Raw genomic sequence first — 57,169 nt, 5'->3', positions numbered from 1 at the left:
CGGGCGCCATCCGGCTCACGCCCCGGAGACCAGTGAGGCGTACACGATCACGTTGTCCGGGTAGCCGCCGCCCCCGCTGATCCGGGTGCCGCCGCAGGTGATGAGACGCAGTTCGGGGTGGTCGACGTTCCCGTACACCGACGACGTCGGGAAACGGGACTTCGCGACGGTCTGCACCCGGTCGACGGAGAAGGTCGCCACCGAGCCGTCCGCCCGGGTCACCGCGATGGTCTCGCCCGCGCGCATCCGGTCCAGGTGCAGGAAGACCCCGTCGCCGTAGGCGCCCACCGTGACATGGCCGAGCAGCACCGACGGGCCGAGCTGCCCGGGCGTCGGCGAGCCGTCGTACCAGCCCGCGGGCGCGTCCTTGGCGATCGGCGGGACCTGCACCTGGCCGTCGGACGCCAGGCCCAGCGCCATGACGGGGGTGTCCACGCCGATCGACGGGATGCGCAGCCGCGAGGGCACCGAACGCGCCATCGGGCCCGGGGCGTTCGCCGCCGACGGAGTGCCGCCCGCGCCCGGGGCGGTGGCGGCGGGCGTCACCGAGCCGCCGTCGGACGGAGTCTGCGCGGGCGCGGTCGACTGGCACCCGCACAGCAGCGCCAGACCCGCCGCGAGCGCGCACAGGGCGCCCCCGCGGCGGTTCCGGCGGCCGGCGGCCCCCTGGCGTACGGCGGTCACGCCGGCCGGACCTTTCAACGGCCGGCCCGCACCTTGCGGCGCAGCGCCACCGCGACGCCCGCGGCACCGAGCGCGGCCACACCCGCGCCGGTCGCCGCGAGCACGGTGGAGTCGCTGCTGTGCGAGCCGGTCGCCGCCAGGCCCGTGTCGGGGGCGCCCGAGGGCACCGTCGGCACCTGCGCCCCGCCGCTGGTGCCCGTGGTCGGCGCGGCGGTGGGCGCCCCGGTCGGCGCGGACGTCGGGGTGCCGCCGTCGTTGCCGCCCGTGCCCGCGGCCAGCGGGGTGATGGCGAACGTGTCGTAGCAGTCGGTGATGACGCCGGGGATGGTCAGCGACGCGGTGTTCCCCGGCGGGTAGACCTTCAGCTTCGTGGACGCCGGCAGGCAGGTGCCCTGGTGGTTGACGGTGTGGATGGTGTCGCTCGCCGAGCCGCCGGGCCGCAGCACGACCGCGGAGTAGGTGCGCGCGTCCCGCGTGGCGGGCCGGCCGATCTGCGTGCCGTTCGCGTCGAGCATCGACAGGCCCGGGTAGCCGGTCAGGTGGCAGGTGGCGGTGCCGGTGTTGGTCAGCACCAGGTAGCGGTAGAGGTTGCCGGCGCCCGCGTCGCCGCCGCCGAGGGCGGCGCTGAGCTGCGCGGTGGCGCACATCGGGGTGCCCGAGGCGTCGGCTGGGGGCGCGGTGGCCGTCGCGGGTGCGGCGCCCAGCGCGGTCAGCGCGAACACCGCGGCCCCGGCGGCCCCGGCGGCGAGTGAACTCCTGCGCATGTCCTGCTCCTTGTCTCCCCGGTTGTCGTGCCCAGGCCCCTCCCGGGGCGGTCTCCCCGGGCGACTCGCGGAACCCGTCGTCCGGAATCGGCAGCAGAGACGACAGAGCCCGCGGCCGGGTTGTAAAGAACTGTCAAAGTCGCTCCGGCGGCCCCAACGACCTTGCTGACCAGGCGACTTCGGGATTCGGCCGACCCTCACTACGATCAGTGCGATGATCATCCGAAAGCTACTGGCCGCCGGTACGGCCTGCGGGCTGACGGCCGCACTGGCCTGCGGCCTCGTGCCGGCCACCGCCCATGCGGGGGAGCCCGTGCCCGGGGCCACCGCCAAGGTCGAACTCGTCCTGGACGTCAGCGGTTCGATGAGCGCCAAGGACATCGACGGGCAGTCCCGGATGTCCGCCGCGAAGCAGGCCTTCGACGACGTGCTGGACTCCACCCCCCAGGACGTCGACCTCGGCATCCGCACCCTCGGCGCGAACTACCCCGGCGACGACCGCAAGACCGGCTGCAAGGACACCCGGCAGCTCTACCCCGTCGGCGCCCTCAACCGCGACCAGGCCAAGAGCGCCGTCGCCACCCTCCAGCCCACCGGCTGGACCCCGATCGGCCCCGCGCTGCTGGCCGCCGCCCAGGACATCAAGGGCGGAGGCGGCACCCACCGCCTGGTGCTCATCACCGACGGCGAGGACACCTGCGCCGCCAACCCCTGCGACGTCGCCCGGCAGATCGCCGCCCAGGGCGTCGACCTGACCATCGACACCCTCGGCCTCGTGCCCGACACCCACACCCGCAGCCAGCTCAGCTGCATCGCCGAGGCCACCGGCGGCACCTACACCACCGTCCAGCACCGCCAGCAGCTCACCACCAAGGTCACCCAGCTGGTCAAGCGCGCCACCGACACCGCGGTCACCCCCACCGCCGTCCAGGGCGCCGACACCTGCCAGGCCGCACCGGTCCTCAAGCGCGGCCTGTACACCGACCGCGAGACGTTCTCCCAGAACCGCTGGTACCGCGTCCAGGTCGAGCCCGGCCAGGAACTGCGCGCCTCCGCCACCGTCTCCGACGACCGCACCGTCAACGCCGACTACGGCGTGCTGCTGCGCGGCGTCACCCTGCACGGCCGCGAGATCGTCCGCGACGACGAGGGCGGCACCGGCCGCACCGACGCCGTCTCCGCCGGCATCCGCTACCCGAAGCCGGACGCCGACGACGACACCCCGGCCGAGACCGTGTGCCTCCAGGTCGGCAACTCCTTCTCCGCGCCCGCCTCGGTGAAGACCACCCCCGGGCTGCCGGTCGAGCTGTCCATCGACCTCGTGCACAGCCCCGACCAGCCCTCCGACGTCGCCTTCTACGGCCTGGGCCGCGGCTGGTGGCTGCTGGGCCTGCTCGCCGCCGTCGGCGCCGTCGCCGGACTGCTCACCGGCTGGGCCGCCCGCTGGCGCATGAACACCGGAGGGACCCGCTGATGCGCACCGCACGGCTGCTGGGCGCCGCCACCTTGCTGGCCGCCGCCGCACTGACCGCACTGACCGGCCCGGCCGCGGCCGACGACGGCACGACCACCCCGGACCCCACGGCCACCGCGACCGGTTCCGACGCGCCGCCCACCCAGGCCGGCACCGACTTCCGCACCGCGACCGTCATCGACCAGGGCGTGCGCGCGACCGCCGACGCCTCGGCGGGCGACTACCTGTACTGGCAGTTCCCCGCCGACACCGGCCAGCACGTCACCGTGCACGCCACCGTCACCTTCCCCACCACCGCCACCCGGCACGGCGCGTCCACCTGGCAGGTGGACGTCTACGACGGCCTGCGCCGCCACCAGTCCTGCCGCTACGGCAACCAGACCGTCACCGCGGCCGCCGACGCGGCCTCCGTCGACCTCGTCTGCCACCTGCGCACCATCCGCTCCTGGTCCGAGCCGTGGGCGAACGACCCGCTGCGCGGCGCCTACTACGTTCGGGTGACCGTGCTCGACCTGCCCTCGACCGACCTCGGCCAGCCGGTGCAGGCCGCGGTCGAGGCCACCTCCGACGGCACCGCGGGCAGCCAGGCCGTCGACGGCTCGGTGGCACCGGTGGTCACCGCCAACGGCCCGCGCGTCGCCCCCTCGGGCGGCTGGGCCGGCACCTGGTGGTCGCCGCGCTGGCTGTGGACCGGCGGCGGCGGCCTGCTCGCGGTCCTGCTCGCCTTCGGCGCGCACCGGCTCGCCCGCGGCCCGCTGCGCCCGCCCGCCCCCGCCCGGCCGCAGGCGTACGACCGCCCGGACCGGCCGCGGGAGCCGGCCGGGTACGGCGACTGAGGCAGCCGCAGTACCCGTCCGGAGCACCGCCCCGGTCCCCGGTGAGGGCCCTCCGCACCCGGCGGGCCCTCACCGCTGTCCGCCCGCCCGCCCGGGCCGGACCGACCCCGCCCGGTCACGCACCGCCCGGAACCGGTAACGTCCTGCACACGCCACCGGTGCCGGCCGGACCCGTCCGCGCACCCGGCACCGACCCGGCCGCCCCGCGACCCGCGCGCGATCCGCGAACCGGGGCGCACCACCAGGCATGATCACGCCGTACCGGGGAAGGCGAGGCGACGCACCAGGCCGTCCCCGGGCAGTGCCCAGTCCCACGAACGGAACGACACCACAGTGACGAGCGAGCAGCCAGCCGCGCCCTCCACCGCCCCGACCCCCCGCGACGCGCCCCGCGGCGCGCCGTGCTGGGCCCACCTGACCGCGCGCGACCTCCAGGCCGCCGAGAAGTTCTACGGCAGCGTGCTCGGGTGGGAGTTCCGCAACACCACCCTCGGCGACCACTTCGCGTTCGCGCTCGGCGACGGCCGCCCCGTCGCGGGCATCGGCGCCCTCGCCGCGGACCTCCAGGTCGCCGTCGGCTGGACGCCGTTCTTCTCCGTCCCCCAGGTGGACGAAGCCGCCGCCCGCATCCGCGAGCGCAGCGCCACGGTCGCGCTCGGCCCGGTCGCCTTCGCCACCGGCCGCGCCCTGGTCGCCGCCGACCGCGACGGCGCCGTCTTCGGCGTGTGGGACGGCAAGCTGCCCGCCGACTGGGAGACCTGGCACGACCAGGGCCCGGTGGTGCTGCGGCTGCGCACCCGCGACGCCTTCGAGGCCGCGATCTTCTACGGCGGCGTCCTCCAGTGGGCCGACGGCAGCCCGGACGGCTGCACCGTGGACTACGAACACGAGGAGGTCGTGGTGCGCAGCGGCGAGGCCGTCGTGGCCCGGCTCGGCTCCGGCGCCGTCGAGGCCGACCCCGACCCCACGCTGCGGCCGCACTGGGACGTGCAGTTCCCGGTGCCCGACACCGAAGCCTGCGTGGCCGCCGCCCGGGGCCTGGGCGGCCAGCTGGTCGGCCAGGGCACCACTCACGCGGGCAGCTACGCGGAACTGCGCGACCCCGACGGGGGCCTGTTCACGGTGATCAGCCCGCGCCGCCGGGCCTGACGTCCCCACCACCGGCGCCCGGCGCGGGCCGCCCGGCGGCCTCGGCGTCGGTGTCGGTGTCGGCGGCAGTTTCGGTGTCGGCGGCAGTTTCGGTGTCGGGCGCGGCGGCGGCCAGGGAGGCCAGCAGCCGCATCTTCTCGTCGCTCTCGCTGTCCTTGTCGGGGTAGTAGACGACGAGGATCACGTCCTCGACCGGGAGCTTGTCGCGGTGCAGGCGCATCTCGCCCACGACCGGGTGCACCACGGTGGTGGTGCCGCCGTTCAGCTCGCGGACGTCGTGCCGGGCCCAGAGCGTACGGAAGCGCTGGCTGGACAGCGCCAGCTCGCCGACGACCTCCACGAACCGGGGGTTGTCGGTGTCGTCGCCGATGGTGGTGCGCAGCGCGGCGATGAACCCGGCCGCCGCCTGCGCCCAGTCGCGGTGGAACGCCTGCTCCTCGGGGTCCAGGAAGAGCGAGCGCAGCCGGTTCTCGCCCGGCCGCAGCCGCGGTGACAGCGCCAGTGCCATGGAGTTGGACGCCAGCACGTCGAAGGCGCGGCCCTCCACGAACGCCGGGACCGTCAGGTGCGCCAGCAGGTGGTGCAGCCGCGCGGGCACCTGCTCCGGCCGCCTGCGCCGCGCCGCCCGCGGCCGGGCGGCGGCCAGCCCCAGCAGATAGGCCCGCTCCACGTCGTCCAGGCGCAGCACGCGCGCCAGCGACTCCAGGACCTGCACCGAGGGGTTCTTGTCCCGGCCGCGCTCCAGCCGCAGGTAGTAGTCCGCGCTGATCCCCGCGAGCAGGGCCACCTCCTCGCGCCGCAGCCCCGGCACCCGCCGAGTCCCGCCCGGCGGCAGCCCGGCCTGCGCCGGGGTGACCAGTTCGCGCCGGGCCCGCAGATAGCTGCCCAGCCGGTTGTCGGACGCGACGTCCTTCATCCCGCCACCTCTTCTCCCGGTCCGGTTCTCCCGGTCATACCGCCACCGTAATGCGGACGGCGGCCCCCAGAGGGGGCCCTGCCAGGACCCCGGATGTGCGGGGCTCTGCCAGGCCCGGCCCGCCCGGCCGAGACTTGCGGTGTCGCCGTCGCCGAACGACGGCGACCATGGCAGAAGGGGCGCCGCGGGTTTGACCGCCGCCGGCGCCCCGGGATTCGAAGGGACATCTCATGGAACTCGCCCACCGCACCGTCCTCGTCGTCGGGGGCACGTCCGGCATCGGCCGGGAGCTGGCCCGGCGGTTCGCCGCCACGGGCAGCACCGTGGCCGTCGCCGGGCGCAACGCGGACGCCCTGGCCGAGCTGGCCGCCGAGGGCTTCAGCACCTTCGAGGCCGACGTCACCGACGACGCGTCCGTCACGGCCGTCCGGGACGCCGTCCTGGCCCTTCACCCGGACCTGGACACGGTGATCACCATGTCCGGCGTCATGCTGCTGGAGGACCTGCGCGACCCGGCGCACTTCGAGGCGGCCCGGACGACGGTCGACACCAACCTGCTGGGCACCATCCGGGTCGTCGACGCCTTCACCCCGCACCTGGTCGGGCGCGGCGCCGGCACCTTCATCACGGTCACCTCCGGGATCGCCTTCCTGCCCTTCCCGCCGATGCCGACCTACGCCGCCTCGAAGGCCGCGGTGCACGCCTACTCCGAGGCGCTGCGGGTCCAGCTCGCGGGCACCGGCGTCGGCGTCGTGGAACTCGTCCCGCCGGCCGTGGCCACCGCGGGCCAGGAGCAGGTGAACCCGCACGCGCTGCCGCTGGACGGCTTCGCCACCGAGGTCATGGGGCTGCTCGCCCAGGAGCCCACCCCGGACGAGATCCTGGTGGAGAAGGTCCTCATGCACCGCTGGGCCGAGCGGGACGGCACGTACGACGGGCTGGTCGCACAGCGCGCCCAGGCCCTGTCGATGCTCCCGGGCCGGCAGGGGACCGGTCAGTAGATCATCCGCAGGACGACCGTGGCCAGCTCGTCCAGGGCGCCCTCGCGCTGCCGCGCGGGCAGGTCGGTGATCTCGGAGATCCGGTGGTCGCGGACGACGGCCACCATGCGGGCGAGCGCGGCGGCGTCGACGCCCTCGGGCGCGAGGCCGGCCGCGCGGTCGCGGCGGATCTTGTCGGCGAGCCCGTCCACGAACCGCTGCTTGGTGCGGCCGACGAACTCCTCCAGCGGCTGGTAGCCCACCGCGAAGCCGCCCGGCATGGCGCAGGCCAGCACCTTGCTGTTCTCCTGCCACATCTCCGCCACCCGCCGCAGCTGGTCGCGCAGTTCGGCCGGGCTCGGCCCGCTGCTGGCGAACCACCCGTGGGTCTGGCCGAAGCGCTCCCAGACCTGCTCCATCAGCGCGGCGAGCACCGCCTGCTTGGTCGGGAAGTAGAAGTAGAAGCTCGTCCGGGAGATCCCGGCGGCCGCGGCGATGTCGTCGATGGTGATGTCGGCCATCGAGCGCTCGGTGACCAGGCGCCGGGTCGCGTCGAGAATCCGCTCCTCGCGCAGCGCGCCCTTCGTCGGCCCGCCGCGGCGCCGGACCGGGCTGCCGGTGGTGTCTGCTGCCATGCCGCCAGCCTACGGCCTCGCGCGGAATATCCACGGGCGTCGGCAATAATCGACATGTGTCGAGTCGGCTCGCTATGGTGGGTGCATGCCTCATGAACGAACCTCGACCGAGGTCGCAGGAGTGGTCTCGGCGCGCCTTGTCGTGGTGACCATGGCGGCGGCGGTCTTCCTCCTTTCCATGATCCAGACGCTCGTGGTCCCGGTGCTGCCGGAGATCGGCACCCAGCTGGGCGCCTCGGCCACCGCCGTCGGCTGGGTCACCACCTCGACGATGCTCACCGCCTCCGCCGTGACCCCCCTGCTCGGCCGGATCGGCGACGTCTTCGGCCACCGGCGGGTCATCCTCGCCGCGCTGGTCGTCACGCTGGCCGGCAGCGTGCTGGCCGCGGTCACCCACAGCATCGGGCTGCTGATCCTCGGGCGGGTCCTCCAGGGCGCCAGCTTCGGCCTCTTCCCGCTGGCGATCAGCGTGCTGCGCCAGTCGCTGCCCCGGGAGAAGCTCACCGGCGCGATGGCGATCACCGCCTCCGCGCTCGGCGTCGGCAGCGGTATCGCGCTGGTCGCGACCGGCCTGCTCACCCAGGGCGACGCCGACTACCGGCGGATCTTCTGGCTGTGCGTCGGCATGACCCTGGTCGTCCTGGCGCTGTCCGCCGTCGCGATCCCGCGCCACCCCGGCCAGGGCGGGCGCGTGGACTACCGCGGCGCGTCGGTCCTCGGCGTCGGCCTGGTCTGCCTGCTGCTGCCGCTCTCCCAGGGCCACACCTGGGGCTGGGGCTCGCCGAAGGTCATCGGGCTGTTCGCCGCCGCCGTGGTGGTCCTGGCCGGCTTCGTCGCGCTCCAGCGGCGCACCCGCGAACCCCTGGTCACCTTCGACCTGCTGGTCCGCCGCCCGGTGCTCGCCACCAACATCGCCGCGCTGTGCATAGGCTTCGCGATGTTCAGCGTCTTCCTCGGCGTCACGTACTTCGTCGAGACCCCCGACGCGGTCGCCGGATACGGCTTCCACGCGTCGGTGCTGCGCACCAGCGTGCTGTTCATGCTCCCCGGCGCCGTCGTCTCGATGTTCACCGGCCCGCTCGCCGGGCGGCTGGTCTCCCGGATCGGGCCGCGGCTGGTGCTGCTGCTCGCCTGCGTCATCGGCCTGGTCGGCATGGTGCTGCTCGCCGCGCTGCACGCCACCACCGCCGAAATGATCATCGGCGTCGTCATCTGCAACGCCGCCATCGCCATCGCCTACGCCGCGATGCCCGCGCTGCTGGTGATGAACATCGGCGCCCACGAGACCGGCGTCGCCAACTCCATCAACTCGATCATGCGGACCGTCGGCGGCGCCATCGGCAGCGCGCTCGTCGTCACGATCCTGGCCAGCCAGGTCGCCACGCACCGCCTGCCGTCCGGGCCGGTCACACTCCCGACCGAGAGCGCCTTCGTCCTGACCTTCGGCCTCGGCGGGCTGTTCTTCCTCGTGGCCGCGCTGATGGCGCTCTTCGGCGTCCCCCGGGCCGCCGCCGGCGGCGGCACCCTCACCGCCGCGGAGATCCGCGAGGACGAGGCGCTCGGCCTCGCGGGGGAGTTCGCGACCTCCTCGATCGACCTGAGCGAGCCGCCGCCGGCGCCCAGCCGGTCCTGACGCCCGCGCCCCCCGCCGCCCGTCCCGCCCCCACCCGGGCGGGACGGTCGGGCGCCGGCGCCCGGATGCGCGGGCCGCGGGCGGAGCCAGGGCCTGGCGGTACCTGGCTACGGGGGCCGCGGGGGCGGAGACTGGCGGCATGGACCGACACGAACTTGCCGCCTTCCTGCGGAGCAGGCGGGAGCGGATCAGCCCGGCCGAAGTGGGGCTGCCGTCGGGGACACGGCGGCGCACCCCCGGGCTGCGCCGCGAGGAGGTGGCGCAGCTGGCGTTCATCTCCACGGAGTACTACACGCGCCTGGAGCAGGCCCGCGGCCCGCGCCCCTCGCGCGAGGTGCTGGCCGGCCTGGTCCGCGCCCTGCGGCTGACCGACGCCGAACGCGACCACCTCCACCACCTGGCCGGCGCCCCGCCCATCCCCTCGGCCGGGCCGCCGCGCGCGGTCCGGCAGAGCATCCTGGACCTGCTGCGGCGGCTGCCGCAGGCCGCGGCGATCGTGACGTCCGCGACCACCGAGGTGCTGGCCTGGAACGACCTCGCGGCCGCGCTCATGGAGGACTTCTCCGCCGTGGCGCCGCGCGACCGCAACCTCGCGCGGCGCGCCTTCCTCGGGCCGGGGGGCCTGGGGCAGCGGCTGTACGGCGTCTCGGACGCCGAGGAGTTCGCGCGCAACACGGCGCAGCGGCTGCGCGCCACCGCCGCACGCTACCCCGACGCCCCCGAGATCTCCGGGCTGGTCGGCGAACTCCTCGCCGGGAGCGAGGAGTTCCGGCAGCTGTGGGACGCCCACGACGTCGCCGCCGAACCCACGCTGCGCAAGACCTTCCAGCACCCGCTGGTCGGGCCGGTCACCGTCAACTGCGACGTCCTCGACATCGCCGACCGCGACCAGCAGCTGGTGATCTACACCGCCGAGCCCGGCTCCTCCGCCGAGGAGGCGCTGCGCCTGCTGGCGGTCGTCGGCACCCAGCGCATGGACGCGCCCCGCTGACCCCTTCCGCCGCCTACGGTTTCGGCGGTCGCACCGGAAGCCGCAGCACCTACCCCGCGCGCAGGCAGAAGGGGTGCCCGGCCGGGCTGGCGTACACACGGGAGCCGGTGGCCGGCTCGTCCGGCGCCGGGTGCGGCGGCCGCAGCCGGCGCGCCCCGGCGTCGACCGCCCGCCGGTCGGCCGCCGGCAGGTCGTCGACCGCGAGGTCGACGTGGACCTGCTGCGAGCGGCCGTCGGGCCACTGCGGCGGCAGATGGCCCGGCGCCGACTGGACGACGAGCACCGGCAGCCCCTCGGCCCGCAGGAAGTGGTGGGTGGGGGTGCGCATGAGGGTGCCGCCGAGCAGTCGGTGCCAGAAGGCGCTCTCCGGCTCGGGGTCGGCGGCTTCCAGGAGCACCGCGGCCAGGGTGAACTTCATTCGGGTGGCCTGCTTTCGCTGGATGTGACGCGTTCGGGGACAGGCAGGGGATTCAGACCGCGGGCACGATGCCGCCGTCGACCCGGAACTGCGCGCCGGTCAGCCACTTGGCGCGGGGGGAGGCGAGGAAGGCGATCATCTCGGCGACGTCCTCGGGCTCGCCGGGGCGGCCCATGGGCACGCCGAGGTGGTCCACGATCTGCTGCCGCATCTCGGCCAGGCCGACGCCCTGGTCCTCGGCGAGCTGCCGCAGGTGCGCGTCCGCGCCCTCGGTGACCACGAACCCGGGCAGCACGCACACCACGCGGACGCCGTCCTTGCCCACGGCGGTGGCCAGTTCGCGGCTGTAGGCGTTGAGCGCCGCCTTGGCCGCGGCGTATGAGGCGTCGGCCGGCTGCGGCAGGCGGCTCGCGATCGAGGAGACGTGCACGACCACGCCCGAGCCGCGCTCCACCATGCCCGGCACCAGAGCCCGGTCCAGGCGCACCGCGGCGAGCAGATTGACGTCCAGGTCGCGGCGCCAGAGCTCGTCGGAGCGCTCCAGGGTGGGCACCGCGCCGGTGGTCGCGCCCGCGTTGTCCACCAGCACGTCCACACCGCCGACGAGGTCGACCACCCGGCGGGCGAGGTCGGCGACGCCCTGCTCGGTCGCGAGGTCCGCGGGCAGGAAGGTCGCCGGGAAGTCCTGCGGGGGAGCGGTGCGCGAGGCGGTCAGCACCTGCGCGCCGGCCGCCGCGAAACGGCGGGCGGTGGCCGCCCCGATGCCGCGGCTCGCTCCGGTGACCAGCACCCGCAGGCCCGCAAGCTCGTTTTCGGACATGGTCATGTCTGCCGCTCCTTCGATAAGGTGAACCGGACTCCGGTAACTATAGTGAACCAGATTCACCTTATGGAGGCAGTGTTGCCCGCATCACGACCCCTGCGCGCCGACGCCCGGCGCAACCGGGACGCCCTGCTCGCCGCGGCGCGCGAGGCGTTCCTCGCCGGCAGCGGGGACGAAGACGCACACATCGAGGACATCGCCCGCAGCGCCGGGGTCGCGGTCGGCACCCTCTACCGGCACTTCGAGACCCGCGAGGCGCTGGTCGAGGAGGTCTACCGGCAGGAGGTCGCCGACCTGTGCGCCGCGCCCGACGCGCTCCTGGAGCGGTACACGGCGGACGAGGCCCTGCACCGCTTCCTGCTGCTGCTCGTGGAGCACGCGGCGGTAGGCAAGGGCATGGCCGGGGCGCTCGCCGGGATCATGGCGACGGACTCGCCGGTCTTCGACGACGCGCGCTCGCGGATGGCCGGCTGCCTCGACCACCTGCTCGCCGCGGGCGCCGCGCAGGGCACCGTACGGGCCGACGTCGACGGCCGGACGGTGCTGCGCGCGATGGGCGGCGTCTGCAACCTGCGGGCCACCGGCGCCTGGCGGGAGGACGCCGCGCGGATCACCGAGCTGCTCTACGACGGCCTGCGGTACCCCGCCGCCGCGCGCTGAGCAGGCCGGGACTACGCTCCGGCGCAAGGGCGTCATCTCGGTGCGCCGCCGGGGCTGTTGGGGGCGTGCACGCCGGAGCCGGGCCGCAGGGCGCGGAGTTGGCGGGTTCCCGGGCCGGGGCGGCCCGCCGTGGGGGAGGATGGCGCCGAACCGCGGCCGGTCGACGGCCGCGGCCAGCGCCGTACGGCCCCGCGCGGGCCGCCTGAGACCTTACGGAGACGACGCATGCCCACCTCACGGCCGCCGCGCGACACCGGTTCCGACGGCCCCGGGACGGACGGCGAAGACGACGCGCCGGTGGTACCCGTACGACGGGCGGTCGTGCTGCCCACCGCGCCCACCGCGCCCGCGGGGTCCCCGCCGGCCGCGCCCGGGGCGACACCGCCGGGCGCGGGCTCGGGTGCCGGGTCGGGCGCCGGCTCGGGCACGGAGCCGCCCAGGGCGGCGCCGCCGCGGTCGGTGCCCGTGCGGACCGCGTCCAGCAGCGGCGCGCCCGCGGCGGCCGGGCCGGCGAAGGCGGGGGAGGCGGCCGGGGCGAGCGGGGCACGCGGCGCCGGCGGTGCGGCGGGTGCTGCGGGTGCTGCGGGCACCTCCGCGTCCAGCGGCACACCGGGCACGGGTACGCCGGGCACGGCCGGGGCCAAGGCGGGCGCCGCGGCCGGACCGGGCGGCGCGCCGCCCAGGCAACGGCGGTCGGCGGGGCGGTCGTTGCCGATCCTGGTCGCCGCGGGCGTCGTCGTGGCGCTCGCGGGCGCGTTGCAGTACGCCGTGACCTCCGCGCACCACGGCTCCGCGCCCACCGCCCAGGCCAGTGACGTCGCATCGGGCAACGACGCCGCCCCGCAGACGCTGCCGGTCGGCGCCCCCACCACCACCGCGCACAGCGCCAAGCCCCCCGCGCACGCCTCCGACAAGGCGTCCGCGCACCCCCACGCCACCGCGACCACGCCCGCCGGCGCCCCCGCGACGACCGCGCCGAAGGCCGAGGCCACCGCCAAGGCCAAGGCCACGGCGACGCCCACGGCGAAGAAGACGACGTCGGCCGCCGACCTGCGGGCACGGGCGAACGCCGCGTCCAGCGCGTCCCAGGTGCTGCTCTTCAACGTGACCACCGGCCTGTGCGCCGACGTCCCCGGCTACGGCAACGGCACCAGCGACGGCCCGGTCAACCAGTACGACTGCGACGGCACCTCCGGCGACAACCAGCTCTGGGACCTCCAGGTGGCGTACAAGACCGGCGGCCCGGGCGGCGCGAGCCTGTTCGTGATCGTGAACCACAAGGACGGGCTCTGCATGGACCTGCCCAACTACGGTGCCGAGCCGGCCGGCACGCAGATCGAGGAGTACCCCTGCAACCGGACGAAGAACGACAACCAGCTGTGGTGGCTGGACCCCCGCCCGGACGGCACCTACTGGATACGTGACTACGCCAGCGGCCTGTGCGTCGATGTGCCCGGCGTCGGCACCGGCCGCGAGGACGCCCGGCTGGAGCAGTACGGGTGCAGCACGAACACCAAGGACGACTTCCGCTGGCGCCTGAAGTGAGCGGCCCCCGCGGGCGGGCGGGGGCCCGGGCCCGCGGGCGCAGGAGCTGACGAACGGCCGCCCGCCCGGCGGCCGTTCCCGCCCACTCCCATCCCGCTCACTCCCAGCCGGCCGGTCCCGAGCAGCGCGCCGGCCAGCTGCGCACCCGGCCCTTGCTGCCGGACGGCACACCCTCGTCCAGCGCCTCGGCGAGCGCGCGCAGCGCGGCCCGGTCCAGCTCCGGCGCCGAACCGGAGGCGGGCCCCGACGCGTCCCGCAGCAGCACCACGTCCGAGCCGCGCACCTCGCGCACCCCGAGCACCCGGAAGGTGGTGCCCGGGGCGAAGAGCACCTCGTCCGCGCCTTCCCCCTCGCCGCCGCGGGAGCGCTCCAGGTGCACCCGCCGGCCGCTCTCCGACCAGATCGCGTACCGGGTCGTCTCCGACGGGCCCCGCAGGTTGACCGTCAGCGCGCTGACCGGGCCGGGCGCGCGCAACTGCCGGCCCGCGGCCGTCCGCTCCGGCGCCAGCGCGTCACCGCTGCGGAACACCGGCCCCTCGTACGGCCGCATGCGCCCCAGCCCCGACGCGAGGCAGGCGGCGTAGGGCAGCACGCCCCGGTCGCCCGCGCGCAGGGCGGCCGTCAGCGCCTGGTGGCCGAGCGGGCCGTCCGACGTGGTCAGGTAGAGGTGGACGGCCAGCACGTCCACGGGGTTCGGCGCCCACTCGGCCATCTCCCCGGTGAGCGCGGGGCCGAGCATCCGCTCGACCGCCTTCTCCTGCTTGCGCCAGACCTCCGGCGGCACCATCTCCCGGAAGGCGTCCCGCTCGGCCGCGGAACTGCGGTGCCCCAGCCCGATCGAGCGCACCGGCCGCGGCATCGACGGCGGTACGAAGGCGGGCGGCTTCGTACCGCGCGCCTTGGCCGCGGGGCCGTCGGCGCCGAGGACGTCCTGCCCCGGCAGCGGCGGCATCTCAGGGGCCGCGGCGGCCGCCGGGCGGGGCTCCGGCCGCTCCGGCACGGCGGTCGCCGGCTGGACCGGCGCCGCGGGTACGGGAGCGGGCGCCGGTACGGGAGCGGGCTGGGCCGGCGGCGCCGGCACTGCGGTGCGGGCCGCCGCGGCGGCCGGCGCGGGCGCGGCGGTTCGCGGGCCGGGTGCCGCCGCGGCGGCCGGCGGCGGGGCGCCGAGCACGGGCGGGGGCGCGTCGTGCGGCGGGGCCGGTGCCTTGGGCGCCGCACCGCGCGCGGCGGCCGGCGGCAGGGACGTGCGGGCGACCGGCAGGCGCGGGGCCTGCTGCGGGGGCTTGGTCCGCAGCCGCTTGACGCCGAACTCCGTGAGCAGCCGGCTGAGTTCGCGGGCCTGCTCGGTGCCGCAGTCGCCGTACAGGTGGAGCACGGCGCGTTCGCGCACCTCGGGGCTGAGCGCGGCCAGGAGGGTGCGCAGGGCGGGCAGCGCCTCCGGGCCGATCGGCCGGCCCGGGGTGCCCATCTCGATCGCGGGCGCGTCGGCGTCCACCGGGCGCTCGGCGAGCGCGGGCGCGCTGCCGCTGACCCGGGTGACCCGCAGCCCGGCCCGGGTCACCGCGACCTGCCAGGAGTCCGACAGCCGCAGCACCCCGGTGCGCGCGGTGCCGATGCCCCGCAGCGGGGGCTGCCAGCGCAGCAGCAGGGGCGGCCGGGGCGGGCCGTCGCCGCGCGGGCGGCACACGACCGCCTCGACGAAGGGCCGCCACGCGGGCGTGCCGTCCCGGCCGATCAGCACGGTGCGCACCTGGTGGGTGTCGCCGTCGGGGGTCAGGTTGTCGGTCATCAGGGGCGCGCCGGTCAGCACCTCCACGTCGACGGCGAAGGTGTCGGCGGCCAGTTGCGCGGCCTGGAGCAGGTCGCTGTTGCCGCCCGGCGCGAGCCGCACCGCCGGGCGCAGCGGCGGCGGCAGCAGTGCCAGGGCGCCGACCACGTCATGGGCGGTCAGCTCCACCTCGTCGCCCGGCGCCCCCACCAGCACCACCGGCCGGTCCGGACCGACCGGCACCGCGAACGCCAGGTCGCCCGGCAGCGGCGGCGGCGCGTCCAGCGGGCGTACGGCCAGCCCGGCCGGAATCCGGTGCACCACGGTCTCCCCGGTCACGCTCCCGGCCAGCCGGTCCAGCTCCGCCTGCCAGGACGGCGCCGGCAACTGCCGCCCCATCGACCGCGGTTCGCTCCCGGGGGCGAACCGCCACCAGCCGCGGCCGGGGTCCGCGGCGCCCTCGCCGGGCTCGGCCGGGCGGCCCGGCACGAACAGCGACCCGCCCGGGACCAGCAGCGCCGCGCCGTCCGGCGCGATCACCCGTACACCCCACCGCTCGACGATCCGGCGCGCCACGGCCGGCCGGCCCCCGCGCGCCACCGCGGCGTACGACAGCACCAGCAGCACTTCGTGGAAGGAGCCGGGCCGCTGGCCGTCGAGCACCTCCTCCAGGCCCGTCCAGGCCCGGTCGCTCTCGGTGCCGACCACGATGGTGATCGTGGTGCCGTCCTGCACGGCCATGGCGTAGCCGAGTTCGGCCACCGACATCGGGTCGAGGGCGGGCTCGCCCGCGGTACGCACCACGTGGACGCCGTCGATCTCCTCGACATGGATGGCATCCGGGTCCACCGCGTCCGCCCCGCCTGCCGCGCCGGGACCGCTACCGGGTGCCGCGCCCGCCCCGGCCCGCTCTCCCCGGCCCTCGTCCGCCCCCCGGCCCGAGCGTGCGCCGATCCACCGTCTCACCAACCGTCACCGCATCCTGCTCGCCGACATGTACCCATTACCCGACCATCACGTGATTTCCGCACAGTAACGCAGCCGGGTGACATCCTGCCGCCACCCAGGCCACACCCGCCGCAACAGCCGGGTACCCCTCACCGTCACCGGTCACCCCCCGTCGGGTCCCTCGGCGGCGCCGGGCGGTCGGTCTCCCGCGTGCTTCAGCACCACGAACCCGGCCTCCCCCTGGAGGTGTTGGCGGCGGGCGCTTTGCCGCGCCGGCCGGCGTCGTCCAGTGTGCCGTACGCGGTGCCGCCGGCGCGCATCCCGCCGAGCAGCGCGCCCGTGGGGGCGGGTCGCACCGGTCGGCCGGGCGGCAGCGCCGCCGTGACCGGCCGTGTTCCGTGCAAGCGTGCCATTCCTCCCCCTCACGCCTCGGCAGCGGGTGCACCGGGCCCGCAGCCGTCCCCCCGGTCCGGCGCTGTGCCCGTCGCGGGATGATCCTACCAACGCGGGCCCGGGCGGCTGCCGGACAACTGGCGCTGCGCGACCGGCCGTTGGCTGCGCCGGCACGCAGGCCCGCCGCTGGTCAGGCGGCGCTCGCCGGCATGCGGCGCCTCACGCGTCGGGAGCGGCGGCCGGCGGCGGCAGGTGGAGCCCGTGCGCGGCGGTGCCCAGCACCCGGCGCGCCACCTCGGCCTCGGACGCCGGCCCGAACACGGCGTCGTCCGCGGCCGTACGGGGCCGCGCCCGCCCGGCCGCCGCGCGCTCGGCTCCCGCAGTGACCAGGTCCATGGTGATCGCCGCCGCCGCGGCGACTCCCGCGGCCGCGGCCGCCGCGACGTTCGCGACCAGGTCGCTGACGTTGCCCGCCGCCCAGATCCCGGGCACACCGGTGAACCCGGCGGCGTCGACGGCGAGTTGGCGTCCCACGCCCATCGGGTGGTCCCGCAGCGCAAGGCCCAGGCCGTCCAGGAACGACGCCCGCGCCGCGAGGTAGGGCATGACCGCCAGATGGCGCACCGGCACCACCGGGCCCGAGGCGAGCCGCACCCCCGACAGGCGGTCCTCCCCGTCGATCCGCAGCCCCGCCACGGGGCCGTCGACCACCGCGACGCCGAGCCCGGCCAACTGCTCCCACTGCGCGTCGGACAGTTCGGTACCCGGGTCCCGGAACAGCGTGACGTCGTCCGACACCTGGCGGAACATCAGCGCCTGGTGGAAGGCGCCCAGCACGCCGATCGCGGTGTCGCGGACCTCCCAGCCGTGGCAGTACACGCAGTGGTGGACGTCACGGCCCCACCGCTCGGCCAGCCCCGGCACGTCCGGGAGTTCGTCGACCAGCCCGGTGGCCACCAGCAGCCGCCGCGCCCGCACCCGCGCGCCCTCGGCCCGGACGTCGAATCCGTCGCCGTCGCGCACGATCCGCGTCACCCGGCCCGCGACGACCCGGCCGCCGTACGAGGCGACCTCCGCGCGGCCGGTGCGCAGCAGCTCCAGCGGGGAGACCCCCTCGCGGCCGAGCAGGCCGTGCACGCCGGTCCGCTCGGCCGGGGCGTTGCGCGGCTCGCCGGAGTCGACCACCAGGACCGACCGGCGCACCCGGGCGAGGGTCAGTGCCGCCGACAGGCCGGCCGCGCCGCCGCCGACCACCACCACGTCCCAGCCGGTGCCGTCGACGCCGGCCACCTCTGCCATCCGTTCTTCGCTCATGCGCCCACCGTCCGCCCGCCGCGGCGCCAGGGGCAAAGGTGCGTGCCGAAACGGCAAAAATGCGCCGAGGGGTGCCGCCCGCCGCGCGCCCGTACGGACGCCGCCGGTGCCGGGCGCGCGGGTCAGGGCGCGGGCGGCGCCCCGAACCGGGCGAGGCAGTGCCAGACCTTCTTCAGGTCCTGCGGGTCGTGCTCGCCGCTCGCGGCCGCCGCCGCGATGACCGACGGGTCCAGCCGCCCGCCGACCGCGATCCGCGCGCCCAGCGCCACGAACCGCGGCCCCCGGAAGTCCGGGTGGCGCCGCAGCTCCGCCACCGTCAGCCGGAAGCCGGCGTGCCACTGAAGCGGGCACGGCAGCGCCCGGGCCAGCTCCTCCACCTCGGTGCCCCGGTAGCAGGAGTCCAGCACCAGCGCCTCGACGTCCCGCGCCAGTAGCACCGGGCCGTGCACGTGCGCCTCCACGTAGTCGTCGAGGGCGTCCCGGCGGTCCGCCGCGGCCAGCGCCACCAGCGCCATCCGCTCCGCGACCCCGAAGTCCGCGGGGTCGGTGGAGCTGTCGGGGTAGCAGAACGTGGCGCGCGCCAGGGCGCCTGCGGACAGCCGGAAGTGCGCCGAGCCGAAGCGCGGGGCGCCGCCGGTGGTGCGCCCGCGGAAGTCCAGCGCGCCGTACACCGGCCGCTGTTCGTTCGGCGCCTCGTCGTACGCCCCGCCGAAGATCCGGCTCTCCCAGTGCCAGCGGTCACCGCCCGGGTACGCGGTGAGGCCGCCGTTGCCGGTGCCCGTGGCGAACTGCGAGCGGTAGACCCCGTCGGCGGCCAGCCCGGACAGGATGTGCCGGCCCTGGTGCACCCGGTCCGGGTGGAAGTTGAGCGTCACCCGCAGCCGCGGGTCGACCGGGCCGCCCGCCGAGCGCGCCGCGACGTGTCGCAGGGCCCGCTGCGCGGGCAGGTACGGCGGGTGGCTGGTCGTCATGCCGGTAGTGTGCCGGGGCGGTGCGGGCCGGACGCAACCGAATTCACCGCCCGCGCCCACCGCCGGGAGCGCCCCCGCCAGGGGCGCGGCATCTCTCGGCGGCCTGCTCCAGCGGCAGTTCGAGGTCGAGGGCGCGGCCCGGGCCGCAGCCCGTCCGCCCCCGCCGCACCGCCGCACCGCCGCGACCGTTCGCGCCCGGCCGTACGCCGCGGGAAACCAGGTGCGCGCGGCGGGCGGCTTCGCCAGACTCGCGGCCATGCCTGCGAAGATCACCCGCCTCAACCCCGACCGGCTCCACCCGACCCCCGGCTACCACCACGTCACCGTGGCCGAAGCCGGCCGCACCGCCTACCTCGCCGGGCAGTGCCCGCTCGCCCCCGACGGCTCACTGGTTGGCGCCGGCTCCCTGGACGCCCAGGTCGACCAGGTCGCCGCCAACGCGCTGACCGCGCTCGCGGCCGTCGGCGCCCGGCCCCAGGACGTCGTCCGGTCCGTCGTCTACGTGTGCGCCGAACAGGCCGACGCCCTCGGCGCCGCCTGGCGGCGCCTGACCGCTTCCGCGCTCGGCCCGGCGTTCACCACCGCGAGCACCCTCCTCGGCGTCACCCGCCTCGGCTTCGCCGGACAACTGGTCGAGGTCGACCTGACCGCCGCGCTCCCCTGACCCCTGGGTGCCCCCGGCACGGCCCGGGCGCGCTCCTGGTGGGAGCGCGCCCGGGGGGTTGGAGGAGGGGAAGGGCTACTTCGCGAAGGTGAGGGCGAAGAGGTGGACCGTGCCGGACGCGGAGGTGACCGGCAGGGTGACGGAGGCGACGGTCTTGGCGGCGTCTATGGGGACCTTGACCGAGAAGACGTACGCCTTCACGGTGTCCTTGCCGCCGCTGCCGGTGTCGCGGTAGTCGGTGGTGACGGCGGTGGTGTCGCCGGCGACCGGCTTGGTGCCGCCGCCGTTGAGGGTCCAGTCGGAGAAGGCGACCGACGCCTTCGTGGTGCTGCCGTCGGTGTAGGTGACCGTCAGGTCGCCGGGCACGCCGCTGCCGTCGGTGGGGGCGTTGGCGGCCGCGCCGAGCAGCCCGAGGTAGGCGCCCTGCGTGCCGGCCGGCTCCGGCAGGGTCTGGCCGGCCACCTCCAGGTTGTCCGGCTGCCCTGAGGTGATGGTCGGCCAGGTGTAGTCGAGCCCGTCGGCGCTGACCGTCGAGCCGCTGGTCACCCCGTTCGCGGCGAGCGCGTCCTGCGAGTACGCCCAGCCGCCGTCGTCGAACCCGCCGGAGAAGTGCGTGCCGTCGGGGTAGACGCCCTCGTTCGTCTCGTAGGGCCACAGCTCCCCGGGCGCCGCGACCGACACCCGCAGGGACGCGCTCGTCAGGGCCGCGCCGCTGCCGTGGTCGGTCACCGCGAACGCCACGGCGTAGGTGCCTTCCTTGTCACCCGCGCTCACCGCGACCTTCGCCTGCGCGCTGCCGCCCGCCGGCACCGTGACGGTGCCCGAGGACGCGCCGAGAGTGACACCCGAGGGCGCGGAGGCACTCCAGTCGGCGGTGACCGCCTTGTCGCCGAGGTTGGTCAGCTGGAGGGTGGCGTCACCCGACCCGCCCGGCGCGACGATCAGCCCGTCGCTGCTCGGCCCGGTCGCCGCCAGCACCCGGCCGCCGCCGGTGGTGTCGGACGGCGGGACGTCGGCGGCCGACGCGCCCCAGGAGGTGTTCGCCTTGGTGCCCAGCGTGTAGTCCAGGGTGCCGGCCTGCGCGAACTGCCCGAAGGTCAGCCACGACTTCTGCCACGCCTTGCCCTTGACGTCCAGCGACTGCACGTACGGCGCGTCGGTCGCGGCCTTGGGCGCGTCGATCGTGACCTGCCGGCCGCCGACGGTGACCTTCGCGACGGGGAAGACCGGGCTGCCCAGCACCAGCGTGTCGGTGCCCGGCGTCTCCGGGTACATCCCCAGCGACGACCACACGTACCAGGAACTCATCGCGCCCAGGTCGTCGTTGCCGAACGACCCGACCGGCGCGTTGAAGTAGAGGTCCTGCTGCGCGGTGCGCACGGCCGCCTGCGTCTTCCACGGCTGGCCCAGGTAGTTGTACTCCCAGGGGATCTCCAGGCTCGGCTCGTTGCTCAGATCGGCGTTGGTGCCCGACGGGTTCGCGATGTCGCTGAGCAGGCTGTCCAGGTACGACCCGTACGCCGCGGTGCCGCCGCGCGCGGTGGCCAGCTGCTCGATGTTGAACGGCACCATCGGGGTGTACTGCGCCGAGGTGCCCTCCACGAACCCGTTCGAGGTGCCCGGGGTGAAGCCGCCGGCGAACTGCCCGTCGGAGTTCTTCGCCTGGAGGTAGCCGGTCTGCGGGTTGAAGACGTTCATCCAGTCCTGCGCCCGGGTGGCGAACTTCGTGTAGTCCGCGGTCTTGCCCAGCGACTTGGCGAACGACGCGAGCGCGTAGTCCGCGCTGTCGTACTCCAGCTGGGTCGAGACCGGGCCGTAGAAGTTGCAGCAGGAGTACGTGCCGTCCAGCGGCAGGTAGCCCTTCGCGTCCCGCACCGCCTCGCCGGGGCGGTCCTGGTTGGGCACGGTCGCCTCGTGCTCCATCGCCGACAGCGCGTGCGCGGTGTCGAAGTTGCGCACCCCGAAGGCGTAGGCGTCGGCGATGATCGAGGTGCCCGGGTCGCCGACCATGACGTAGCTCTCGCCGTTGTTCGACGCCCACTTGGGCAGCAGACCGGTCTGGTCGTAGCCGTTGAGCATCGAGGTGACGATGTCACCGGTCTGCTGGGGGGCGACCATCGCCATCAGCTGCGTCTGGGAGCGGTAGGTGTCCCAGCCGGAGTAGTTGGCGTACTGCGCCTGCTGGCCCTTGGCGAGGGCGTGGACCTGGTCGTCCATGCCCATGTACTGGCCGTTGTCGTCGGAGAAGACGTTCGGGTGCAGCAGCGCGTGGTAGAGCGCGGTGTAGAACTGCACCTGCTGGTCGTGGGTGCCGCCGCCGATCCGCACCTTGTCCAGGACCTTGTTCCACGCGGTGTGGTTGGCCTGCCGCATGGCGTCGAAGTTCCAGCCCTTGACCTCGGATTTGAGGTTGGAGGCGGCGTTGTCGTCGCTGGTGTAGGAGATGCCGACGGCCGCGGTCACGGTGGCGGCGCGCGCGGTGTCGAAAGTGAGGTACATGCCGTTGGCGCCGGTCACGGGGGCGTCCGCGGCGGAGGCGGCGGAGGTGGCGCCCTTGGTCGACGCCGTGCCCTTCGCGGCGGACGAGGAGGTGGCGCTGCCGCTGGGGTGGACCTTGGGCGCGGTGGTGCCCGGCACCGTGAAGTGCTGCTCGTGCAGCGGCGTGTTCGCGTGGGTGGCGAGCTTCTGCTCCGGCCGCCCCTCGCTCAGCTTCGTGGCGTCGGCGTTGATGGTGCTGCCCACCCAGGTGCCGCTGGCGGTGAACGGGTGGTCGAAGGTGATGTCGAAGTGCAGCGTGTAGCGGTTGGCGGCGCCGCAGAAGTGGCCGCTGTCGACCGATCCGCTCACCTCGTGGTCGCTGACCACCTTCACCCGGGTGCCGTCCACCTGCGAGGCGCCGCTGCTCAGCTTCAGCAGCAGGTTCGACTGGGTCGAGCCGGCCGGGAAGGTGAAGCGGCCCAGACCCGCGCGCGTGGTGTCCGTCAGCTCGGTCTTGATCCCGCTCGCGTCGGTGACGCCGTAGTAGCCGACGCCGGTCTGCTCGTCGTCGTGGCTGAACTGGGCCGAGGTGTTCGACAGGTTGCCCGACAGGGCGCCGGTGACCGGCAGGATCGGTACGTCGCCGGCGACGTCGCAGCCGGGGCCGGAGACGTGCGTCAGGCTGTAGCCCGAGATCTTGCTGTCCTTGTACTCGTAGCCGCCGCCCTGCGTCCGGTCGGGCGTGGTGTCCGGGCTCCACTGCATCATGCCGAACGGCGTGTCCGGGCCGGGGAAGGTGTTGACCGCGCCCGAGGTGCCGATCAGCGGGTTGATCAACGCCGCCGGGTCCGCGACGAGTTGCGGACCGGACGCCGCCTGGGCGCCGGCCAGGGACTGGAACGGGAGCGCCGCGATGCCCAGGAGGGACACCACGGCGAGGCGATGACGGAATCTGCTGGTGAAACGGGGCCCGTCGGGGCGCCGTCGTCTGACCATCGGTTGCCTCCGCGATACGTGCGTCACACAGGGGTGTGCCAGGGACTGGCGTCCTCGATCGACAGCGGCGTCGTGGGTCCGACAAACTGACAACGTTGCCAATCTGCACGAGGCACGAGTAGAGCGCGGACCCTGATGGCCTGTCAATGACCTCGCGCCGATCTTCACTTGCGTCGCTCACACCACCCGCGCCTCCCCGGGGGCGCTCGCCCGGGGAGCGGGCGGCGGCCGCCGGCAGCCGCGCCCGCGCGTCGACGGCCGGCCGGGCGGCCGCATGGTGCGGTGGGCCGATCATGAAGCCCAGCTTCGGGCGGGCTTAAGAAACCGTCGATGGACCCGGCGCCGGGTCGGGGGAACAGTGGGAGCGCCACCGCGGCCGCGCCGCGCCGATGGCGCCCCCGCAACCTTTTTTGAGGCTCAGGAGTCCGCCGTGAAAGCACTGGTCAAAGCAAAGGCGGAGCCCGGTCTGTGGCTCACGGACGTGCCCGAGCCCGTGCTCGGCGCGGGCGAGGTGCTGATCAGGGTGCTGCGCACCGGCATCTGCGGCACCGACCTGCACATCCGCGCGTACGACGGGTGGGCGCGGCAGGCGGTGCGCACCCCGCTGGTGCTCGGCCACGAGTTCGTCGGGGACGTCGTCGAGGTGGCGCCGGGGGTGAGCGGCATCGCCCCGGGCGACCGGGTCAGCGGCGAAGGGCACCTGGTGTGCGGCACCTGCCGCAACTGCCTGGCCGGGCGGCGGCACCTGTGCCGCTCCACCGTGGGCCTGGGCATCGGCCGGGACGGCGCCTTCGCCGAGTACGTCACGCTGCCGGCGGCCAACGTCTGGGTGCACCGCACCCCGGTGGACCCCGATGTCGCCGCGATCTTCGACCCGTTCGGCAACGCGGTGCACACCGCGCTGTCCTTCCCGCTGGTCGGCGAGGACGTGCTGATCACCGGCGCCGGCCCGATCGGCATCATGGCCGCGGCCGTCGCCCGGCACGCCGGGGCCCGCCACGTGGTCATCACCGACGTCAGCCCCTACCGGCTGGAACTGGCCCGGCAGGTCGGGGTGAGCCTGGCGGTGGACGTGCGCACCTCCAGCGTGGAGGAGGGGCAGCGCGCCCTCGGGCTGCGCGAGGGCTTCGACGTGGGCCTGGAGATGTCCGGCCGCCCCGAGGCGCTGCGGACGATGGTGGCGAACATGACGCACGGCGGCAAGATCGCCCTGCTCGGCCTGCCCACCGAGCAGTTCCCGGTCGACTTCGCCCGCATCGTCACCTCGATGATCACCCTCAAGGGGATCTACGGGCGGGAGATGTACGAGACCTGGTACGCGATGTCCGTGCTGCTGGAGGGTGGCCTCGACCTCGGCCCGGTGATCACCGGCCGCTACCCGTACCAGGACTTCGACGAGGCGTTCGACGAGGCGGCGAGCGGCCGCTGCGGCAAGGTCATCCTCGACTGGACCGCCTGACCCCTCGATACACCCGTTCCCTTACGCCTGTTGCCGTACGTCCGTTGCGGCGCGCCCGTTCTCTTACACCTGTTGCCTTACGTCCGCTGCCGTACGCCCCGAGGAGACCCCGTGTTCGACTCCGTCCGCGCCGACCTGCGCGCCACCCTCGACGAGATCCGCGCCGCGGGCCTGCACAAGCCCGAGCGCGTCATCGGCACCCCGCAGAGCGCCACGGTCGACGTCACCGCCGGCGGCCGCCCGGGCGAGGTGCTCAACTTCTGCGCCAACAACTACCTGGGCCTGGCCGACCACCCCGACGTGGTGGCCGCCGCCAAGGACGCCCTGGACCGCTGGGGCTACGGCATGGCCTCCGTCCGCTTCATCTGCGGCACCCAGGAGGTGCACAAGGAGCTGGAGGCACGGCTGTCGCAGTTCCTCGGCGCCGAGGACACGATCCTGTACAGCTCCTGCTTCGACGCCAACGGCGGCGTCTTCGAGACGCTGCTCGACGAGCACGACGCGGTGATCTCCGACGCCCTCAACCACGCCAGCATCATCGACGGCATCCGGCTGTCCAAGGCCCGCCGGCTGCGCTACGCCAACCGCGACATGGCCGAGCTGGAGCAGCGGCTGAAGGAGGCCGACGGCGCGCGCCGCAAACTCATCGTCACCGACGGCGTGTTCTCCATGGACGGCTACGTGGCGCCGCTGGACGAGATCTGCGACCTCGCCGACCGCTACGGCGCGATGGTCATGGTCGACGACTCGCACGCGGTCGGCTTCGTCGGCCCCGGCGGCCGCGGCACCCCCGAACTGCACGGCGTCACCGACCGGATCGACATCCTCACCGGCACCCTCGGCAAGGCGCTCGGCGGCGCCTCCGGCGGCTATGTCGCCGCCCGCGCCGAGATCGTGGCGCTGCTGCGCCAGCGCTCCCGCCCCTACCTGTTCTCCAACTCCCTCGCCCCGGTCATCGCGGCGGCCTCCCTGAAGGTGCTCGACCTGCTCCAGGACGACTCGCCGACCGGCCCCGGGCCCCGGCTGCGGGCCCGGCTCCAGGAGAACACCGCGCTGTTCCGGGCCCGGATGACCCAGGAGGGCTTCGACCTCGCGCCCGGCGACCACCCGATCGTGCCGGTCATGATCGGCGACGCCGAGCGCGCCGGACAGCTCGCCGACCTGCTCCTGGAGCACTCCGTCTACGCGATCGGGTTCTCCTACCCCGTGGTGCCGCACGGCAGGGCCCGGATCAGGGTGCAGCTGTCCGCGGCGCACTCCGCGCAGGACGTCGAGCGCGCGGTCACCGCGTTCGTGGCCGCCCGGGCGGCCCTGGCAGGATGACCAGGTGATCGACACGCGCCGACTGCGTACCCTGCGGGCCGTGGCGGACCACCGTACGGTGACCGCCGCGGCCGCCGCGCTGTACCTGACGCCCTCGGCGGTCTCCCAGCAGCTCGCGGCGCTGGAGGCCGAGGTCGGCCACCAACTGCTGGTGCGCGACGGGCGCGGGGTCCGGCTGACCGCGGCGGGGGAGATCCTCGTCACGCACAGCAGCACCGTCCTGGCCCAGCTGGAGCGGGCCGAGGCCGAACTCGCCGCCTACGCCGGCGGCGCGGCCGGCACCGTCACCGTGGCGTCCTTCGCCACCGGCATCGCCACCGTGCTCGCCGGGGCGATGGCCGCGCTGGCCGGCTCGTCGCCGGGCATACGGGTCCGGGTGCGCGACGCGGAGGGCGACGAGAGCCTGGCGATGGTGCTGGACGGCCACGCAGACGCGGCGGTCGCCGTGGAGTACCGCGGCGCGCCCCGCGACGACGACCGGCGGCTGTCCCGGGTCGCGCTGTACGCGGAGCCCTTCGACGCGGTGCTGCCGCGCGGCCACCGCCTCGGCGGCTGCGAACGGGTCCGGGTGGAGGACCTCGCCGACGAGAACTGGGTCAGCCCCTACCCGGGCAACCCCTGCCACGACGTGGTCACCCTCGCCTGCGAACTGGCCGGCTTCCAGCCGCGCGTGGCGCACTCCTCCGACGACTTCCGGGCGGTGGCCGCCCTGGTCGGCGTCGGCGCCGGGGTCGCCCTGGTGCCGCGCTCCGCGCTGCGCGGCGTCCACCTGCCCGAGGTCCAGGTCCGCCCGGTCGCCGGCAGCCCCGCCACCCGGCGCGTCTTCGCCGCCGTACGCCGCGGCGCCGAGGACCACCCCCTGATCCGCCCGGTGCTGGCCGCCCTGCGCGAAGCCGCCACCCACCTGCGCCCCGACCCCGCCTGACCGCCTGCCCCTGGACCGTGTCCGACCGATCCCGCCCCCATGGCCAGGGGGCATGGGGGTGCCCCCATCCGGCGGGGCCTGGCACACGCGCTCTCCCCTTGCCTTCGGCGGGAGGGGCCCCAGCGTTGCCGGTCGTCGGCGCGGCCCGCTGCGCTCTGTTCCCCCCGGGGCTTCGCCTGGGAGGGACCCCCACCCTCCGCCTTGCGATCGGGGGCACCTCCCGTGCCGGAGGCCATGGTGGAGCACAGGCCCCATCGCCCCGCCTCTTGGGCTGGACGACGTTGTGTGTCACACGGCTTAGGCTCACGGGATGGGGATCGCATACGAGTGGCGCGGGCAGTTCGGCAACGGCGAGGTCGAGGCGCTGCACGCGGCCGGTTTCGGGCACGAGGCAGGGGCGACGGACTGGTGGGGGCGGGTGTGCGGGCACAGCCTGGGGTGGGTGTGCGCGCGGGAGGCGGGGGAGCTGGTGGGGTTCGTGAACGTGGTCTGGGACGGCGGGGAGCACGCGTTCGTGCTCGACACGGTCGTGGCGCCGGGCCGGCAGCGGACGGGGGTCGGGGCGGGGCTGGTCGAGGAGGCGGTCCGGCGGGCGCGCGGGGCGGGGTGCGGGTGGCTGCACGTGGACTTCGAGGAGCGGTTGGCGCCGTTCTACCTCGGGTCCTGCGGCTTCACCCCCACGGCCGCGGGCCTGATCGCGCTGTGAGCGGTCCTCGCCGCCGCGGCGGCGAGGGCCCTGCGGGCCGCGCCTACGGCAGCAGTTGCCGAGGTACGAAGCCCTCGTCGGCCAGGCGCTCCCACAGCTCGGCGGGGATCGGCAGCCGCGCCGCCCCGGCGTTCGCGGCGACCTCCGCGGCCGAGCGGCAGCCGACGACGACCGAGGTCACCGCCGGGTGCAGGTAGGGGAACTGCACGGCCGCCGCGGGCAGCGGCACCCCGAAGTCCGCGCAGATCTCCTGGCAGCGCCGGGCGCGAACCAGCTCCCGCGCCGGCACCGGCCGGTAGTTGAACATCGCGCCGTCCGAGGGGTCGGCGAGCAGCCCGGTGTTGAAGACCCCGCCGACCACCACGGCGGTGCCCCGCTGCGCGCACAGCGGCAGCAGCGTGTCCATCGCGTCGTGGTCGAGCAGCGAGAACCGGCCCGCGATCAGCACCACGTCCACCTCGTAGCCGGCGACGTACTCCGCCAGCGGCGCGCAGTGGTTCATGCCGAACCCGATCGCCCTGACCAGGCCCTCGTCGCGCAGGCGGCGCACGGCCGCGTACGCTTCCGCGCGGACCTGCTCGGCGTAGTCGTCCGGGTCGTGCAGGTAGAGGATGTCGACGAAGGAACGGCCCAACCGCTCCAGGCTGGATTCCAGCGAGGCGCGGATGCCGCGCTCGGACCAGTCGGCGACCACGTCGGTGCCCGAGCCGTCGGCCCGCGGGCGCAGCAGCCAGCCGGTCTTGGTGGAGATCACCGGGTCGGCGACCCCGGCCGGGGCCAGCAGCCGGCCGAGCCGGTCCTCGGCCTGGCCGTGCCCGTAGCGCGGTGCGGTGTCGAAGTAGCCGATGCCCGCCTGAGCGGCGGCCCGGAGCGTGTCGGCCGCGTCCTGCTCGGTGACCTCCTCGAACAGCCCGCCCAGCGGGGCGGTGCCCAGGCCGAGCGGGGGCAGCGCGAACGGCAGCGAGGTACCGGCGCCGCGCGGGGCGGCCGCGGCGCTCACCGGGCCTCCTGCCAGGGGGAGGTACGGGCCGGCTCCGCGCCGCGCAGCGTCATCGCCAGCGTCAGCCGCACCTGGCTGCCGCCGGGCAGCGCCACCTTGACGTAGCGGCCCCGCACCGGCAGCGTGTCGCCGTCGTCGGCGCGCACCGAGTGCAGCACGTGCTCGGCGAACGAGCCCGCCTGCACCAGCAGCGTGCGCGGCGCCGTACCGGTGTTGACCAGCTCCACCACGGTGTGCTCCGGGCGGATGTCGCGCACCAGCGCCGCGACGTCCCGAGGCAGCCCGGGCCGCTGCTCCTCCGCGTCGTGGTAGCGCACGTGCAGCTGCGCGAGGCCGCCGTTGTAGAGCACCTGCGGGGAGCCGGTGGTCAGTTGCAGCAGCGCCTCGGTGACCACCGGGTTGAGGTTCTGCCAGTGGTGGATGCCCAGCGCGTCCGGTCCGACCGCCGGGTCCACGCTGTCGCCCTCGATCTGCGCCAGCCGCTGCGCGCACACCTGGAGCGCGCCGGCGAGCATCCGCTCGGGGAAGTCCGCGTTGCGCCCGCCGAGGAACTCGTGCCAGGGCTCCTCATGGCCGCACTCGTCCTTGGTGCGCTGGACGTGCACCTCCGCCCAGTCCCAGCGCGCGCCCGCCCGCAGCTGCTCGATCCGCGCCGCGTCCGCCGGGTCGCGGCTGAAGTGCCACAGCGCCAGCGGGAGTTGGGTGGGCATCACGGTGAAGTCGAACCAGCCCGAGTCGTTGTGCCGCTGCGGGACCATCAAGGTCCGCTCGCCCGGGATCGTGGCCAGGTGCGGCTGCCACCGCTTGCCCAGGGTGCCCATCTGGTCGGCGGTGCGCTGCTCGGCGTGGCGCAGCACCGCGTCCAGCGGGTTGCGGGCCAGCTCCAGGTAGGAGTCGTCGCCGGTCACCGCCACCGCGTTGACCGCGCCGACGATCGCGGCCGAGGCGACCGACGACAGCCCGTGCGGCCACGACCAGCCGTAGTGACCGCCGTACCAGCGGCCCTCCAGGTACGCGCCGACCTCGCCGTCGAGCCCGGCGTTGTCCGGGAGCACCTCGCGCCCGGCCAGCCGCTCCCGCCAGGCTCCGGCGTACTCCGCGACCCAGTCGGCGTACCGCCGCCCGCCGCCCAGCAGCCAGGCGTTGGTGGCCAGCGTGGTGGAGGCGAGGTTGACCAGGGTGTCGCCGCGGCCCATCCGGTCCCACATCACCCGCCCGTAGGCGCGGGCCCGCGCGGGGTCCGCGGCCAGCTCGTCGAAGGAGGACACCCCCGTGCCCCAGTCCAGCGGCAGGCCGTACGGGCGCAGCGCCAGGCTCCACGGGAAGTACACGTCGTGGTCGCTGAAGCCCGGGCGCGGGCCGCCCGCGCCGTTGTGCGGCGCCCCGATCACCCGGTGCACCGGGTCGTAGTTGGGGCCGCCGGGCAGGTAGACGTCGGCGAAGCGGCAGGCCAGCTCGCGCAGTTCGGCGTCACCGGGGTCGGCCAGGCACAGGCCGTAGAAGAGCAGCATGCCCTCGCCCTGGTGGAACCAGTCGTAGCCGCGCTCCAGGCCTCCGGTGACCAGGCCCATCTCGGTGAGCTGCGCGGTCACCCCGCGCCAGTGCCGCCGTGCGGCGGCCAGCAGGTCGGTGCTGCCGCCGAGCAGGTACAGCGTCGGCCAGTTGAAGAACGGCTCGTAGAAGTCGTCCACGCCGTCCCGGTCGTCCAGGCCCTCGCCGAGCGAGTCGCGGAAGACCAGGCGGCCGTCGCCCTCGGTGTAGCGGTCGGCGAAGACCCGCCACGCCTTGTCCTGCACGGCGAACAGCTCCCGCTCCAGCGCGGCCCACCGGGGGACCTCGGTGACGCGGCGGGTGGCGGTCAGCTCCGGTTGGCGCGCGGCGCCGGGTACGGTCATCGGCCCGCCGCCCGCGCGGCCGGCCCGCCGTCGATTGCTTCAACCCCGAGCATCGGGTACACCCGACCTCCCATAATCGTTCATCGATAGCCGATTTCTAGACTTCATTGCGGGGGCTGCCGTGTCAAGAGCCGCCGCGGCACCGCGAAGACCGCCTCGGGGGCTGCCACCGTCGGCCGCCGGCAGCGCCGCCCACCCGCCTGACCAGGGAGCACACCATGATCGACAGCCACGCCCACCTGTGGGACCCGCGCCGCGGCTTCCCCTGGATACGGCCGGACTCCCCGCACCACCGGCCCTTCACCGCCGACGACCTGGCCGCCTCCGCCGTCGGCACCGGTGTGCGGGGCACCGTGCTGGTCGAGGCGTCCCGCGGCGACGCGGGGGAGACCGACGCCCTGCGCGCCCTGCGCACCGCCCGCCCGGACCTGGTCGCCGGCTACGTCGGCAACCTCCATGTGCACGGCGGCGCCGGCCCCGAGCGCTTCCGCGCCCTGCTGGGGGAGTGGGGCGCGAGCGGCCCGGGCGGCATGCGGATGGGCGGCCGGAGCTGGGCGGACACCCCGCCGCAGGCCCGCGCCCTCCTCCCGGTGCTCGCCGAGGCCGGCGTCGTGCTCGAACTCAACCTGGGCGAGCGGGCGCTGCGCACCGCCGCCGAGGCGGCCGCGCGCCACCCCGGGCTCGCCGTGGTCGTCGACCACCTCGGCAACCCGCCGCACCTCGACGCCGACCCGGGGCCGTGGTACGAGGACCTGGCGTACGCCGCCGCGCACCCGGGCGTGCACGTCAAGATCTCCGGCCTGCTCACCCAGCAGCACGGCGTGCCCGCCGACCGCGTCTCCCGCCTGGTCCGGCAGGTCGTCGACGCCGTCGGCCCGGCGCGCTGCCTGGCCGGCTCGGACTGGCCGATCTGCCTGCCGCGCGGCACCCGGCAGGAGTCGCTGGCCGCCGCCCGCGCCGGGCTGGCCCACCTGCCCGCCCGGGAGCGGCGCGAGGTGCTGCACGGCACCGCCGTACGCGTGTACGGGCTGGGCGGTTGACAGTGTCCGGCGCCCCTGATTCGATTTGACTGATCGATAGGCGATAGATGAACACCCCGGCGCCCTTCCACCGCGCGCATGGTGCGGCGAGGGCCGATCGCTCCGGGGTGTCACAGCGGTTACGCGGCAGTGGGCGGTTTTCCATCGATAGACGATGAAAACGCGTACCCTGGACGGACCCGCCCCCACGAAGCAGGATTGGGAATCATGGCATCGAACCCGTCGGCTGAGTTCGTCTCCACGCTGGCCACCAACAAGGACCGGTTCCGCAAGACCCTGATCTCCGACCAGGTCTACGGGCTGCTCCGCCAGTCCATCGTCGACGGCGAACTCGGGCCGAACGACCGGGTGGTCGAGTCCGAGATCGCCCGCAGACTCGGGGTCAGCCAGGCGCCGGTGCGCGAGGCGGTCAAGCAGCTGGCCCGGGAGGGCCTGCTGATGCACGTGCCGCGCCGCGGCCACTTCGTCGTCGAGATCTCCTCGCAGGACGCGGAGTACGCCCGCCAGGTCCGCGAACCGCTGGAGCGGCTCGCCGCGCGGCTCGCCACGCAGCACGTCACACCCGAGCAGCTCGCCGCGCTCGACGCCCTGGTCGAGCAGATGCACGCCGCTGTCGCCACCAATGACGTCAGCCGCTTCCGCGACGCCGACATCGAGTTCCACACGCTGATCAGCCAGAGCGCCGGAAACCCGTTCCTGGCCCGCATGTGGGAGGTCATCGAGCCCAGCCTGCGCACCCTGCGGGCCATCGCCGACCCGCTCTTCGAGGGCGACTGGCACGCGATGGCCGACGAGCACGGGCGGCTGGTGGGCCTGCTGCGCGCCGGCGACGCGGAGGCGGCCGCCGAGGCGTTCGCCGACCACGCCGCCGGGCGCGGCCCGGTCCCCGACGCCCGCGCGGCCAAGCAGCCCGCCAAGCCCGCGGGCGCCAAGTCCGGCAGGTCCGCGGCCAAGTCCCGCGCCTGAGCAGCACGTTCGGCCCCGGGGAGCACGCGCGCCCCGGGGCCGACGCATGCCCGCAGCCGCAGCCGCAGCCGCAGCCGCAGCCGCAGCCCGCAGCACGACCGTGCCCGGGCCGGAAGTGCGGCCCGGGCACGGTCGGTTCAGCCGCGCGACCTGCTAACGGCGCGCGCCCGCCGTCCACTTGGCCGCCCCGTACTGGTAGGCGCCCAGGCTCGGGACGGCGTCGGTCGAGCCGTCGTTGACGCCCGCCAGCGGGATCGCCGCGTTGCGGGCCGGCGAGGCGGCCGTCAGTTCGTAGTCGTGGTCGGCCGCGTCCACGAAGAGCGGGTCGGTCGTGGCGGTGTCGAGGTTGTTCGACATCACCAGCCCGCCGTCCGTGGCGCCGTCGGAGCCGGTGATCGGGCCGATGTTGTTGTAGATCTTCGTCCCGGTCGACTGGTCCGTGCCCTTGACGTACATCATCGTCATGCCGCCGGTGTTGTTGTACACGCCGTTGTTGTACGACCCGGAGCCCAGGCCGTTGAGCATCACCGTGCCCTGGAGGTTGTTCCAGCCGACGTTGTCGGCGATCACCAGGTCGCTCTGCCCGTTGTCGGCGTAGACGCCCGCGACCGCGAACGGGGTGACGCCCGGGGTCGGGGTGCCGTCGTGCAGCAGGTTGTGGTCCACCGAGGTGCCCATCATGTCCGCGCCGCAGCAGGTGTAGATGCCCGCGGTGTCCAGGCTCAGCCGGGCGTACTGCGAGATGTCGTTGTACGCGATCCGGTCCTTGCCGGCGGTCAGCCCGCTGGTGGTGCCCCACTGGAGGTTGATGCCGCTGCGGCCGACCCGGTAGATGGTGTTGTTCAGCACCGTCTGGGAGTTGCCCATCACGGCGATGCCCGCCGCGTAGGTGCCCATGTAGTCCACGTCGTGGATGATGTTGTCGGTCGCGGTGTTGTTCTGCCCGGCCAGCGCGATGCCGTTGCCGGCGCTCAGCGACAGGTCGCTGTTCACGATGGTGTTGTACGTGCCGTTGAGCACGATCCCGGTGTCACCGACCCCGCGGTCCACGCTGGACCCGCAGTCCGTGGCGCCCTGCGTGATGTCGGTGTAGTGCGACAGGTAGGTGCCGGTGAGCGTGTCCAGCGTGTCGTGGGTGCTGGTCGAGCCCGTGGTGATGGTGGACGCGAACAGGTTCAGGCCCACCACCGAGGTGTAGGACGCGTTCGTCAGGTCGAAGGCGCGCTGCCGGGCCTTCGCCTCCACCGTGTGCTGCGCGGGGCTGTCGGTGCTGTACAGGTACAGCCGGTGCGCGGCCGGGTCGTAGAACCACTCGCCGGGGTTGGCCAGTTCGCCGATCTTCCCGGACAGCGCGTAGCGGGTGTCGGTCGGCACCACCTTGTGCACGCACGGCGGCGCCGCGGACAGCGTCACCGAGCCGGTGTCCGAGGCGGCCACCGTGGAGGTCGCCGAGACGTACCAGTAGCCGGTCAGCGCCCGGCCGCCGTTCCAGTAGCCGGCCGGCCGGGTCAGCGCGGCGTCGTCGATGGTGGCGTCCGCGCTGCCGGCGCCGGCGTGCTCGATGGCCGGGTTCAGCAGGTCCAGGCCCGGGTAGGGCCACTGCGCCTCGATGTCCATCGCCTGGTCGGTGAAGACCTGCACCGTGGTCGGGTCGCTGCCCAGGTCCACGTCGGTGCTCCACACATGGCCCGCGGCGACCGCGTCGCTGAACAGCGAGTCCTGCGCGTAGGGGTCGCTCTGGGCGATGGCGGTGACATCCGCGCCCGTCACCTGGCTCCAGCCGCTCAGCGCGGAGGCCCCGCTGATCGTCACGTCGGCGCCGGGGGCCGCGCGGTAGGTGATCGGCAGGCCCGAGCTGCCCGAGTGCGCCGGGGTGACCGTCTCGCGGTAGGTGCCCGACTCGATCAGGCAGGTGTCGCCGGCGACCATCACGTCCGCGCACTTCTGGATGTGCTGGAACGCGGTGGCGGCGGCCAGCCCGTCGGCGGTGTCGCTGCCCGACGGCGCGACGTAGTAGGTCTGGCCGGTGGCGGCCGCGTGCCGGTGGCCTTGGGCGGCGGCCGGGGAGGCCGCCGCGGCCATCGACAGCACCGCGATGGCGCCGGCCGCGGCGGACAGCAGGCCCCGGCGGGCCCTCGTGCCCGATATACGTGATCTGTACAGGATGTTCAGCACTCCATTGTCCTTACTCCTGACGGGACCGATGGGAACCGGACGGGCGGCGTCATCCCTTGACCGCGCCGACCGTGAGACCGCTGATGATGTGGCGCTGCATGTAGAGGAAGAAGATGACCACGGGGGCCACGGCGAGCAGCAGGTTCGGGAAGACCTTCGTGAGGTCGGTCGAGTACTGGCTGATCCCCGCGTAGATGGCCGTCGTCACCGTGTAGTGGCCCGACGACGGGCTGAGCAGGATCTGCGGACTGATGAAGTCGTTCCAGATCCCGATGGAGTTGAGGATCAGCACGGTCACCACCGCCGGGCGCATCAGCGGGAAGATGATCGTCCAGAACGTGCGGTAGCGGCCCGCGCCGTCGATGGTCGCCGCGTGGTCGATGTCGACGGGGATGGTGCGGATGAACCCGACGAACAGGAAGATGCTCACCGGCAGCGTGGACGCCACGTCGTGGGCGACCAGCCCGGTGACGGTGTTGGCGAGCCCGAGGTCGCGCAGCACGTAGATCACCGGGATGATCACCGCCGCCCCCGGGATGAAGGTGCCCGCCAGGAAGTACAGCAGCACCAGTTGGGTGCGCCGCTTCAGGCTGCGGGCGATCGCGTACGCCGCCGGCCCGGCCAGCGCGATGCACAGCACGTCCACCGCCACGACCAGGAACAGCGTGAAGCCGTAGCCGCCGATGACGTTGTACTGCGGGCTGTGCACCGCCGCCGACAGGTGGGACAGCGTCAGCCGGCCCGGTACCAGCGAGAACGGGTTGTTCAGGATGTCGTCCTGCGACTTGAAGCTGTTGACCACCAGCAGGTACAGCGGCACCACCATCACCACGAACAGCAGGCCCAGCAGCACCCACCGCAGCGGGGAGCGCGCCTCCCGCCGCTCCGCCAGGGACAGCGTGCCGCCCCCGCCCCGCCGGCCCTTGCGCCTTTCCTCGGTCGCCGCCTCCAGCACGGCCATCGCCGCCTCCTAACCTGTCGCTGCTTGGTCTTGGCGGTTGCGCAGTGCCGTCACCACGAGGGCCAGCACGGCGGAGACGACCATCAGGAACACCGCCTGAGCAGTCGCGTAACCGACCTTGGTGCCCTCGAAGGAGCGGGCCAAAATGAGATACGAGAACGTCTGGGTGGAGCCGGCCGGGCCGCCCCCGGTCAGGCTGACCACGATGTCGTAGGCGCGGATCAGCCCCACCAGGTTCAGCACGGTGGCGATGGTGACCACCGGCGCGATCATCGGCACCACCACCCGCAGGTTCGTCTGCCGCCGGTTCGCGCCGTCGATCGCGGCGGCCTCCAGCAGCTCGGCGGGCACCGTCTGGAGCGCCGCCACGAACAGCACCACGTTGAAGCCGAAGCCGGCCCACACGATGACGCCGATCAGCGACATCAGCGCCATGTGCTCGTCGAAGAGGAACCCGACCGGGCCGAACCCGAACTTCGCCAGCGTGTTGTTGATGGCGCCGTTGGTGCCGAGGATCGCCGCCCACAGGTAGCCCAGGATCAGCGCGCTGATCACGTGCGGGAAGTACGCCACCGCGCGGAAGAAGGAGTTGCCGCGCGAGCGGCCCTTGAGGATCAGCGCGTAGGCCAGGCCGAGCCCCACCTCGAAGACGGTGCCGACCGCGGCGATCAGCGCCGTGACGTACCAGGACTGGGTGGAGTTGGGGTCGTCGAACAGGTGCCGGTAGTTGTCCAGGCCGATGAAGTCGGCCGAGGAGAAGCCGTTCCAGTTCGTCAGGCTCAGATAGACCGCCACGCCGACCGGCACGACGGTGAGCACCGTGTACAGCACCACCGCCGGGCCGATCATGGCCAGCGAGACCGCCGCCGCCTTCAGCCGGGCGGCCTGCCGGCTGGTCGCCGGTCCCTTCGGGGCCGGCGCGTCGGGGGCGGGGGGCGCGCCGGAGCGCTGCCCCCGCCGGGTCAGCTCTGCGAGTTCCACCACTTGTCCAATCCGGACGCCGCGCTCTTCGCGGACTTGCCCGAGAACAGCGACTGGACCGTCGTGTTGAGCTGGTCGCTGTAGCCGCTGAGCGGCTGGCGCTCACCGGACTTCACGATCACCGACGGCGCCTCGTCCAGGATCTGCTGGACCGCCGTGCCCAGGCTCGACATCGGGTACGTGAAGCCCTGCCGCAGGTTGCCGTCGGCCGCCAGCTGGCTCTTGACCGCGGCCGGGTCGGTGACCAGCCACTTGACGAAGTCGATCGCCGCCGCCTTGTGCTTGGAGCGGTTGACCACCACGTACGGGTCGGAGATGTTGCCGAACTGGCCGGAGGGGTAGGCGCCGTCGGTCGGCATCGTGAACACGCCGATCCCGTCGCTCTTCTTCGCCTGGTCCGCGGCCGGCACGAAGTACGAACCCATGATGTACATCGCCGACTTGCCGTTCAGGAACGCCGTCTGGCCGTCCGCGTACGTCAGTCCGAGCGCGCTCTTGTTGAGGTACCCGGCGTCGATCCAGTTCTTGTAGTCCTGGAAGTAGGCGGTGTAGCCGCTGTCGGCGAAGCTGACCTTCTTGTCCTTGCGCTCGACGGTCCAGTTGGGGTCGGCGGTCATCACCCCGGCGTCGGCCATCATCGAGAACTGCGCGCCGGTCACCCACTGCCCGGCGGTCTGGAGCGGGGTGTAGCCGGCGGCCTTCAACCGGCCCATGGCGGCGGTGAACTGCGCCATCGTCTTGATGGCGGAGGCGTCCACGCCTGCCTTGGTGAAAGCGGCCTTGTTGTAGAAGACCAGCGACTGGATCTGCTCGCCGACGCCCACCACATAGCGCTTGCCGCCGATCGCGTACTGGTCGGCGAGCGGGGTCTTGGCGGTCCAGGGCTGGTCGCTGAGGTCGGTGTACAGGTCCGCGTCGTCGGCGGTCGGGGTGATCTGCTGGGCGATGTCCGGTGGGTCGCCCGCGGCCAGGTCCTGGGTGAGCTTGGCGTTCGCGGAGATGGTGCCGGTCAGCTCCAGCTTCACCTTCGTACCCGGGTGCGCCTTCTCGTACCGGTCGAAGAGCGTGTTCCAGTACTGCTCGGTGAGGTTGGGGGTGATGTTGACGATGACGCGCAGCGTCGTGCCGTCGGCGGAACTCCCGGAACCGCTGCCGCCGCAGGCCGCGGCCGATGCCATTACCAGAGGGGCCGCGGCGAGAGCGCAGGTGCGGCGCCAGATCTTTCTCATTTCGGGACACGCTCCGTTGCGTAGTCATGGATCACGAACGGCCGAGATCGCGGGCACACGAGGTCGGCGGGTCGACAAACGGCGGAAGACCCGGATACGGGACCCGGATGACGTTCCGCTGCCCGGGGCGCGGCGCCGGGGTCAGGTCCAGGCCGCGCCCGCGGGAGGCGGTGGCCCGACGGCCCGGATGGGGCCGCAGGAACCCTCACTCCCGAGGATTATCGTCTATCGATTACTGATGCTAGGTGCGGTGCCGCGCATGTTCAAGAGTCGTGCGGCAAGCGCTTGCCCGCAGGACGCCCGGCCGTTCCGCCGCGGTCACGACTCCTCCGTCATGACCAGCTCGATCACCGGAAGCAGCACGTCAGGACGGGTGACCGGGACGGTCAGCGTGAGCGTGTCGGCGCTGCGGCCGGGCGGGGCGAGGTTGTTGTGCTCGTGCTGGGCGCCGTCCAGCTGCTGGAAGCGGACCTCCGAGCCGTCGTGCAGGAACTGCGCGTAGCGCACCCGCCCGGCCAGCCCGCGCAGATGGACGTGCTTGAGCGGCCACACCGGCAGGTGCAGGTAGAGGCGGTCGCCGGCCCGGGTGTACAGCGCGCCCGGCGGGGGTTCGTACGCGCTCGGGCCCGCGCCGTGCACGGCCCGGGCGTGCGGCCGCATCCAGTCGGCGATCTCCCGCAGGGTGCGCCGCGCCCGCGGGTCCAGGGCGCCGCGGCCGGTCGGGCCGACGTTGAGCAGCATGTTGCCGCCGCACGCCACCGACTGCACCAGCATCCGCACCAGCAGCGCCGGGTCCTTGTAGTCGTGGTTGTCCCGGTCGTACCCCCAGGACCCGTTGAGGGTGTGGCACGCCTCCCACATCACCGGCACGCCGTCGCGCTCCAGCGGCGCGTCCGGCTGGTACTGCTCGGGGGTCACGTAGTCGCCGCCGGTGCCGAGCCGGTCGTTGACCACGATGCCCGGCTGCAACTCCCGTACGGTGGCGAGCAGTTCCTCGGCTCCCCACTGGGCCGGCCCCATGCCGGGGTAGCTGAAGTCGAAGAAAAGCAGGTCGATCGGGCCGTAGCCGGTCAGCAGCTCCCGCACCTGGCCGTGCAGGTAGGTGCGGTAGCGGGCCAGGTCGCGGGGCTCGCGCTCGGCGGGCGTGCCGCGCAGCGGGTGGTGCCGGTCGACGGGGAAGTCGCCGTGGTGCCAGTCGAGGAGCGAGTGGTACAGGCCCACCCGCAGCCCCTCGGCCCGCATCGCGTCGGCGAACTCGGCCACCAGGTCCCGGCCGACCGCCCGCGCGGAGGTGTAGTCCGTGAGCGCGGAGTCGAACAGGCAGAAGCCGTCGTGGTGCTTGGTGGTCAGCACCGCGTACCGCATCCCGGCCTCGCGGGCGGCCCGCGCCAGTTCGCCCGCGTCGAACAGGTCCGGGTCGAAGTGCTCCAGGTAGCGGTCGTACGCCTGCTGGGACATGGCCTCCCGGCTGCGCACCCACTCGTGCCGGGCGGCCATGCTGTACAGCCCGAAATGGACGAAGAGTCCGAAGCGCGCGGCCCGGAACCACTCGATGGATGGCGTGGGCACTGAAGTCTCCTGCCGTGGTTGACAGCTCTTGTCGGTCGGCTGTTATCTACCATCGATAGGCGATAATGTCACTGAGGGTTGCGTGCAGAGCTGTGCGCGGAAAGGCGTGGCGGGATGAACCCGACAGGGGATCAGGGAGCGCCGGAAGCAGGGGACATGCGGACGTACGGCTCGATGCGGGCGCCGGTGCACACCGCGAGCTACGTCCGGCCGACCGAGCGGATGCTCACGGCGCTGAAGGGGGTGAGCGCCGCGACCGCCTGCGCGAAGCTCCACCAGAGCGGCATCACGCGGACCTTCATCGACGGCCCGGTGCCGCTGCACCGCGAGCCGGACGTCACGGTCGTCGGGGGCGCGGTCACCTTGCAGTTCCTGCCGCAGCGCGAGGACGTCTTCTCCGGCGCTGAGCAGGAGGACATCGAGCGCAAGACCGCGCTGTGGGGGGTGCTGGAGTCGATCCAGCCCGGCGACGTGCTGGTCGTGTCCGCCTACGGCAGCCACTTCACCGGCTGCCTCGGCGACATGCTGGTGCGCTACTTCAAGCTGCGCGGCGGCGCGGGGATCGTGGTGGACGGGCGGGTGCGCGACGCGGCCCGTATCCGCGCGCTGGGCGTGCCCGTGTGGTGCACCGGGGTGACCCCGCACTACGCCTCGCAGACGGAGCTGTTCCCGTCGGCGTTCAATGTGCCGGTCGGCGTGGGCGGGGTGCTGGTCACCCCGGGGGACGTGATCGTCGCCGACGAGGACGGGGCGGTCGCGGTGCCGCAGCCGAACGCGGTGCCGCTGGGGGAGGACGCGCTCGCGCACCAGGACCGCGAGGTCTTCGCCCGCCGCCGGCTCGACGAGGGCGGGCGGCTGTCGGACTACTACCCGCTCACCGGCGCGGGCCTGACGGAGTACCTGGCCGCACGCGGCGGCGAGGGGTAGCGCGCGGCGCCCGGCCCGGGGTGCCTACCGGGCCGGGCGGGCGCGGGCGGAGCTCAGGGCTGGATGTTCTCCAGGTCGGCCAGCAGGTTCGGGTGCTTCGGCTCCCAGCCCAGGGCCTGGCGGGTGTGGGCGCTGGAGGCCGGCTGGTCGGCGGCGAAGATCGGGCCGAACGGGCCGAAGGTCTCCTGCGGCACCGGCTGGACCGGCAGCCCCAGGCGCCGGCCGATGACCTCCGCGATGTCCCGCACGGCGTCGCCCTCGTCGTCGACCGCGTGCCAGGCGGTGCCGGGCGGCGCCGACTCCAGGGCGAGCCGGAACAGGGCGGCGGCGTCGCGCGCGTGCACCGCCGGCCAGCGCTGGGTGCCGTCGCCGGGGTAGCCGGCCACGCCGCTGCGGCGGGCGGCCTGGACCAGCAGCCCGGCGAACCCGCCCGCGCCGTTGTTGTGGACCGTGCGCGGCATGCGGACCGCCGAGCTGCGCAGGCCGCTTTCGGCCAGGCCGAGCAGCGCGTTCACGGTGCGGCTGCGGCCGCCCACCGGCCCGTCGGTCGGCAGCGGGTCGGCCTCGGTGGCGGGGCGCCCCGCGGCCAGCGGCGTGCCCGAGACCACCACGATCGGGCGGTCGCTGCCGAGGAGCTCCTGCCCGAGCGCGGCCACCGCGGCGCTCTCCTCGGCGATACCGCGGGTGAGCGCCTCGGGGCTGGCGTAGTCGCGCCCGAAGGCCAGGCTCACCACCCCCTCCGACTGCGCGGCGCCCGAGCGCAGGGTGTCGAGGTCCGCCAGCTCCCCGCGCAGCACCGAGGCGCCGGCGTCCTGGAGGGTGCGCGCGGAGGCGTCGGAGCGGGCCAGCGCGAGGACGCTGTGCCCGTGGTCGAGCAGTTCGGCGACGACGGCGGAGCCGATGGTGCCGGTGCCGCCGGTGACGAAGACGTGCATGAACTCTCCCTCAAAGTGATGGGACCGTTGTCCCGTCATCGACGATACACCGTGATGGGACAACAGTCCCATCGCCTTATCCTGGTGTCATGGCTAGATGGCAACCAGGTGCGACCCAGCGACTCGTCGTCGCGGCCGTGGACCTGTTCAGCGAGCAGGGCTACGACGCGACGACGGTGGCGCAGATCGCCGAGCGCGCCGGCGTCACCAAGAGCACCTTCTTCCGGCACTTCGCCGACAAGCGCGAACTGCTGGTCGCCGGGCAGGAGACCCTCAGCCGGCTGCTGGCCGACGGCATCACCGACGCCCCCGCCGACGCCACCCCGCTCCAGGCGGTGGCCGCGGGCCTGGCCCGCGCCTCGGACGCCATGGGACCGGCCAACCGCGACCTCGGCCCCCGGATCAAGGCCGCCGTCGCGGCCAGCACCGAGCTCCAGGAGCGCGACGCCCTCAAGAGCGTCGGCCTGGCCGCCGCCATGGCCACCGCGCTGCGCGGGCGCGGCATACCCGACACCACCGCCCAACTCGCCGCCGAGGTCGGCATCCTCGCCTTCAAGCGCGGCTACGCCCGCTGGTCGGAGACCGGCCGCGAGGACGACGCGGCCGAACTCGCGCCCTACGCGCTCGCCGCACTGGAGGACCTGCGGGCCGCGACCGCCGAACTCGGCTGAGGCTGAAACATCGGCCCGCCCACCCGCCCTGACCAGCCCCGGGCGCGGCGCGGCGGGTCGCGGACCGGCGGCGTGGGCGGCGCGTTCGGGGGGCGCGGGCCCGCCGGGGCAGTGACCCGTACAGGTGCCGAGCGCTCTGCCGGAGCGGGCCGGGGCGCGGTGATGATGAGCAGGCCGCGCCGGACAACTGCGCGGCGGATGACCGCTGCGAGCCAAGGAGTCCGCGTTGCTGCTGCTCATCTCCCCGGACAGCGTCGAGGAGGCCCTCGACTGCGCCAGGGCCGCCGAACACCTCGACATCGTCGACGTGAAGAAGCCCGACGAGGGATCGCTCGGCGCGAACTACCCGTGGGTGATCCGGGAGATCCGCGAGGCCGTGCCTGCCGACAAGCCGGTCTCCGCGACCGTGGGCGACGTGCCCTACAAGCCCGGCACCGTCGCACAGGCCGCACTCGGCGCGGTCGTCTCCGGCGCCTCCTACATCAAGGTCGGCCTCTTCGGCTGCACCACGCCCGAGCAGGCCGTCGACGTGATGAGCGGCGTGGTCCGCGCGGTCAAGGAGTACCGCCCCGACGCGCTCGTGGTCGCCTCCGGATACGCCGACGCCCACCGGATCGGCTGCGTCAACCCGCTCGCGCTGCCCGACGTCGCCCGGCGCGCCGGCTGCGACGCGGCCATGCTCGACACCGCGATCAAGGACGGCCGCGGCCTGTTCGACCACCTGCCGCACGAAGCCTGCGCCGAGTTCGTCCGCCGCTCCCACGACGCCGGACTGCTCGCCGCCCTCGCCGGCAGCGTCAAGGCCGGCGACCTCGGCGCCCTCACCCGCATCGGCACCGACATCGTCGGTGTGCGCGGAGCCGTGTGCGAGGGCGGCGACCGCAACACGGGAAGGATTCAGCCCCGCCTGGTGGCCTCCTTCCGCGCCGAGATGAACCGGCACGCCCGCGAGCACGCCACCACCGCCGCCGCGGCGAGCTGACCGCGCCCATGGCGACGCACCCGCCCGACGAGGCGACCCTGCTCCCCGCCGCACCCGCTCCCGGCCCCGAGCCCGGGGCGGGGACCGGGGCGGCGCCCGCGGCTCGCGCCGAATCCGGTCCCGAGGTCCACCCCGAGCCCGCAGCCGAAGCCTTCCGCGCAACCGGTCCCGGCCCCGAGCCGGCACCCGATCCCGTGGCGGGGACCCGGGCGGCGCCCGCGGCTCGCGCCGAATCCGGTCCCGAGGTCCACCCCGAGCCCGCAGCCGAAGCCTTCCGCGCAACCGGCGCCCATGGTGGGGCGACGGTCCAAGGCGGTCCCGGGGCGGGGACCGGTGGTGAGCCCGGGCCCGGCGCCCCCGCCGGCTCCGCATCCGGGTCCGGACCCTGCTCCTGCGCCGCATCCGAACCGGCGGCCGCTGCGGCGGCCGGTGCCCGTACCGGTGCCGGGCCGGGAGACGGACACCCCTTCGCGGCCCGCGCCCGGCGGCCCCGCACCCTCGCCGTCCACGACCCCGCGACCGGAGAGGTGTTCGACCACGCGCCCGACCAGCACCCGGCGGAACTGGACCGGATCGTGGCCCGGGCCAGGGCGGCCTGGCCCGGATGGCGGGCCGACGCCGCCGCCCGCGCGCAGGCCCTGCGCGCCGCGGCCGACGCCGTGCAGGGCGCCGCCGCCGACCTCGCCCCGCTGCTCACCCGCGAGCAGGGCAAGCCGCTCGCGGAGGCGTACGCGGAGGTCACCCGCACCGTGGCGCGGCTGCGCTACTTCGCCGAACTCGCCCCAAAGCCGCAGCCGATCAGCGACGGGCGCCCGGTGCGCAGCCAGCTCCGGTGGCGCCCGCTCGGGCCGGTCGCCGCGATCGTCCCGTGGAACTTCCCGATCCAGCTGGCCGCGGCGAAACTCGCGCCCGCGCTCGCCGCGGGCAACACCGTCATCCTCAAACCCTCCCCGTACACGCCGCTTTCGACCCGGCTGCTGGCGAGCGTGCTCGACGGCGTGCTGCCGCCGGACGTGCTCACCGTCGTCACCGGACGCGAGCCGCTCGGCGCGCGGCTCGCCGCCCACCAGGGCATCCGCCACGTCACGTTCACCGGCTCGGTCGCCACCGGCCGGGAGGTGGCCGCGGGCGCGGCCGGATCACTGGCCCGGGTCACCCTGGAACTCGGCGGCAACGACGCCGCGATCGTGCTGGACGACGCGGACGTCGACGCGATCGCCGACCGGCTGTTCTGGGCCGCCTTCCGCAACTGCGGCCAGGTCTGCATGGCCGTCAAACGCGTCTACGCCCCCGCCCGTCTCTACCCCCGCGTGGTCGACGCGCTCGCCGAGCGGGCCCGTACCGCCGTCGTCGGCAGCGGGCTCGACCCCGCGGTGCGGCTGGGACCGCTGAACAACGCCGCGCAACTGGCGCACGTCCACCAGGTCACCGCCCGGGCGCTCGCCGATGGCGCCAGGGCGGCGGCCGGCGGGCGGCCCTTGGACCGGCCGGGCTGGTTCCACGCCCCAACGGTGCTGGCCGACGTGCCGCCGGACAGCCCGGTGGTGACCGGGGAGCAGTTCGGCCCGGTGCTGCCGGTGCTGGCCTACCGCGACCTGGACGAGGCGGTCGAGGCCGCCAACGCCACCGGGTACGGCCTCGGCGGCTCGGTGTGGGGCACCGACACCGACCGCGCCGAGCAGGTCGCCGAGCGGCTGGAGTGCGGCACCGCCTGGATCAACCACCACGCCGAACTGTCCCTGGCCCAGCCGTTCGCCGGCACCAAGGACAGCGGCGTCGGGGTGGCCGGCGGCCCCTGGGGGCTGTACGGCAACCTCCAGCCGTTCGTCGTGCACCGCCCGGCGCGGGAGGGGTGACCGCGTGGCGCTGACGTTCGACGCCGCGGTGCTGCGCTCGTACGAGAGCCGGTTCGCCGTGGAGGAGGTGGTGCTGCGGTCCGGGCCCGCCGACGGCGAGGTCCTGGTCCGGATCGCCGGGTGCGGGATGTGCCGCACCGACCTGGCCGTGCGCGGATCGGCCGGCCGCTCCCCGCTGCCGGCCGTACTCGGCCACGAAGGCGCCGGGGTCGTGGTGGAGACCGGCGGCCCCGACACCGGGCTGGACCCCGGCGACCACGTGGTGCTCAGCTTCGACTCCTGCGGCCGGTGCCGCAGTTGCGCCGGCGGCGCGCCGGCCTACTGCGACTCCTTCGCCGCGCTCAACCTCTTCGGCGGCCGCCGCGAGCACGCGACGCGCTTCACCGACGCCGCCGGCGGCACGCTCGCCCCCCGCTGGTTCGGCCAGTCCGCGTTCGCCGAGTACGCGGTGGTCGCCGCCCGCAACGCGGTACGCGTCGACCCCGCGCTGCCGGTCGAACTGCTCGGGCCGCTCGGCTGCGGCTTCCTCACCGGCGCGGGCGCGGTCTTCCACACCTTCCGGGCCGGACCCGGCGACAGCGTCGCGGTACTCGGCGCGGGCGCGGTCGGCCTGGCCGCGGTGATGGCCGCGGTCGCCGCAGGGGCGGATGTGGTCGCCGTCGACCGGCACCCCGAACGGCTCGCGCTCGCCGAGCAGTTGGGCGCGACCGCGCTGCCCGCCACCTCCTCCGACCTGGCCGGGCGCATCCGGCGGCTGACCGGCGGCGGCGCGAGCTGCGCCCTGGACACCACCGCCTCGGCCCGGCTGATCAACAACGCGCTGTGGGCACTGCGCCCGACCGGCCACCTCGGGCTGGTGGCACGGCTGCACCGCACCCTGCCGCTGGAGGTGGGCGCGCTGGACCGCGGCCGGCGGATCTCCCACATCTGCGAGGGCGACGCGGTGCCCGGCGTGCTCATCCCGCGGCTGATCGGGCTGTGGCGCGCCGGCCGCTTCCCCTTCGACCGGCTCATCCGCCGCTACCCGCTCGCCGCGGTCAACGACGCCGAACGCGACTGCGACGCGGGGCGCGTGGTCAAGCCCGTGCTGATCCCGGAGGGCCGCGGCCGCTGAACCGTACGCGCCCAGCGCCCGCCGCCGTACGCCCAGGCCGCAGCGCCGTACCCCGCCCCGCCCGCACCTCCGCCCACCCGCACCGCCGCCCACCCGTCCGCTCACCCCAAGGAGCACCCATATGGCCAGCACCGCACTCCGGCACAGCGCCGGGGGAGACGTCGAGGGAGGCGTCGGCCGCACCGCGCTCCTGGTCGCCGCCTCCCGCGCGATCGAGACCCACCGCCGCGACAGCCTCGCCCAGGACGTCTTCGCCGAGCACTTCGTGCGCGCCGCACCCGCCTGCGCGGACTGGCCGCTGCGCATCGGTGAGGTGCCCGACGGCGACGCGGACCCGCTGTGGGGCCGGTTCGCCCGCTACTTCGGGCTGCGCACCCGGGTCCTGGACGACTTCCTGCTCAGCTCGGTGCACGCCGGCGGCGCCCGGCAGGTGGTGCTGCTCGGCGCCGGGCTGGACTCGCGCGCCTACCGGCTCGACTGGCCGGAGGGCTGCACCGTCTACGAACTCGACCGGGAGGGCGTCCTCGCGTTCAAGCACGAGGTGCTCGCGGGGCTCGCCGCCACCCCGCGGGCCGCCCGCGTCCCCGTCCCGGCGGACCTGCGCGGCGACTGGGCCGGCGCGCTGACCGCCGCGGGCTTCGACCCCGCCGCCCCCAGCGCCTTCCTCGCCGAAGGGCTGCTGTTCTACCTGCCCGGCGCAGCCGAGACCGCCCTGATCGAGACCGTGGACCACCTGACCGCCCCCGGCAGCGCGCTCGCCTTCGAGGTCAAGCTCGAACCGGACCTGCTGGAGTACCGCACCAGCCCGCTCTACGTCGCCACCCACCGGCAGATCGGCATCGACCTGCTCGGCCTCTTCGCCCGGGAGCAGCGCCCCGACTCCGCCGGCGCGCTCGCGGCCCGGGGCTGGCACACCTCGGTCCGCACCCCGTTCGAGTTCACCCGCGAGCACGGCCGCGGACCGCTCCCCGAGTCCAACGACGCGCTGGAGGGCAACCGCTGGGTCTTCGCGACCAGGCCCCGCGCATGAGGGCGGCCGCGCAGGGTTGCCGGGGCCGGCGGCGGGTATGACGCGGGTGATCGGCACATCGAGGAAACGGGGGGACCATGAAGGAGTGGCTCGCGCGGAAGGGCAGCCGGGTGCTGGACATGATGTCGCAGCGGCGGCGGATGGCGAAGTACGACGACCCGGACGCCCACCGGCGGGGTGCGCCCGACCGGGACGCACTGCTGCCGTACAACCACACGCAGACGCCGATTCCGCCGATGAACAGCATCAACTGAGGTACAGTGAACCGATCCTCGCGGCCCGCACCTGACGCGGCGGCCGCAATAGGGATGATTGCGTAAACACCTCTCGTCAACGGCTCGACCGCATCCCCGACTTCACCCCGGCTCCGGCCGCCGGTGAGGCAACGCCCCTCGTCAGGGCGGTGATCGGGGGGAGTGGTCGGGCCTTTGTGCTGCCCGGGAACGCACTTCCGGCGGCGCCCCCTGTGCCCGGCCGAGGTCGTATCGCCGTCGTATCACCGCTCTATCACGGTCATATAACGGACATTCGCCCGTGCTCGCCGCTGCCGCCATTCCACGATGATCACGCAACCATCACGGCCGGGCCGCATTCGCCCCCGAGCCCGCCCGCGCGGCCCCGCACCCTGTGACCTCGGACGTTGCCGCTTCCACCGCCGCGCGACACCCCAGGACGATGGCGGACCCGGGGCGCGCCCAGCGCCCTGGGTGGGCTCGGACCGCCGGTGAAGCCCCTTGTCAAGAGAGCCTGGTGGCGCCTCAGGGGAGCGCCGAGCCGCCCCCGACGAGCAAAACGCACGAGATTTTGTCCGCTTTGGAGCGAATGTGGAAAATTTCATGCCGGCCAAGGGTTGCCAGATGCGCAATGGTTGCGTAACCATCGGCGTGCGACGACGGACACGATCGTCTGCTAAGACGTCAGGGGATTTCGACATGGCCAGTAGTGCACCCGCAACGGCGCGGAGCGGCCCGGCGCCCGCGCGTTCTCGCCCCCGGGGGCCGGCGCGCAGCAGGCGCTGGATCGGCTGGGGCTTCGTGGCCCCGTTCGTCGCGGTGTTCGCGCTGGTCTTCCTCGCCCCGATCGCCTACTCGATCTACCTGAGCCTGTACCGCAACCAGTTGATCGGCGGCAACCACTTCGTCGGCCTGGACAACTACACCCAGGCGCTGCACGACCACGAGTTCTGGTCGGGCCTGGGCCGGGTGGGCCTGTTCCTGGTCGTCCAGGTGCCGATCATGCTCGGCATCGCCCTGCTGGTGGCGCTGGCGCTGGACAGCGGCCGGCTGTACGGCAAGAACTTCTTCCGGATCTCGATCTTCCTGCCCTACGCGGTGCCGGCCGTGGTCGCCACCTTGATGTGGGGCTTCATGTACGGCAAGCAGTTCGGCCTGGTGCAGAGCATCAACGACCACCTGCACACCTCGATCCCCGACCCGCTCGGCCCGCACTGGGTGCTGCTGAGCATCGGCAACATCGTCACGTGGGAGTTCGTCGGCTACAACATGCTGATCTTCTACGCGGCCCTGCGGGTGGTCCCCTCCTCCCTGTACGAGGCCGCCGCGATCGACGGCGCCGGCCAGTGGCGGGTCATCCGCTCGATCAAGATCCCGGCGATCCGCGGCGCCCTGGTGATCGCGACCGTCTTCTCGATCATCGGCAGCTTCCAGCTGTTCAACGAGCCGAGCATCCTCAAGAGCCTGGCGCCGAACGCGATCACCACGTTCTTCACGCCGAACCTCTACACGTACTCGCTGTCCTTCGGCGGCCGCCAGCACAACTACGCCGCCACGGTCGCGATCCTCATGGGGATCGTCACCATGATCGTCGCCTACGCCGTGCAGCTGCGCGGCATGCGCAAGGAGAACTGAACCGTGGCCGCCGACACCGCCCCCGCCCGCCGCGACCAGCCGGTCCCGCTGCGCGTGCGACCCCGCCCCAAGCGGCGCGGCTACTCCTCCGACAAGCCCCGGCGCAGCGTGCTGATGACGGTGCTCACCTCCCTGGTGGTGCTGTACACGCTGGTCCCGCTGGCCTGGCTGGTCATCAACGCCAGCAAGACCCAGCCGAAGCTGATGAGCTCCTTCGGCCTGTGGTTCAGCGGCCACTTCGCGCTGTGGGACAACATCCACCAGACGCTCACCTACGACCACCACATCTTCGTCCGCTGGCTGCTGAACACCCTGCTGTACGTGGTGGTCGGCGCGGGCGGCGCGACGTTCCTCGCGGTGCTCGGCGGGTACGGCCTGGCGAAGTTCGACTTCACCGGCAAGCGCGCGGTCTTCGCCGTCGTCATCGGCGCGGTCGCCGTGCCCGGCGCGGCGCTGGCCGTCCCCACCTTCCTGATGTTCAGCAAGCTCGGGCTGACCGACACCCCCTGGGCGGTGATCATCCCGTCGTTGATCTCGCCGTTCGGCCTGTACCTGATGTGGGTGTTCGCCTCCGAGGCGATCCCCGACGAGCTGCTGGAGGCCGCCCGCATGGACGGCTCGGGCGAGATCCGCACCTTCTTCCGGATCGCCCTGCCGCTGCTGGCCCCCGGCATCGTCACGGTGCTGCTGTTCACCGTGGTCGCGACGTGGAACAACTACTTCCTGCCGCTGATCATGATCAAGAACCCGCACTGGTACCCGCTGACCATCGGCCTCAACGCCTGGAACGCGCAGGCCGCCACCGCCGGCGGCCAGCCCGTCTTCAACCTGGTGATCACCGGCTCGCTGCTGACGATCATCCCGCTCATCGCGGCCTTCCTCCTCCTCCAGCGCTACTGGCAGTCCGGCCTGGCCGCCGGAAGCGTCAAGGAGTGACCCGCCCGGGCCACCCCAGGACCAGCACGTCCGCACGCCTCAGCACCCTCATCACGCACAACGGAGTGACAACAATGAGAACCAAGCTCTCCCGCTACGCCGGGGCGGTGGCCCTGGTCTGCGCCGCCTCCGTCGGCCTGGCCGCCTGCGGCTCGTCCGGCTCCAGCTCGTCCGGCGGCAAGACGTCCGCCTCGGACGTGAAGTCCGCGCTGGCCAAGGGAGGGACGATCACGGTCTGGGCCTGGGAGCCCACCTTGAAGCAGGTCGTCACCGACTTCGAGAAGAAGTACCCCAAGGTCCACGTCAACCTGGTCAACGCCGGTACCGGCAACGACCAGTACACCGCGCTGCAGAACGCGGTGGAGGCCGGCAAGGGCGTCCCGGACGTCGCGCAGATCGAGTACTACGCGCTCGGCCAGTTCGCGCTGTCGAAGTCCCTCACCGACCTGAGCAGCTACGGTGCGAAGGACCTCAAGAGCACCTACTCCACCGGCCCGTGGAACTCGGTCAACGTAGACGGCGGCGTCTACGCGCTGCCGATGGACTCCGGCCCGATGGCGCTGTTCTACAACAAGAAGGTCTTCGACAAGTACGACCTGCCGGTGCCCACCACCTGGCAGCAGTACCTCGACGACGCGCGCAAGCTGCACAAGGCCAACCCGAAGGCGTACATCGCCAACGACACCGGTGACGCGGGCGAGACCACCAGCCTCATCTGGCAGGCCGGCGGCAAGCCGTACACCGTCGACGGCAGCAACGTGTCGGTCGACTTCTCCAAGGACTCCGGCACCGCCACCTACACCAAGGTGTGGCAGCAGCTGATCTCCGAGCACCTGCTCGCCCCCACCACCGGCTGGACCGACCAGTGGTACAAGGGCCTGGGCGACGGCACCATCGCCACCCTGGCGACCGGCGCCTGGATGCCGGCCAACTTCGCCTCCGGCGTCAAGGACGCCGCGGGTGACTGGCGGGTCGCCGCGCTGCCGCAGTGGCAGTCCGGCGCCAACGCCAGCGCGGAGAACGGCGGCAGCTCGCTCGCGGTGATGAAGGCCGGCAGCAAGAAGGACCTGGCCTACGCCTTCCTGCAGTACGCCAACCAGGGCGCCGGGGTGAAGACCCGCATCGACGCCGGCGCCTTCCCGGCCACCACCGCGGACCTGAACTCCGCGTCCTTCCAGGACCAGAAGTTCCCGTACTTCGGCGGCCAGCAGGCGAACAAGATCTTCGCCCAGTCCGCGAAGAACGTGGTGTCCGGCTGGACCTACCTGCCCTACCAGGTCTACGCCAACTCCGTCTTCAACGACTCCGTCGGCAAGGCGTACACCTCCGGTACCCCGCTGAAGTCCGCGCTCGAGGCATGGCAGAACAAGTCCATCGCCTACGGCAAGGAGCAGGGCTTCACCGTGAAGTGACGTCACGTCGGCAGCGGTGCTGCGGAGCCCGGCCCGAACGGCGGGCTCCGCAGCGGTCGGAGCGGCCCGCGAAGGCGGCCGCCCCGGCCGGGCGCCGGCGCCATCCGTAGACTGTGACATCGGCCATTCGTAAGAGCCCGGCCAGCGGGTGAAGGTGCAGGCAGCAAGTGACCGAGAGCGAAACAGCCGAGCAGGGCGGCAGCGCCCCGCTCCGGACCGGGCCGGCGGCCGGCGGACGGCGCCGCCGCAGCGCGTCCATGGCGGACGTGGCCCGGCTCGCGGGGGTCTCCGCGCAGACCGTCTCGCGGGTGTCCAACGGCGCCCCCGGCGTCGTGGACGCCACCCGCGAGCAGGTGCTGGCCGCGATGAAGGAGCTGGGCTACCGGCCCAACTCCGCTGCCCGCGCCCTCAAAAGCGGCCGGTTCCACACCATCGGCGTCATCCTGTTCAACATCTCCACCACCGGCAACACCCGCACCCTGGAGGCCATCGCGACCTCCGCGGCGGCCGAGGGCTACGCCATCACCCTCCTGCCGGTCGCCGCCGCCACCCAGGACAGCGTGCGCGGCGCGTTCACCCGGATGGGAGAACTCGCCGTCGACGGCATCATCATGCTGATGGAGGCCCACCTGCTGGACGCCTCCACGGTGACGCTGCCGCCGCGCGCGCTGGCCGTCGTCGCGGACTCCAACGCCGGCGACCGCTACCGGGTCGTCGACACCGACCAGGTCGGCGGCGCCCAGGCCGCCGTCCAGCACCTGCTGCAACTCGGCCACGACACCGTCTGGCACGTCGCCGGCCCGTCCTACTCCTACTCCGCCGAACGCCGGGTGGAGGCGTGGCGCTCCGCCCTGGAGTCCCGCCGCCGCCAGGTGCCCGAGCCGCTGCGCGGCGACTGGACGGCCGACTCCGGCTACCAGGCCGGGCTCCAGCTCGCCCAGGAACCGGACTGCACCGCCGTCTTCGTCTCCAACGACCAGATGGCCCTCGGCGTCCTGCGCGCCCTGCACGAGCACGGCCGCCGGGTGCCGGAGGACATCAGCGTCGTCGGCTTCGACGACGTGCCCGAGGCCGGCTCCTACCTGCCCCCGCTCACCACCGTCCACCAGGACTTCTCCGAGGTCGGGCGGCGCTGCGTGGAGGAGCTGCTGAAGCAGATACGGGACGACCGGGAGGCCACCGGCACCACGCTGGTGCCGACCCGGCTGGTCACCCGCGCCAGCACCGCCCCGCCGCCCAGCGCCCGCTGAGCCGCACCCGCCCCGAACCGCCCCGACACCCCCAGCAGGCGCCGCCCGGCCCCCGTGCGCGCCCGGCCTGCCCCACCCCGGTGATGGTTACGCAACCATCGCCCCCTTGCTTCGACTACGCTCCACGGAAGGAGCAGGACACCATGCCCAAGGAACTGCGGATCGAACCCGACGGCTTCCGCCTCGACGGCGAACCGTTCCGCATCATCTCCGGTGGCCTGCACTACTTCCGGGTCCACCCCGAGCAGTGGGCGGACCGGCTGCGCAAGGCCCGCCTGATGGGCCTGAACACCATCGACACCTATGTGCCGTGGAACCTCCACCAGCCCCGCAAGGGCGGCGAGCTGGACCTGACCGGCATCCTCGACCTGCCCCGCTTCCTCGACCTGGCCGCCGCCGAGGGCCTGCACGTCCTGCTGCGCCCCGGGCCGTACATCTGCGCCGAGTGGGAGGGCGGCGGCCTGCCGTCCTGGCTGCTGGCCGAGCCCGACATCCGCCTGCGCACCAACGACCCCGCCTACCTGGCCGCCGTCGAGCACTTCTTCCAGGCGCTGCTGCCGGCCGTCACCCCCCACCTGGCCACCAGCGGCGGCCCGGTCATCGCCGTCCAGGTCGAGAACGAGTACGGCGCCTACAGCGACGACACCGGCCACCTGCGCCGGATCGCCGACCTGCTGCTGGCCGGCGGGATCGACGTGCCGCTGTTCACCTGCGACCAGCCCGGCGACCTCGCCCGCGGCGCCCTGCCCGGCGTGCTCGCCACCGTCAACCTCGGCAGCCGCGCCGCGACCGGCCTGGCCGCGCTGCGCGCCCACCAGCCCCAGGGCCCGCTGATGGTCACCGAGTTCTGGAACGGCTGGTTCGACCGCTGGGGCGGCGTCCACGTCGTACGCGACGCGGCCGGCGCCGCCGCGGAACTCGACGCGATCCTCGCCTCAGGCGCCTCGGTGAACCTCTACATGTTCCACGGCGGCACCAACTTCGGCTTCACCAACGGCGCCAACGACAAGCACACCTACCGGCCCACCGTCACCTCCTACGACTACGACGCGCCGCTGGACGAGGCGGGCGACCCCACCCCGAAGTACGCCGCCTTCCGCGAGGTCATCGCCCGCCACGCCCCCGTCCCCGACGAGCCGGCGCCGCTGCCGGCGAAGAAGCTCAGCGCCCTGGGCGTCACCCTGGACCGCACCGCCCCGCTGCTCACGCAGGCGCCGCTGCTCGGCCAGGCGGTGGCCGGCCCGCGCCCGCTGACCATGGAGGAACTCGGCCAGGACTTCGGCTTCGTGCTCTACCAGGCGCAACTGCCCGCGCCGGGCCCCGCGGTGCTCACGCTCGACGCCGTCCGCGACCGCGCCCAGGTCTTCGTCGACGGGCAGCCGGCCGGCGTCCTGGAGCGCGAGGGCCACGAACCGGCCCTGGCCTTCACGGTGCCGCGGGCCGGCGCCCGCCTGGAGGTGCTGGTGGAGAACCAGGGCCGGGTCAACTACGGCCAGGCGCTGCACGACCGCAAGGGCCTGCTCGGCGAGGCCCGGCTGGACGGCGAGGTACTGCGCGGCTGGACCAGCCGCCCGCTGCCGCTCACCCCCGCCGACCTGGAGCGCCTGGAGTTCGCCGCCGCCGTCGGCCCGGTCGTCGGCCCGGCCTTCCACCGCGGCGTGTTCGACGTGGAGACCCCCGCCGACACCCACCTCGACCTGGCCGGCTGGACCAAGGGCAACGCGTGGGTCAACGGCTTCCCGCTCGGCCGCTTCTGGTCCCGCGGCCCGCAGACCACCCTCTACGTGCCGGCGCCGGTGCTGCGCGCGGGCGCCAACGAGGTCGTGGTGCTGGAACTGCACGCCGCCGCCCGGACCACCGTCGCCCTGCGCGAGGCCGCCGACCTCGGCCCCGTCGAGGAGTGAGGCGGGCGGGCCGGGCCCGGGGTCACTTGGACTCCAGCCGGCCCAGCGGATGCGACGCGCCGGCCAGGGCGGCCCGGGCCACGGCCCAGTCGTCATGGCCGGCGCCGGTCACCTCCCGCAGGTAGGCCAGGGTGACGTGCTGCACGAGCGCGACCCGGTCCGGGTTCTCGTCGGTGGTCTCGGCCGCCGCGTAGCCGGAGATGCCCCCCAGCGAGTGCCGGCCGCCGTACACCGTGAGCAGGCTGCGGCCGGCCGGGGCCAGCGTGTACGGGTCGGTGGTCCAGGCCGGGCCGAGGGTGGACAGCGGCAGCTCGTCCGCGTCGCCGGCGACGACCAGCGAGGGCGCGGCCAGCGCCGAGAAGTCCTGCTCGCGCAGCCACGGCAACTGCTCGCGGGCGTAGGGCGTCAGCGTGTCGCCGCCGCGCCCGGCGGTGGCGATCTGGATGCCGGCCGTCACCCGCGCGTCGGACAGGTCCGGCACCTCGCCGGTCAGCGGGTCGGTCACCCGCAGGCCCATGAGCAGGCCCGCGGTCTGCCCGCCGAAGGAGTGCCCGGCCGCCACGATCCGGGTGCGGTCCACCCGCCCCATCAGGCCCGGCACCGCCGCCTCCAGGGTGCCGAGCGCGTCGAGCACCACCCGCATGTCCTGCACGCGCTGCCGCCAGAGGCCCGGGCGGCGCGGGTCGTCCGGCGCCAGTCCCAACCGCCGTGCGTCCAGGTGGGTCGGCTGGACCACCACGAAGCCGCCCGCGGCCCAGTGGGCGGCCAGCGGCGCGTAGCCGTCGAGGTCGGAGCCGAAGCCGTGGGCGAACAGCACCACCGGCAGGCCGCTGCCGGTGACCGGCGCGGTGACGCGGACCGGCAGGTCCGCGCCGCGGTGCGGCGCGGGCAGCGCGACGGGGCTGACCGACACGGTCGGGACCAGGGCGGGACCGGTCAGACCGGTCGCGGCGTACGTGGGCATGGGAGGGCCTTTCCTCGGTGCGGACCCCGGCCGCGCACGGAATGCGGCGAGGCGTGGTTACGCTAAAACCTGACGTCGGCGTGAGAGGCAAGCCGCCGGAGCGCCCGCGGCCGCGGAAGGAGCAGCCATGCGTGTCGGAGACCTCGCCGCCCGGACCGGTGTCAGCGTCCGGGCGCTGCGCTACTACGAGGAGCAGCAGCTGCTCACCGCCGAGCGCAGCCCCAGCGGCCAGCGCCACTACCCCGACAGCGCCGTCGACCGGGTCCGGCTGATCCAGGAGCTGTACGCCGCCGGGCTGTCCAGCCGCACCATCCTGGAACTCCTGCCGTGCGTGGTCGACGGCCGCGCCACCCCCGAACTGCTCGGCCGCCTCGCCCAGGAGCGCGCCGAGGTCGACCGGCGCGTCACCGACCTGCTGCGCACCCGGGACCGGCTCGACGCGGTGATCGGCGGCGCGACCGGCAACATGCGCACCGGGGTCTCCTGCCGCGACGCGACCCGCGACAGCCGCCCGGCGGCTCCGCCGTCCCCCTGACCGCCGCCCCCGACCGCTGCCCCCGACGGCCGCCCCCGACCTGCGCCCCGGGCCGGTCCAACGCCCGTACCTACCAGGGCCGTTCACCCTTTCGACGGGCGGCCGGAACGCCTGCTCCCGGGTGGGCGGCGGTCGGGGTAGGCTCACCGTCCCGGAGCGCGGGGCCAGGTCACGGGGGGAGACGAAGGGCGACGTGGTGGCGGAGACACTCGGAGCGCTGGTGCGTCGGCTGCGCAAGCAGGCGGGGATGACGCAGTTCCAGCTGGCCGAGCGCGCCGGGCTGGGCGAGCGGACCATCGGCCGGATCGAGAACGACAAGCCCTTCGACCACCGCAGCGGCACCTTCGCCCGCCTCGCCGACGCGCTGGAGGCTGGCCCCGAGGACCGCCGCCGGCTGATGGCGGCCTCCATCGGCTCCGGCGACGAACCCCCGCCCGTACCGGCGCAGCAGGCCGCACCCGCGGGGGCGCGGGTGCCGGGCCCGCTGGCCGACGAGGCGGACGGGCTGGCCCGGGAGAGCAAGCGCCGCTGGCGTGAGGAGGAGGCCCAGCGCCGGGTGCACCACCCCTACGCGCTGCCGGTGCGCTGGCAGCACGTGGCGACCGGCCTCGCCGACCGGACGGAGAACGCGCAGGGCACCGCCCCCGGCGGCGCCCTGCCGGACATCGACCTCAGCGGCGACCTGCGCCGGGTCGCGGGCGTCTACCGGCGGATCGGCTCCGGGCGGCTGGTGGTGCTGGGGCGGGCCGGCTCGGGCAAGTCGATCCTGGCGGTGCGGTTCGCCCTGGACCTGCTGGACACGCGCGAGGACGCCCAGCGGGTGCCGGTGATCTTCAGCCTCGGCTCCTGGGACCCGACCGCGATCGCCCTGCGGGACTGGCTGGTCGACCGGCTGGTCCGGGACCACCCGCACCTGGCCCGGGTGCTGCCCAGCGGCAAGCCGCTCGCCGCCGACCTCTTCGACGCCGACCTGATCCTGCCGGTGCTCGACGGCTTCGACGAGATCGCGGAGGAACTGCGCGGCGAGGCACTCCAGGAACTGAACCGCACGGTGCTGCCGCTGGTGCTCACCAGCCGCCGCGACGAGTTCGCCGGGGCGGTGGCCGCGGCCCGCGCGCCCCTCGCGTCGGCCGTCGTCATCGAGCTGTGCGACCTGGAACCCTCGGACCTGCGCGACTACCTGCCCCGCACCGTGCCGGTGCCGCCCGGACCGCTCGACCCCGCCGCCCCGCGGGGCTGGAACGACGTGCTGGACCGGGCGCGGGCCGCGGGCCCGGCCGGCGCCCACCTGACCGAGGCGCTGAGCACCCCGCTGATGACCGCGCTGGCGCGGACGATGTACAGCGACAACCCCGACCGCGACCCGGCCGAACTGCTCGACACCGCGCGCTTCCCCGACGCCGCCGCGATCGAGGCCCACCTGCTGGCCGGCTTCGTACCGACCGTCTACCGGCGCCGCGCCCCGCAGCGCCCTGACGCCGGCGGCCCGGGGGGGGGGGGAGGGGGGACAAAGAGA

Annotated in this window: 47 protein-coding genes and 1 pseudogene; 29 read left to right on the top strand and 19 right to left on the bottom strand. The window is 74.2% G+C overall.

All coding sequences use genetic code 11. From position 1 onward, the window contains the following. Positions 1-15 precede the first annotated feature (15 nt). Positions 16-684 (bottom strand): class F sortase, encoded by a 669-nt coding sequence (locus AC3ERT_RS30385; RefSeq protein ID WP_435178023.1) that lies wholly within the window; start codon positions 682-684, stop codon positions 16-18. Positions 685-698: 14 nt separating this feature from the next. Next, positions 699-1,448, bottom strand: a complete 750-nt coding sequence (locus AC3ERT_RS30380) for a DUF4232 domain-containing protein (protein ID WP_335972293.1) — start codon at positions 1,446-1,448, stop codon at positions 699-701. Between the two features lie 214 nt (positions 1,449-1,662). On the opposite strand from AC3ERT_RS30380, the gene AC3ERT_RS30375 reads away from it, so the two are divergent. From AC3ERT_RS30375 to AC3ERT_RS30365, 3 genes are all read left to right on the top strand, one after another. Continuing rightward, positions 1,663-2,922 carry a VWA domain-containing protein gene (locus AC3ERT_RS30375; protein WP_435178021.1) on the top strand — a complete coding sequence of 420 codons (1,260 nt, stop codon included), beginning with the start codon at positions 1,663-1,665 and terminating at the stop codon, positions 2,920-2,922. Beyond that, positions 2,922-3,758, top strand: coding sequence for a hypothetical protein (locus AC3ERT_RS30370; protein ID WP_435178019.1), 837 nt, complete (start codon positions 2,922-2,924; stop codon positions 3,756-3,758). Before AC3ERT_RS30375 ends, AC3ERT_RS30370 begins: the two co-directional genes overlap by 1 nt. 333 nt (positions 3,759-4,091) lie before the next feature. After that, on the top strand, positions 4,092-4,907 hold the full coding sequence (locus AC3ERT_RS30365; protein WP_435178017.1) for a VOC family protein: 816 nt from the start codon (positions 4,092-4,094) through the stop codon (positions 4,905-4,907). Here the strand turns inward: AC3ERT_RS30365 and AC3ERT_RS30360 are convergent. After that, a complete protein-coding gene (locus AC3ERT_RS30360; protein ID WP_435178015.1) occupies positions 4,885-5,823 on the bottom strand; it encodes a helix-turn-helix transcriptional regulator in 939 nt (312 codons plus the stop codon). The genes AC3ERT_RS30365 and AC3ERT_RS30360 overlap by 23 nt on opposite strands. A gap of 230 nt (positions 5,824-6,053) precedes the next feature. Between AC3ERT_RS30360 and AC3ERT_RS30355 the strand changes: the two genes are divergently transcribed. Then, on the top strand, positions 6,054-6,824 hold the full coding sequence (locus AC3ERT_RS30355; RefSeq protein WP_435178013.1) for an SDR family oxidoreductase: 771 nt from the start codon (positions 6,054-6,056) through the stop codon (positions 6,822-6,824). Here AC3ERT_RS30355 and AC3ERT_RS30350 read toward each other — a convergent pair. Continuing rightward, entirely contained in the window at positions 6,818-7,438 is a 621-nt protein-coding gene (locus AC3ERT_RS30350) for a TetR/AcrR family transcriptional regulator (protein ID WP_335972287.1), read from the bottom strand. The genes AC3ERT_RS30355 and AC3ERT_RS30350 overlap by 7 nt on opposite strands. 85 nt (positions 7,439-7,523) lie before the next feature. Here AC3ERT_RS30350 and AC3ERT_RS30345 point away from each other — a divergent pair, with 85 nt between their 5' ends. Next, positions 7,524-9,071 carry an MFS transporter gene (locus AC3ERT_RS30345; RefSeq protein WP_435178011.1) on the top strand — a complete coding sequence of 516 codons (1,548 nt, stop codon included), beginning with the start codon at positions 7,524-7,526 and terminating at the stop codon, positions 9,069-9,071. Between the two features lie 139 nt (positions 9,072-9,210). Further along, complete coding sequence (locus AC3ERT_RS30340; protein WP_435178009.1) at positions 9,211-10,062, top strand: helix-turn-helix transcriptional regulator; 852 nt, start codon at positions 9,211-9,213, stop codon at positions 10,060-10,062. Between the two features lie 49 nt (positions 10,063-10,111). On the opposite strand, the gene AC3ERT_RS30335 is transcribed toward AC3ERT_RS30340, so the two are convergent. Beyond that, on the bottom strand, positions 10,112-10,480 hold the full coding sequence (locus tag AC3ERT_RS30335) for a VOC family protein (protein ID WP_335972284.1): 369 nt from the start codon (positions 10,478-10,480) through the stop codon (positions 10,112-10,114). Positions 10,481-10,532: 52 nt separating this feature from the next. Further along, on the bottom strand, positions 10,533-11,306 hold the full coding sequence (locus AC3ERT_RS30330) for an oxidoreductase (protein WP_435178006.1): 774 nt from the start codon (positions 11,304-11,306) through the stop codon (positions 10,533-10,535). Positions 11,307-11,381: 75 nt separating this feature from the next. Here AC3ERT_RS30330 and AC3ERT_RS30325 point away from each other — a divergent pair, with 75 nt between their 5' ends. Then, positions 11,382-11,963: a TetR/AcrR family transcriptional regulator gene (locus tag AC3ERT_RS30325; RefSeq protein ID WP_335972282.1), complete on the top strand. Its 582-nt coding sequence runs from the start codon at positions 11,382-11,384 to the stop codon at positions 11,961-11,963. A 225-nt stretch (positions 11,964-12,188) separates the two neighbouring features. Beyond that, positions 12,189-13,508 (top strand): RICIN domain-containing protein, encoded by a 1,320-nt coding sequence (locus tag AC3ERT_RS30320; RefSeq protein WP_435178004.1) that lies wholly within the window; start codon positions 12,189-12,191, stop codon positions 13,506-13,508. A 97-nt stretch (positions 13,509-13,605) separates the two neighbouring features. On the opposite strand, the gene AC3ERT_RS30315 is transcribed toward AC3ERT_RS30320, so the two are convergent. The 3 genes from AC3ERT_RS30315 to AC3ERT_RS30305 all read right to left on the bottom strand — a co-directional run bounded on the left by AC3ERT_RS30315 (position 13,606) and on the right by AC3ERT_RS30305 (position 18,902). After that, complete coding sequence (locus AC3ERT_RS30315) at positions 13,606-16,125, bottom strand: hypothetical protein (protein ID WP_435178002.1); 2,520 nt, start codon at positions 16,123-16,125, stop codon at positions 13,606-13,608. 711 nt (positions 16,126-16,836) lie between these two features. After that, on the bottom strand, positions 16,837-17,931 hold the full coding sequence (locus AC3ERT_RS30310) for an NAD(P)/FAD-dependent oxidoreductase (protein ID WP_335972279.1): 1,095 nt from the start codon (positions 17,929-17,931) through the stop codon (positions 16,837-16,839). A 122-nt stretch (positions 17,932-18,053) separates the two neighbouring features. Continuing rightward, positions 18,054-18,902, bottom strand: coding sequence for a DUF3626 domain-containing protein (locus AC3ERT_RS30305; protein ID WP_435178000.1), 849 nt, complete (start codon positions 18,900-18,902; stop codon positions 18,054-18,056). A 256-nt stretch (positions 18,903-19,158) separates the two neighbouring features. Between AC3ERT_RS30305 and AC3ERT_RS30300 the strand changes: the two genes are divergently transcribed. Further along, positions 19,159-19,566: a RidA family protein gene (locus tag AC3ERT_RS30300; RefSeq protein WP_335972277.1), complete on the top strand. Its 408-nt coding sequence runs from the start codon at positions 19,159-19,161 to the stop codon at positions 19,564-19,566. Positions 19,567-19,641: 75 nt separating this feature from the next. On the opposite strand, the gene AC3ERT_RS30295 is transcribed toward AC3ERT_RS30300, so the two are convergent. Further along, on the bottom strand, positions 19,642-22,977 hold the full coding sequence (locus AC3ERT_RS30295; RefSeq protein ID WP_435177998.1) for a lectin: 3,336 nt from the start codon (positions 22,975-22,977) through the stop codon (positions 19,642-19,644). 493 nt (positions 22,978-23,470) lie between these two features. Here AC3ERT_RS30295 and tdh point away from each other — a divergent pair, with 493 nt between their 5' ends. The 4 genes from tdh to AC3ERT_RS30275 all read left to right on the top strand — a co-directional run bounded on the left by tdh (position 23,471) and on the right by AC3ERT_RS30275 (position 27,453). Then, positions 23,471-24,499: an L-threonine 3-dehydrogenase gene (gene tdh / locus AC3ERT_RS30290; RefSeq protein WP_435177997.1), complete on the top strand. Its 1,029-nt coding sequence runs from the start codon at positions 23,471-23,473 to the stop codon at positions 24,497-24,499. Positions 24,500-24,610: 111 nt separating this feature from the next. Further along, positions 24,611-25,822 carry a glycine C-acetyltransferase gene (locus AC3ERT_RS30285; protein ID WP_435177995.1) on the top strand — a complete coding sequence of 404 codons (1,212 nt, stop codon included), beginning with the start codon at positions 24,611-24,613 and terminating at the stop codon, positions 25,820-25,822. A 4-nt stretch (positions 25,823-25,826) separates the two neighbouring features. After that, the gene (locus tag AC3ERT_RS30280) at positions 25,827-26,747 is read left to right on the top strand and encodes a LysR family transcriptional regulator (protein WP_435177993.1); all 921 of its coding nucleotides are present in this window, start codon (positions 25,827-25,829) and stop codon (positions 26,745-26,747) included. 310 nt (positions 26,748-27,057) lie between these two features. Then, a complete protein-coding gene (locus AC3ERT_RS30275) occupies positions 27,058-27,453 on the top strand; it encodes a GNAT family N-acetyltransferase (RefSeq protein ID WP_335972272.1) in 396 nt (131 codons plus the stop codon). Between the two features lie 43 nt (positions 27,454-27,496). Here the strand turns inward: AC3ERT_RS30275 and AC3ERT_RS30270 are convergent, their stop codons facing one another. Both AC3ERT_RS30270 and AC3ERT_RS30265 read right to left on the bottom strand, forming a co-directional pair. Next, complete coding sequence (locus AC3ERT_RS30270; protein WP_435177991.1) at positions 27,497-28,453, bottom strand: aldo/keto reductase; 957 nt, start codon at positions 28,451-28,453, stop codon at positions 27,497-27,499. Next, positions 28,450-30,348: a DUF8034 domain-containing protein gene (locus tag AC3ERT_RS30265; RefSeq protein WP_435177989.1), complete on the bottom strand. Its 1,899-nt coding sequence runs from the start codon at positions 30,346-30,348 to the stop codon at positions 28,450-28,452. The genes AC3ERT_RS30270 and AC3ERT_RS30265 overlap by 4 nt, the downstream gene beginning before the upstream one ends. Before the next feature lie 218 nt (positions 30,349-30,566). On the opposite strand from AC3ERT_RS30265, the gene AC3ERT_RS30260 reads away from it, so the two are divergent. Together AC3ERT_RS30260 and AC3ERT_RS30255 are read left to right on the top strand one after the other, a co-directional pair. Beyond that, positions 30,567-31,388: an amidohydrolase family protein gene (locus tag AC3ERT_RS30260; protein ID WP_435177987.1), complete on the top strand. Its 822-nt coding sequence runs from the start codon at positions 30,567-30,569 to the stop codon at positions 31,386-31,388. A gap of 207 nt (positions 31,389-31,595) precedes the next feature. Then, positions 31,596-32,354, top strand: coding sequence for a GntR family transcriptional regulator (locus AC3ERT_RS30255; RefSeq protein ID WP_335972268.1), 759 nt, complete (start codon positions 31,596-31,598; stop codon positions 32,352-32,354). A gap of 153 nt (positions 32,355-32,507) precedes the next feature. Here the strand turns inward: AC3ERT_RS30255 and AC3ERT_RS30250 are convergent, their stop codons facing one another. The 5 genes and pseudogenes from AC3ERT_RS30250 to AC3ERT_RS30230 all read right to left on the bottom strand — a co-directional run. Continuing rightward, a complete protein-coding gene (locus tag AC3ERT_RS30250) occupies positions 32,508-34,529 on the bottom strand; it encodes a right-handed parallel beta-helix repeat-containing protein (RefSeq protein ID WP_435177985.1) in 2,022 nt (673 codons plus the stop codon). 49 nt (positions 34,530-34,578) lie between these two features. Further along, complete coding sequence (locus AC3ERT_RS30245; protein ID WP_335972266.1) at positions 34,579-35,490, bottom strand: carbohydrate ABC transporter permease; 912 nt, start codon at positions 35,488-35,490, stop codon at positions 34,579-34,581. Between the two features lie 9 nt (positions 35,491-35,499). Next, entirely contained in the window at positions 35,500-36,474 is a 975-nt protein-coding gene (locus tag AC3ERT_RS30240; RefSeq protein WP_335972265.1) for a carbohydrate ABC transporter permease, read from the bottom strand. Then, complete coding sequence (locus AC3ERT_RS30235) at positions 36,453-37,649, bottom strand: ABC transporter substrate-binding protein (RefSeq protein WP_435177983.1); 1,197 nt, start codon at positions 37,647-37,649, stop codon at positions 36,453-36,455. The genes AC3ERT_RS30240 and AC3ERT_RS30235 overlap by 22 nt, the downstream gene beginning before the upstream one ends. A 369-nt stretch (positions 37,650-38,018) precedes the next feature. Continuing rightward, a pseudogene (locus AC3ERT_RS30230) lies at positions 38,019-39,287 on the bottom strand (alpha-L-fucosidase); the annotation flags it as partial. A 138-nt stretch (positions 39,288-39,425) separates the two neighbouring features. On the opposite strand from AC3ERT_RS30230, the gene AC3ERT_RS30225 reads away from it, so the two are divergent. Continuing rightward, positions 39,426-40,196: an RraA family protein gene (locus AC3ERT_RS30225; RefSeq protein ID WP_335972263.1), complete on the top strand. Its 771-nt coding sequence runs from the start codon at positions 39,426-39,428 to the stop codon at positions 40,194-40,196. A 53-nt stretch (positions 40,197-40,249) separates the two neighbouring features. On the opposite strand, the gene AC3ERT_RS30220 is transcribed toward AC3ERT_RS30225, so the two are convergent. Continuing rightward, positions 40,250-41,131 carry an SDR family oxidoreductase gene (locus AC3ERT_RS30220; RefSeq protein ID WP_435177981.1) on the bottom strand — a complete coding sequence of 294 codons (882 nt, stop codon included), beginning with the start codon at positions 41,129-41,131 and terminating at the stop codon, positions 40,250-40,252. An 89-nt stretch (positions 41,132-41,220) separates the two neighbouring features. Here AC3ERT_RS30220 and AC3ERT_RS30215 point away from each other — a divergent pair, with 89 nt between their 5' ends. From AC3ERT_RS30215 to AC3ERT_RS30165, 11 genes are all read left to right on the top strand, one after another. After that, a complete protein-coding gene (locus tag AC3ERT_RS30215; protein WP_435130607.1) occupies positions 41,221-41,802 on the top strand; it encodes a TetR/AcrR family transcriptional regulator in 582 nt (193 codons plus the stop codon). A gap of 226 nt (positions 41,803-42,028) precedes the next feature. After that, entirely contained in the window at positions 42,029-42,784 is a 756-nt protein-coding gene (locus AC3ERT_RS30210) for a (5-formylfuran-3-yl)methyl phosphate synthase (protein ID WP_335972260.1), read from the top strand. 527 nt (positions 42,785-43,311) lie between these two features. Then, positions 43,312-44,640: an aldehyde dehydrogenase family protein gene (locus AC3ERT_RS30205; RefSeq protein WP_435177979.1), complete on the top strand. Its 1,329-nt coding sequence runs from the start codon at positions 43,312-43,314 to the stop codon at positions 44,638-44,640. A 10-nt stretch (positions 44,641-44,650) separates the two neighbouring features. After that, positions 44,651-45,754, top strand: coding sequence for an NAD(P)-dependent alcohol dehydrogenase (locus AC3ERT_RS30200; protein ID WP_435178033.1), 1,104 nt, complete (start codon positions 44,651-44,653; stop codon positions 45,752-45,754). A 121-nt stretch (positions 45,755-45,875) separates the two neighbouring features. Further along, positions 45,876-46,784, top strand: a complete 909-nt coding sequence (locus AC3ERT_RS30195) for a class I SAM-dependent methyltransferase (RefSeq protein WP_435177977.1) — start codon at positions 45,876-45,878, stop codon at positions 46,782-46,784. 77 nt (positions 46,785-46,861) lie between these two features. Continuing rightward, entirely contained in the window at positions 46,862-47,038 is a 177-nt protein-coding gene (locus AC3ERT_RS30190; RefSeq protein ID WP_335972257.1) for a hypothetical protein, read from the top strand. 678 nt (positions 47,039-47,716) lie between these two features. Further along, positions 47,717-48,652, top strand: a complete 936-nt coding sequence (locus AC3ERT_RS30185) for a carbohydrate ABC transporter permease (RefSeq protein ID WP_335972256.1) — start codon at positions 47,717-47,719, stop codon at positions 48,650-48,652. 48 nt (positions 48,653-48,700) lie between these two features. After that, positions 48,701-49,588, top strand: coding sequence for a carbohydrate ABC transporter permease (locus AC3ERT_RS30180; protein WP_335972982.1), 888 nt, complete (start codon positions 48,701-48,703; stop codon positions 49,586-49,588). A gap of 74 nt (positions 49,589-49,662) precedes the next feature. Beyond that, entirely contained in the window at positions 49,663-51,000 is a 1,338-nt protein-coding gene (locus AC3ERT_RS30175) for an ABC transporter substrate-binding protein (RefSeq protein WP_335972255.1), read from the top strand. A gap of 257 nt (positions 51,001-51,257) precedes the next feature. Further along, positions 51,258-52,250, top strand: a complete 993-nt coding sequence (locus AC3ERT_RS30170; protein ID WP_435130751.1) for a LacI family DNA-binding transcriptional regulator — start codon at positions 51,258-51,260, stop codon at positions 52,248-52,250. A 143-nt stretch (positions 52,251-52,393) separates the two neighbouring features. Continuing rightward, positions 52,394-54,154 carry a glycoside hydrolase family 35 protein gene (locus tag AC3ERT_RS30165; protein WP_435177975.1) on the top strand — a complete coding sequence of 587 codons (1,761 nt, stop codon included), beginning with the start codon at positions 52,394-52,396 and terminating at the stop codon, positions 54,152-54,154. Between the two features lie 22 nt (positions 54,155-54,176). On the opposite strand, the gene AC3ERT_RS30160 is transcribed toward AC3ERT_RS30165, so the two are convergent. Beyond that, positions 54,177-55,118, bottom strand: coding sequence for an alpha/beta hydrolase family protein (locus AC3ERT_RS30160; RefSeq protein ID WP_435177973.1), 942 nt, complete (start codon positions 55,116-55,118; stop codon positions 54,177-54,179). A gap of 127 nt (positions 55,119-55,245) precedes the next feature. On the opposite strand from AC3ERT_RS30160, the gene AC3ERT_RS30155 reads away from it, so the two are divergent. Further along, positions 55,246-55,653, top strand: coding sequence for a MerR family transcriptional regulator (locus AC3ERT_RS30155; protein ID WP_335972252.1), 408 nt, complete (start codon positions 55,246-55,248; stop codon positions 55,651-55,653). A gap of 196 nt (positions 55,654-55,849) precedes the next feature. After that, positions 55,850-57,169 (top strand): helix-turn-helix domain-containing protein (locus AC3ERT_RS30150; RefSeq protein WP_435177971.1); only part of this gene is annotated, 1,320 nt, incomplete at its 3' end.

The organism is Actinacidiphila sp. bgisy145 (assembly GCF_057708125.1).
Note: the sequence above shows the minus strand (reverse complement) of the source record. Positions and strands in the feature narration are given on the sequence as shown.

Coding starts and splice junctions, on each gene's coding strand:
- AC3ERT_RS30380 (WP_335972293.1), bottom strand. CDS start 1,448: ATGCGCAGGAGTTCACTCGCCGCCGGGGCCGCCGGGGCCGCGGTGTTC.
- AC3ERT_RS30375 (WP_435178021.1), top strand. CDS start 1,663: ATGATCATCCGAAAGCTACTGGCCGCCGGTACGGCCTGCGGGCTGACG.
- AC3ERT_RS30370 (WP_435178019.1), top strand. CDS start 2,922: ATGCGCACCGCACGGCTGCTGGGCGCCGCCACCTTGCTGGCCGCCGCC.
- AC3ERT_RS30360 (WP_435178015.1), bottom strand. CDS start 5,823: ATGAAGGACGTCGCGTCCGACAACCGGCTGGGCAGCTATCTGCGGGCC.
- AC3ERT_RS30355 (WP_435178013.1), top strand. CDS start 6,054: ATGGAACTCGCCCACCGCACCGTCCTCGTCGTCGGGGGCACGTCCGGC.
- AC3ERT_RS30350 (WP_335972287.1), bottom strand. CDS start 7,438: ATGGCAGCAGACACCACCGGCAGCCCGGTCCGGCGCCGCGGCGGGCCG.
- AC3ERT_RS30345 (WP_435178011.1), top strand. CDS start 7,524: ATGCCTCATGAACGAACCTCGACCGAGGTCGCAGGAGTGGTCTCGGCG.
- AC3ERT_RS30340 (WP_435178009.1), top strand. CDS start 9,211: ATGGACCGACACGAACTTGCCGCCTTCCTGCGGAGCAGGCGGGAGCGG.
- AC3ERT_RS30335 (WP_335972284.1), bottom strand. CDS start 10,480: ATGAAGTTCACCCTGGCCGCGGTGCTCCTGGAAGCCGCCGACCCCGAG.
- AC3ERT_RS30330 (WP_435178006.1), bottom strand. CDS start 11,306: ATGACCATGTCCGAAAACGAGCTTGCGGGCCTGCGGGTGCTGGTCACC.
- AC3ERT_RS30320 (WP_435178004.1), top strand. CDS start 12,189: ATGCCCACCTCACGGCCGCCGCGCGACACCGGTTCCGACGGCCCCGGG.
- AC3ERT_RS30310 (WP_335972279.1), bottom strand. CDS start 17,931: ATGAGCGAAGAACGGATGGCAGAGGTGGCCGGCGTCGACGGCACCGGC.
- AC3ERT_RS30305 (WP_435178000.1), bottom strand. CDS start 18,902: ATGACGACCAGCCACCCGCCGTACCTGCCCGCGCAGCGGGCCCTGCGA.
- AC3ERT_RS30300 (WP_335972277.1), top strand. CDS start 19,159: ATGCCTGCGAAGATCACCCGCCTCAACCCCGACCGGCTCCACCCGACC.
- AC3ERT_RS30275 (WP_335972272.1), top strand. CDS start 27,058: ATGGGGATCGCATACGAGTGGCGCGGGCAGTTCGGCAACGGCGAGGTC.
- AC3ERT_RS30265 (WP_435177989.1), bottom strand. CDS start 30,348: ATGACCGTACCCGGCGCCGCGCGCCAACCGGAGCTGACCGCCACCCGC.
- AC3ERT_RS30260 (WP_435177987.1), top strand. CDS start 30,567: ATGATCGACAGCCACGCCCACCTGTGGGACCCGCGCCGCGGCTTCCCC.
- AC3ERT_RS30255 (WP_335972268.1), top strand. CDS start 31,596: ATGGCATCGAACCCGTCGGCTGAGTTCGTCTCCACGCTGGCCACCAAC.
- AC3ERT_RS30245 (WP_335972266.1), bottom strand. CDS start 35,490: ATGGCCGTGCTGGAGGCGGCGACCGAGGAAAGGCGCAAGGGCCGGCGG.
- AC3ERT_RS30235 (WP_435177983.1), bottom strand. CDS start 37,649: ATGGCATCGGCCGCGGCCTGCGGCGGCAGCGGTTCCGGGAGTTCCGCC.
- AC3ERT_RS30225 (WP_335972263.1), top strand. CDS start 39,426: ATGCGGACGTACGGCTCGATGCGGGCGCCGGTGCACACCGCGAGCTAC.
- AC3ERT_RS30220 (WP_435177981.1), bottom strand. CDS start 41,131: ATGCACGTCTTCGTCACCGGCGGCACCGGCACCATCGGCTCCGCCGTC.
- AC3ERT_RS30215 (WP_435130607.1), top strand. CDS start 41,221: ATGGCTAGATGGCAACCAGGTGCGACCCAGCGACTCGTCGTCGCGGCC.
- AC3ERT_RS30195 (WP_435177977.1), top strand. CDS start 45,876: ATGGCCAGCACCGCACTCCGGCACAGCGCCGGGGGAGACGTCGAGGGA.
- AC3ERT_RS30190 (WP_335972257.1), top strand. CDS start 46,862: ATGAAGGAGTGGCTCGCGCGGAAGGGCAGCCGGGTGCTGGACATGATG.
- AC3ERT_RS30185 (WP_335972256.1), top strand. CDS start 47,717: ATGGCCAGTAGTGCACCCGCAACGGCGCGGAGCGGCCCGGCGCCCGCG.
- AC3ERT_RS30175 (WP_335972255.1), top strand. CDS start 49,663: ATGAGAACCAAGCTCTCCCGCTACGCCGGGGCGGTGGCCCTGGTCTGC.
- AC3ERT_RS30170 (WP_435130751.1), top strand. CDS start 51,258: ATGGCGGACGTGGCCCGGCTCGCGGGGGTCTCCGCGCAGACCGTCTCG.
- AC3ERT_RS30165 (WP_435177975.1), top strand. CDS start 52,394: ATGCCCAAGGAACTGCGGATCGAACCCGACGGCTTCCGCCTCGACGGC.
- AC3ERT_RS30160 (WP_435177973.1), bottom strand. CDS start 55,118: ATGCCCACGTACGCCGCGACCGGTCTGACCGGTCCCGCCCTGGTCCCG.
- AC3ERT_RS30155 (WP_335972252.1), top strand. CDS start 55,246: ATGCGTGTCGGAGACCTCGCCGCCCGGACCGGTGTCAGCGTCCGGGCG.